General features: G+C 42.1%; 59 protein-coding genes (2 of these 59 cut by a window edge). 26 read left to right on the top strand and 33 right to left on the bottom strand.

Annotation, left to right across the window (positions count from 1 at the left end):
• The 3 genes from rpsI to zapE all read right to left on the bottom strand — a co-directional run.
• On the bottom strand, window positions 1–247 hold the 5' portion of the coding sequence (rpsI, locus tag KDJ85_RS03625; RefSeq protein ID WP_004258235.1) for a 30S ribosomal protein S9. Its footprint begins 146 nt before the window's first position; 247 of the gene's 393 nt are visible here — the first part of the coding sequence; its start codon is at window positions 245–247; its stop codon lies beyond the left edge, outside the window.
• Window positions 248–261: 14 nt separating this feature from the next.
• A complete protein-coding gene (gene rplM / locus KDJ85_RS03630; protein ID WP_070928932.1) occupies window positions 262–690 on the bottom strand; it encodes a 50S ribosomal protein L13 in 429 nt (142 codons plus the stop codon).
• A 306-nt stretch (window positions 691–996) separates the two neighbouring features.
• On the bottom strand, window positions 997–2,121 hold the full coding sequence (gene zapE, locus KDJ85_RS03635) for a cell division protein ZapE (protein ID WP_225818515.1): 1,125 nt from the start codon (window positions 2,119–2,121) through the stop codon (window positions 997–999).
• A gap of 332 nt (window positions 2,122–2,453) precedes the next feature.
• Here zapE and zapG point away from each other — a divergent pair, with 332 nt between their 5' ends.
• The 3 genes from zapG to degS all read left to right on the top strand — a co-directional run bounded on the left by zapG (window position 2,454) and on the right by degS (window position 5,808).
• Complete coding sequence (zapG, locus tag KDJ85_RS03640; protein ID WP_206083563.1) at window positions 2,454–2,858, top strand: Z-ring associated protein ZapG; 405 nt, start codon at window positions 2,454–2,456, stop codon at window positions 2,856–2,858.
• 375 nt (window positions 2,859–3,233) lie between these two features.
• Window positions 3,234–4,628 carry a Do family serine endopeptidase gene (locus KDJ85_RS03645; protein WP_225818516.1) on the top strand — a complete coding sequence of 465 codons (1,395 nt, stop codon included), beginning with the start codon at window positions 3,234–3,236 and terminating at the stop codon, window positions 4,626–4,628.
• Between the two features lie 115 nt (window positions 4,629–4,743).
• On the top strand, window positions 4,744–5,808 hold the full coding sequence (degS, locus tag KDJ85_RS03650; protein WP_225818517.1) for an outer membrane-stress sensor serine endopeptidase DegS: 1,065 nt from the start codon (window positions 4,744–4,746) through the stop codon (window positions 5,806–5,808).
• A 43-nt stretch (window positions 5,809–5,851) separates the two neighbouring features.
• Here the strand turns inward: degS and KDJ85_RS03655 are convergent, their stop codons facing one another.
• The 11 genes from KDJ85_RS03655 to mlaF form a co-directional block, all read right to left on the bottom strand.
• Entirely contained in the window at window positions 5,852–6,604 is a 753-nt protein-coding gene (locus tag KDJ85_RS03655; protein ID WP_225818518.1) for an energy transducer TonB, read from the bottom strand.
• A gap of 45 nt (window positions 6,605–6,649) precedes the next feature.
• Complete coding sequence (locus tag KDJ85_RS03660) at window positions 6,650–9,649, bottom strand: TonB-dependent receptor domain-containing protein (protein WP_225818519.1); 3,000 nt, start codon at window positions 9,647–9,649, stop codon at window positions 6,650–6,652.
• An 18-nt stretch (window positions 9,650–9,667) separates the two neighbouring features.
• A complete protein-coding gene (locus KDJ85_RS03665) occupies window positions 9,668–11,194 on the bottom strand; it encodes a surface lipoprotein assembly modifier (protein WP_225818520.1) in 1,527 nt (508 codons plus the stop codon).
• A gap of 6 nt (window positions 11,195–11,200) precedes the next feature.
• Window positions 11,201–11,944, bottom strand: coding sequence for a Slam-dependent surface lipoprotein (locus KDJ85_RS03670; protein WP_225818521.1), 744 nt, complete (start codon window positions 11,942–11,944; stop codon window positions 11,201–11,203).
• A 638-nt stretch (window positions 11,945–12,582) separates the two neighbouring features.
• Window positions 12,583–13,845 carry a UDP-N-acetylglucosamine 1-carboxyvinyltransferase gene (gene murA / locus KDJ85_RS03675; RefSeq protein WP_206083560.1) on the bottom strand — a complete coding sequence of 421 codons (1,263 nt, stop codon included), beginning with the start codon at window positions 13,843–13,845 and terminating at the stop codon, window positions 12,583–12,585.
• A 52-nt stretch (window positions 13,846–13,897) separates the two neighbouring features.
• Window positions 13,898–14,152 (bottom strand): BolA family protein, encoded by a 255-nt coding sequence (ibaG, locus tag KDJ85_RS03680; protein WP_206083559.1) that lies wholly within the window; start codon window positions 14,150–14,152, stop codon window positions 13,898–13,900.
• 215 nt (window positions 14,153–14,367) lie between these two features.
• Window positions 14,368–14,658 (bottom strand): lipid asymmetry maintenance protein MlaB, encoded by a 291-nt coding sequence (mlaB, locus tag KDJ85_RS03685; RefSeq protein ID WP_225818522.1) that lies wholly within the window; start codon window positions 14,656–14,658, stop codon window positions 14,368–14,370.
• 1 nt (window position 14,659) lies between these two features.
• On the bottom strand, window positions 14,660–15,289 hold the full coding sequence (gene mlaC, locus KDJ85_RS03690; protein WP_206083557.1) for a phospholipid-binding protein MlaC: 630 nt from the start codon (window positions 15,287–15,289) through the stop codon (window positions 14,660–14,662).
• 36 nt (window positions 15,290–15,325) lie between these two features.
• Window positions 15,326–15,823 (bottom strand): outer membrane lipid asymmetry maintenance protein MlaD, encoded by a 498-nt coding sequence (gene mlaD / locus KDJ85_RS03695; protein ID WP_047756207.1) that lies wholly within the window; start codon window positions 15,821–15,823, stop codon window positions 15,326–15,328.
• A gap of 3 nt (window positions 15,824–15,826) precedes the next feature.
• Window positions 15,827–16,609: a lipid asymmetry maintenance ABC transporter permease subunit MlaE gene (gene mlaE, locus KDJ85_RS03700; RefSeq protein WP_047756206.1), complete on the bottom strand. Its 783-nt coding sequence runs from the start codon at window positions 16,607–16,609 to the stop codon at window positions 15,827–15,829.
• A 6-nt stretch (window positions 16,610–16,615) separates the two neighbouring features.
• Window positions 16,616–17,419 carry a phospholipid ABC transporter ATP-binding protein MlaF gene (gene mlaF, locus KDJ85_RS03705; protein ID WP_206083555.1) on the bottom strand — a complete coding sequence of 268 codons (804 nt, stop codon included), beginning with the start codon at window positions 17,417–17,419 and terminating at the stop codon, window positions 16,616–16,618.
• A gap of 472 nt (window positions 17,420–17,891) precedes the next feature.
• Here mlaF and kdsD point away from each other — a divergent pair, with 472 nt between their 5' ends.
• The 11 genes from kdsD to rnk all read left to right on the top strand — a co-directional run bounded on the left by kdsD (window position 17,892) and on the right by rnk (window position 25,530).
• Window positions 17,892–18,860: an arabinose-5-phosphate isomerase KdsD gene (gene kdsD, locus KDJ85_RS03710; RefSeq protein ID WP_047756204.1), complete on the top strand. Its 969-nt coding sequence runs from the start codon at window positions 17,892–17,894 to the stop codon at window positions 18,858–18,860.
• 14 nt (window positions 18,861–18,874) lie between these two features.
• Window positions 18,875–19,435, top strand: coding sequence for a 3-deoxy-manno-octulosonate-8-phosphatase KdsC (gene kdsC, locus KDJ85_RS03715; RefSeq protein WP_225818523.1), 561 nt, complete (start codon window positions 18,875–18,877; stop codon window positions 19,433–19,435).
• 16 nt (window positions 19,436–19,451) lie between these two features.
• On the top strand, window positions 19,452–20,045 hold the full coding sequence (gene lptC / locus KDJ85_RS03720; protein WP_206083552.1) for an LPS export ABC transporter periplasmic protein LptC: 594 nt from the start codon (window positions 19,452–19,454) through the stop codon (window positions 20,043–20,045).
• Window positions 20,029–20,592, top strand: a complete 564-nt coding sequence (gene lptA, locus KDJ85_RS03725) for a lipopolysaccharide ABC transporter substrate-binding protein LptA (protein WP_225818524.1) — start codon at window positions 20,029–20,031, stop codon at window positions 20,590–20,592. The genes lptC and lptA overlap by 17 nt, the downstream gene beginning before the upstream one ends.
• 5 nt (window positions 20,593–20,597) lie before the next feature.
• The gene (lptB, locus tag KDJ85_RS03730) at window positions 20,598–21,323 is read left to right on the top strand and encodes an LPS export ABC transporter ATP-binding protein (protein WP_206083550.1); all 726 of its coding nucleotides are present in this window, start codon (window positions 20,598–20,600) and stop codon (window positions 21,321–21,323) included.
• 43 nt (window positions 21,324–21,366) lie between these two features.
• A complete protein-coding gene (gene rpoN / locus KDJ85_RS03735; RefSeq protein WP_225818525.1) occupies window positions 21,367–22,809 on the top strand; it encodes an RNA polymerase factor sigma-54 in 1,443 nt (480 codons plus the stop codon).
• Window positions 22,810–22,831: 22 nt separating this feature from the next.
• Window positions 22,832–23,119: a ribosome hibernation promoting factor gene (hpf, locus tag KDJ85_RS03740; RefSeq protein ID WP_206083548.1), complete on the top strand. Its 288-nt coding sequence runs from the start codon at window positions 22,832–22,834 to the stop codon at window positions 23,117–23,119.
• 93 nt (window positions 23,120–23,212) lie between these two features.
• Complete coding sequence (gene ptsN / locus KDJ85_RS03745) at window positions 23,213–23,680, top strand: PTS IIA-like nitrogen regulatory protein PtsN (RefSeq protein ID WP_225818526.1); 468 nt, start codon at window positions 23,213–23,215, stop codon at window positions 23,678–23,680.
• Between the two features lie 119 nt (window positions 23,681–23,799).
• Window positions 23,800–24,651: an RNase adapter RapZ gene (rapZ, locus tag KDJ85_RS03750; RefSeq protein WP_206083546.1), complete on the top strand. Its 852-nt coding sequence runs from the start codon at window positions 23,800–23,802 to the stop codon at window positions 24,649–24,651.
• A gap of 5 nt (window positions 24,652–24,656) precedes the next feature.
• Window positions 24,657–24,929, top strand: a complete 273-nt coding sequence (gene npr, locus KDJ85_RS03755; protein ID WP_206083545.1) for a PTS phosphocarrier protein NPr — start codon at window positions 24,657–24,659, stop codon at window positions 24,927–24,929.
• Between the two features lie 190 nt (window positions 24,930–25,119).
• On the top strand, window positions 25,120–25,530 hold the full coding sequence (rnk, locus tag KDJ85_RS03760) for a nucleoside diphosphate kinase regulator (RefSeq protein ID WP_225818527.1): 411 nt from the start codon (window positions 25,120–25,122) through the stop codon (window positions 25,528–25,530).
• Window positions 25,531–25,657: 127 nt separating this feature from the next.
• On the opposite strand, the gene KDJ85_RS03765 is transcribed toward rnk, so the two are convergent.
• Together KDJ85_RS03765 and pmbA are read right to left on the bottom strand one after the other, a co-directional pair.
• Complete coding sequence (locus tag KDJ85_RS03765) at window positions 25,658–26,125, bottom strand: helix-turn-helix domain-containing protein (protein WP_225818528.1); 468 nt, start codon at window positions 26,123–26,125, stop codon at window positions 25,658–25,660.
• A gap of 526 nt (window positions 26,126–26,651) precedes the next feature.
• Complete coding sequence (pmbA, locus tag KDJ85_RS03770; protein ID WP_206083542.1) at window positions 26,652–27,992, bottom strand: metalloprotease PmbA; 1,341 nt, start codon at window positions 27,990–27,992, stop codon at window positions 26,652–26,654.
• Between the two features lie 179 nt (window positions 27,993–28,171).
• On the opposite strand from pmbA, the gene yjgA reads away from it, so the two are divergent.
• From yjgA to KDJ85_RS03785, 3 genes are all read left to right on the top strand, one after another.
• Window positions 28,172–28,717 (top strand): ribosome biogenesis factor YjgA, encoded by a 546-nt coding sequence (yjgA, locus tag KDJ85_RS03775; protein WP_206083541.1) that lies wholly within the window; start codon window positions 28,172–28,174, stop codon window positions 28,715–28,717.
• A 328-nt stretch (window positions 28,718–29,045) separates the two neighbouring features.
• Window positions 29,046–29,276, top strand: a complete 231-nt coding sequence (locus tag KDJ85_RS03780; protein ID WP_206083540.1) for a hypothetical protein — start codon at window positions 29,046–29,048, stop codon at window positions 29,274–29,276.
• Window positions 29,276–29,608: a low molecular weight protein tyrosine phosphatase family protein gene (locus KDJ85_RS03785; RefSeq protein WP_225818529.1), complete on the top strand. Its 333-nt coding sequence runs from the start codon at window positions 29,276–29,278 to the stop codon at window positions 29,606–29,608. The genes KDJ85_RS03780 and KDJ85_RS03785 overlap by 1 nt, the downstream gene beginning before the upstream one ends.
• Here KDJ85_RS03785 and KDJ85_RS03790 read toward each other — a convergent pair.
• The 11 genes from KDJ85_RS03790 to KDJ85_RS03840 form a co-directional block, all read right to left on the bottom strand.
• Window positions 29,589–30,176: an RBBP9/YdeN family alpha/beta hydrolase gene (locus KDJ85_RS03790; protein ID WP_225818530.1), complete on the bottom strand. Its 588-nt coding sequence runs from the start codon at window positions 30,174–30,176 to the stop codon at window positions 29,589–29,591. The two genes, KDJ85_RS03785 and KDJ85_RS03790, sit on opposite strands and share 20 nt — an antisense overlap.
• Before the next feature lie 59 nt (window positions 30,177–30,235).
• Complete coding sequence (locus KDJ85_RS03795; RefSeq protein ID WP_225818531.1) at window positions 30,236–30,523, bottom strand: barstar family protein; 288 nt, start codon at window positions 30,521–30,523, stop codon at window positions 30,236–30,238.
• Window positions 30,524–30,536: 13 nt separating this feature from the next.
• Window positions 30,537–31,022 (bottom strand): ribonuclease domain-containing protein, encoded by a 486-nt coding sequence (locus tag KDJ85_RS03800; RefSeq protein WP_225818532.1) that lies wholly within the window; start codon window positions 31,020–31,022, stop codon window positions 30,537–30,539.
• 86 nt (window positions 31,023–31,108) lie between these two features.
• A complete protein-coding gene (gene tldD, locus KDJ85_RS03805; protein ID WP_225818533.1) occupies window positions 31,109–32,554 on the bottom strand; it encodes a metalloprotease TldD in 1,446 nt (481 codons plus the stop codon).
• 5 nt (window positions 32,555–32,559) lie between these two features.
• Complete coding sequence (gene nit1, locus KDJ85_RS03810; RefSeq protein WP_225818534.1) at window positions 32,560–33,414, bottom strand: deaminated glutathione amidase; 855 nt, start codon at window positions 33,412–33,414, stop codon at window positions 32,560–32,562.
• Window positions 33,414–37,196, bottom strand: coding sequence for an AsmA2 domain-containing protein YhdP (yhdP, locus tag KDJ85_RS03815; RefSeq protein ID WP_225818535.1), 3,783 nt, complete (start codon window positions 37,194–37,196; stop codon window positions 33,414–33,416). Before yhdP ends, nit1 begins: the two co-directional genes overlap by 1 nt.
• A gap of 24 nt (window positions 37,197–37,220) precedes the next feature.
• Window positions 37,221–38,690, bottom strand: a complete 1,470-nt coding sequence (rng, locus tag KDJ85_RS03820; RefSeq protein ID WP_219244589.1) for a ribonuclease G — start codon at window positions 38,688–38,690, stop codon at window positions 37,221–37,223.
• Window positions 38,687–39,274, bottom strand: a complete 588-nt coding sequence (locus KDJ85_RS03825) for a Maf family protein (protein ID WP_225818536.1) — start codon at window positions 39,272–39,274, stop codon at window positions 38,687–38,689. The genes rng and KDJ85_RS03825 overlap by 4 nt, the downstream gene beginning before the upstream one ends.
• Before the next feature lie 37 nt (window positions 39,275–39,311).
• Window positions 39,312–39,800: a rod shape-determining protein MreD gene (mreD, locus tag KDJ85_RS03830; protein ID WP_225818537.1), complete on the bottom strand. Its 489-nt coding sequence runs from the start codon at window positions 39,798–39,800 to the stop codon at window positions 39,312–39,314.
• Between the two features lie 45 nt (window positions 39,801–39,845).
• Window positions 39,846–40,808, bottom strand: coding sequence for a rod shape-determining protein MreC (gene mreC, locus KDJ85_RS03835; RefSeq protein WP_206083530.1), 963 nt, complete (start codon window positions 40,806–40,808; stop codon window positions 39,846–39,848).
• Window positions 40,809–40,891: 83 nt separating this feature from the next.
• Complete coding sequence (locus KDJ85_RS03840; protein WP_047756254.1) at window positions 40,892–41,935, bottom strand: rod shape-determining protein; 1,044 nt, start codon at window positions 41,933–41,935, stop codon at window positions 40,892–40,894.
• A gap of 607 nt (window positions 41,936–42,542) precedes the next feature.
• Between KDJ85_RS03840 and acuI the strand changes: the two genes are divergently transcribed.
• The 9 genes from acuI to fis all read left to right on the top strand — a co-directional run bounded on the left by acuI (window position 42,543) and on the right by fis (window position 50,521).
• Window positions 42,543–43,526 carry an acrylyl-CoA reductase (NADPH) gene (acuI, locus tag KDJ85_RS03845; RefSeq protein WP_225818538.1) on the top strand — a complete coding sequence of 328 codons (984 nt, stop codon included), beginning with the start codon at window positions 42,543–42,545 and terminating at the stop codon, window positions 43,524–43,526.
• 231 nt (window positions 43,527–43,757) lie between these two features.
• The gene (gene aroQ / locus KDJ85_RS03850) at window positions 43,758–44,222 is read left to right on the top strand and encodes a type II 3-dehydroquinate dehydratase (RefSeq protein WP_225818539.1); all 465 of its coding nucleotides are present in this window, start codon (window positions 43,758–43,760) and stop codon (window positions 44,220–44,222) included.
• Window positions 44,223–44,240: 18 nt separating this feature from the next.
• Window positions 44,241–44,711: an acetyl-CoA carboxylase biotin carboxyl carrier protein gene (gene accB / locus KDJ85_RS03855; RefSeq protein ID WP_206083527.1), complete on the top strand. Its 471-nt coding sequence runs from the start codon at window positions 44,241–44,243 to the stop codon at window positions 44,709–44,711.
• Between the two features lie 12 nt (window positions 44,712–44,723).
• A complete protein-coding gene (accC, locus tag KDJ85_RS03860; protein ID WP_206083526.1) occupies window positions 44,724–46,070 on the top strand; it encodes an acetyl-CoA carboxylase biotin carboxylase subunit in 1,347 nt (448 codons plus the stop codon).
• Between the two features lie 174 nt (window positions 46,071–46,244).
• Complete coding sequence (locus tag KDJ85_RS03865; RefSeq protein ID WP_225818540.1) at window positions 46,245–46,487, top strand: YhdT family protein; 243 nt, start codon at window positions 46,245–46,247, stop codon at window positions 46,485–46,487.
• Window positions 46,477–47,916 carry a sodium/pantothenate symporter gene (panF, locus tag KDJ85_RS03870; protein ID WP_225818541.1) on the top strand — a complete coding sequence of 480 codons (1,440 nt, stop codon included), beginning with the start codon at window positions 46,477–46,479 and terminating at the stop codon, window positions 47,914–47,916. The genes KDJ85_RS03865 and panF overlap by 11 nt, the downstream gene beginning before the upstream one ends.
• A 116-nt stretch (window positions 47,917–48,032) precedes the next feature.
• On the top strand, window positions 48,033–48,917 hold the full coding sequence (gene prmA, locus KDJ85_RS03875; protein ID WP_225818542.1) for a 50S ribosomal protein L11 methyltransferase: 885 nt from the start codon (window positions 48,033–48,035) through the stop codon (window positions 48,915–48,917).
• Between the two features lie 316 nt (window positions 48,918–49,233).
• Complete coding sequence (dusB, locus tag KDJ85_RS03880) at window positions 49,234–50,217, top strand: tRNA dihydrouridine synthase DusB (protein ID WP_206083522.1); 984 nt, start codon at window positions 49,234–49,236, stop codon at window positions 50,215–50,217.
• Window positions 50,218–50,224: 7 nt separating this feature from the next.
• A complete protein-coding gene (gene fis, locus KDJ85_RS03885) occupies window positions 50,225–50,521 on the top strand; it encodes a DNA-binding transcriptional regulator Fis (protein ID WP_004258438.1) in 297 nt (98 codons plus the stop codon).
• Window positions 50,522–50,879: 358 nt separating this feature from the next.
• Here fis and KDJ85_RS03890 read toward each other — a convergent pair whose 3' ends face one another.
• From KDJ85_RS03890 to KDJ85_RS03915, 6 genes are all read right to left on the bottom strand, one after another.
• Window positions 50,880–52,430 carry a methyl-accepting chemotaxis protein gene (locus tag KDJ85_RS03890; RefSeq protein WP_225818543.1) on the bottom strand — a complete coding sequence of 517 codons (1,551 nt, stop codon included), beginning with the start codon at window positions 52,428–52,430 and terminating at the stop codon, window positions 50,880–50,882.
• A gap of 379 nt (window positions 52,431–52,809) precedes the next feature.
• Complete coding sequence (locus tag KDJ85_RS03895; protein WP_225818544.1) at window positions 52,810–54,057, bottom strand: aromatic amino acid transporter; 1,248 nt, start codon at window positions 54,055–54,057, stop codon at window positions 52,810–52,812.
• A gap of 67 nt (window positions 54,058–54,124) precedes the next feature.
• On the bottom strand, window positions 54,125–55,528 hold the full coding sequence (locus KDJ85_RS03900) for a tryptophanase (protein WP_225818545.1): 1,404 nt from the start codon (window positions 55,526–55,528) through the stop codon (window positions 54,125–54,127).
• Window positions 55,529–56,039: 511 nt separating this feature from the next.
• The gene (locus KDJ85_RS03905) at window positions 56,040–56,696 is read right to left on the bottom strand and encodes a DUF799 domain-containing protein (RefSeq protein ID WP_225818546.1); all 657 of its coding nucleotides are present in this window, start codon (window positions 56,694–56,696) and stop codon (window positions 56,040–56,042) included.
• Entirely contained in the window at window positions 56,693–57,049 is a 357-nt protein-coding gene (locus KDJ85_RS03910; protein WP_225818547.1) for a DUF4810 domain-containing protein, read from the bottom strand. Before KDJ85_RS03910 ends, KDJ85_RS03905 begins: the two co-directional genes overlap by 4 nt.
• A 6-nt stretch (window positions 57,050–57,055) precedes the next feature.
• On the bottom strand, window positions 57,056–57,671 hold the 3' portion of the coding sequence (locus KDJ85_RS03915; RefSeq protein WP_225818548.1) for a CsgG/HfaB family protein. Its footprint extends 59 nt past the window's final position; the window shows 616 of its 675 coding nt (coding positions 60–675); its start codon lies off the right edge, out of view — the gene reads right to left on this strand; its stop codon occupies window positions 57,056–57,058.

Below are 57,671 nucleotides of genomic sequence, written 5' to 3' on the forward strand. Positions count from 1 at the left end.
TACCGTGACGGATTGCGCCTGCTTGACCTGAAATACCACCACCTTTAACAGTGATGTACAGATCCAGTTTTTCCAACATTTCAACCAATTCTAACGGCTGACGAACGACCATGCGCGCAGTTTCGCGACCAAAGTACTGTTCCAGCGTACGCTGATTGATTGTGATGTTACCGCTACCCGGCTTAATAAAGACACGAGCAGATGAGCTTTTGCGGCGACCAGTGCCGTAGTATTGATTTTCAGCCATTGCTATAATCCCGATTAAATGTCAAGAACTTGCGGTTGTTGAGCCGCGTGGTTGTGCTCATTACCTGCGTAAACTTTCAGTTTACGGTACATTGCACGACCCAGAGGTCCTTTTGGCAACATGCCTTTAACCGCGATTTCAAGCACACGCTCAGGATTGCGAGCAATCATTTCTTCGAAAGTTGCTTGCTTGATTCCACCTACATGGCCAGTGTGGCGATAGTAGATTTTGTCTTCGCGTTTTTTGCCGGTAACAGCAATTTTTTCTGCATTCAGAACGATGATGTAATCACCAGTATCCACGTGCGGAGTGTATTCCGCTTTATGCTTACCGCGCAGACGGCTAGCAATTTCTGTTGCAAGACGGCCTAAAGTTTTGCCATCTGCATCAACAACGTACCAGTCGCGTTTTACGGTCTCTGGTTTAGCTGTAAAAGTTTTCATTAAAACTTACCCAATATTGAAGTTACACGTTGGTGAACACTCATGTTCATAAGCTTTCTGAGGTTCACACGACTCTTTGTCCAGTAAACCTACCCCTTCGAGCAGCCTAACTGGCATTATGCGTTATTTTTTGGGAAATAAAAAATAGCGCTGTAACGTGGGGTCGCAAGATTATAGAGAAGTCAGAAACAAAAATCGACCCCAAATGCATTTTTTTTACGTTTGTGTGAATATCAAACGCCATTTGTACTTAATTTAAACGTTTTAGTTTATTTTTGCACTGAAACTCGCATGCAAGCAAAAAACTTAAGCCAAATGTGGAATTTTTAAGTATTCTTCACTTTGCATTTCTTGTAAGCGAGATAAACAGCGTTGGTATTCAAAGGCCAAAAGTTGCCCTTGATATAATGATTCCATCGGGACTTCTGCATTAATCACCAATTTCACTTTACGCTCATAAAACTCATCCACCAGCGCAAGAAAACGCCGTGCAGGGTTTTCATCTCTCGACCCCATCGAAGGGACATCGTACAGTAAAACCGTGTGGTAACAGTTTGATAAGTAAATATAGTCATTTTGACTACGCGGCTCTTCACACAGTACTTTAAACTCTACAGCTAAAACACCTTCCGCTGAGCGAAGCACTTGCATTTTCCGGTGATTGACCTCTAAGACTGGGTTTAACTCACCTTCCTTACCCGCCAATTTGACAAAAACCTCATCCAAGTGCTGACGATTTTGCGCATTTATCGGAGACAAAAAGAGGTGGGCTTGCGTCAAAGTCCGTAAGCGGTAGTCAATCCCTGCATCAACATTCATTACATCACAATATTTTTTGATTTGTTCGATAGCAGGTAAAAACCGCGCCCTCTGTAAGCCATTGCGATATAAATTGTCAGGAATGATATTTGACGTGGCAACTAGCGTGATCCCGCGGGCAAACAAACCTTCTAGCAGCGTTCCCAGTATCATCGCGTCAGTAATATCAGAGACAAAAAACTCATCAAAACACAGCACATCGGTTTGCTTTTTAAATTCATCCGCAATGATATCTAGCGGGTTCTCTTGCCCTTGTAAAGCCATCAAATCTTCTTGCACTTTCTTCATAAAACGATGGAAATGCAACCGAAGTTTACGATCACCAGGTAAGCTTTCATAAAACATGTCCATAAGCCATGTTTTACCGCGACCTACCCCACCCCACATATATAAGCCTTGAACAGGTTCTATTGATTTATTGGCCGTGTTTTTCCCTAATAATCGGCTAAAAAAACCGTTATTCTTTCCATTTGGCACAGCTAAAACAGCTTGAGTCAGTTGCTGATAAATTTTATCTAAACGTTCTACGGCAAGCTTTTGCACGTCATCTGGCTGATAATTGCCATCCGCTAGCGCTTGTTGATAACGCATTGTAGGGGTCATCGGTGACATTAACTGAATAATCCTTAAAAAATTTTCGGTTTTTTTACCGTTATTTGATATACACTGCCTTTATTATAACCAGATTCAGTTATCATTTAACTTTCGGTTAACGAATCACCATAGAGTAAGGAAATTCACCTTAAGATTCCACTCTTAAAAAGCGGTTAATTGTTTTACATTTACTCGATTCAAGCGCTGCCGGTTTTCTCATCACTTAACGGCCAAATTACAATATGTTGAGGTGCTTTACTTGACGTCTACATGCAACTTGAATTATTTAAGGTATAGTAACGGTAACGACGCTTAATTTCTGCGAACATTGAAGTAATGAAGGAGTCAGCATGACCTGGGAGTATGCATTAATCGGATTGATTGTTGGTTTTATCATCGGTGCATTAGTTGTCCGCTATGGTAATCCAAAACTTCGCCAACAAAAAACAGCGCAAGCTGAGCTAGACAAAAAAAGTACTGAACTGGAAGAGTACCGTAAAGAATTAGTCAGCCACTTTGCTCGTAGCGCAGAATTATTGGATAAAATGGCGCGTGATTACCGTCAGCTTTACCAACATATGGCACAAAGTTCATCTGAATTAATGCCAGATATGCCAGCACAAGATAACCCGTTTAACTATCGTTTAACGGAATCTGAAGCCGATAACGATCAAGCGCCAGTAAAAATGCCACCAAGAGATTATTCAGATAGCGCATCAGGCTTATTTCGACCTATCGAAGAGAAAGAAAAATAGTTTCTAATTGTATATCACCAGTAAGTCTCACTTGCTGGTGATTTCTTGTTGCATTAACTCAAATTCCCCATTCAATTCGCATCATCTGCTGTAAAACATTCATTTAATAATCCTGAACAATATTTCCATCTAAATTCAATTAGACGATTTATTTAACTACCGTATAGAAGTTAAAGTATTACTTAAGTTACATGTAAATAGATGTAAAAGAGTGGTTAATTGCTATTCGTAAGTGGAACTTTTGCGCATAATCTGTGGTCATAGTCATCAGTAAAATTGAATCTTATACCAACCAAATAGAAACGCATTGTGCTTGCCTATATAAAAGGCTCCACAATGAATTGAACCTTTATTCTTGAGAGAATTAACTGAATTATGAAAAGAAAAAACTTTTTTCTTACCGCTGTAGCAATGAGTTTAGGCTTATCACTGGCCACTATCCCAACGATAAGTAGCGCTGCGCTACCTGCAACATTACCAGCAACAGCGCAAAGCCAAAACATGCCAAGCCTTGCACCTATGCTTGAAAAAGTTCTGCCTGCGGTTGTGAATATTCACGTGTCAGGAACCCGTGTACAAAATCAACAAATTCCAGAAGAATTAAAATTCTTCTTTGGCCCAAATACCCCTTCACAACAACAAAGCGTGCGTCCTTTTGAAGGGCTCGGTTCGGGCGTGATTATCGATGCACAACAAGGCTATATTTTAACTAACAACCATGTCATTGATGGTGCAGATAAAATTCAAATTCAACTCAATGACGGCCGTGAAATCGCTGTAAAGCTGATTGGTAAAGATCCACAAACAGATATCGCATTGCTTAAAATCTCTAACGATAAAGATATCAAAAACTTAACTGCGGTTAATATCGCAGACTCTGATAAGTTACGTGTTGGTGATTTTGCTGTCGCGGTTGGTAACCCATTTGGGTTGGGGCAAACGGCAACGTCAGGTATTATCTCAGCATTAGGCCGTAGTGGCTTGAATCTTGAAGGCTTAGAGAACTTTATTCAAACCGATGCCTCTATCAACCGGGGTAACTCTGGTGGTGCTTTAGTCAACTTAAATGGTGAGCTGATTGGTATCAATACCGCTATTTTAGCACCAGGTGGTGGTAATATCGGCATCGGTTTTGCTATTCCAAGTAATATGGCAAAAAATCTCAGTGAGCAGCTGATTAAACACGGTGAGGTTAAGCGCGGTATCCTCGGTATTAAAGGGACTGAGATGAACTCTGATATCGCAAAAGCCTTTAATACTGATGCTCAACGTGGTGCATTCGTCAATGAAGTTCTACCGAAGTCCTCTGCTGCGAAAGCGGGGATTAAGTCTGGGGACGTATTAGTTTCTGTCGATGGCAAACGCATCAATAGCTTTGCAGAATTAAGAGCCAAAATCGGCACCAGTCAAATCGGTAAAGAAATTACTATCGGCCTGATCCGCTCGGGTAAACCGATGGACGTGAAAGTTGTCCTTGAAAATGATGAAGGTTCAGCAACAAGAGCTGAAAAATTAACTGAATCATTATTGGGTGCAACTATTTCTAATGCAACCATTAGCAATACACGTGGTGTTCAAGTCGATAGCGTCGCACCTAAGTCTCCAGCCGCTGCAATTGGTTTAGTCAAAGGAGACTTAATCTTTGGTGTCAATGACCAACGAGTTGAAACTATTGATCAATTCCGTAAAATTATCGATGGCAAACCACCCGTGTTAGCAATGAAAGTATTACGTGACGGCGAAACCTTATATTTATTAATGCGTAATTAATTGATAAAAATCGGTCTTAAAGTCAATAAAACAGGCACAGTATCACTCTACTGCGCCTGTTTTTTTATGTTATGCTCAGTATATGTTTAAGAAATAACTGAATCTCCAATATTTTATGGTTAAGAAGCTTACTATTTCTGTCATGCTAGGCCTATTAGCTGCATTGATTATCATCATTGCGGTGCCTTCATTGCGTCCGCAAGGTTTAGCTGATTTACTGTATGGCAAAACGGATAGTGAGCCTGTTAGTTATAACAAAGCTGTACGCCGTGCAGCCCCTGCCGTGGTTTATGTCTACAGTAGCTCCAAAGGTAGTTTCTCCCAGTCTGGTCGTGAACTTAAATCGTTAGGCTCTGGTGTCATTATGAGCCCGAATGGCTATATCATTACTAACAAGCATGTTGTTGATAACCCAGACCAAATTTTAGTTGCACTGCAAGATGGCGCAATTTTTGATGCATTACTGGTAGGCTCTGATACGCTCACCGATCTTGCGGTATTAAAAATTGATGCCGATAACCTCCCTGTCATTCCAATTAATACTCAACGTATTACTCATGTAGGTGATGTCGTTCTTGCTATCGGAAATCCATACAACATTGGGCAAACTGTGACTCAAGGTATTATCAGTGCGACTGGTCGTGTTGGCTTAAGCTCTACTCGTCGGCAAAATTTCTTACAAACAGATGCTTCGATTAACTCAGGTAACTCAGGTGGAGCACTGATTAATACCGAAGGCGAGTTAGTGGGAATTAACACTCTGTCCTTTACCGCGGGGCAAGGCATTACCTCTGAAGGCCTCAGTTTTGCTATCCCAACCGCGCTTGCCACAAAAATTATGGATAAGCTGATCCGTGATGGCCGCGTGATCCGTGGTTATATTGGTATTACTGCACGTGAACTACCGCAAATTAGGTCAAACAACAATAATATCAATCAAATACAAGGGCTACGTGTTTTCCAAGTTGCCCCAAATGGCCCAGCTGCTAAATCGGGTATTGTACAAGGGGATATTATTTTATCTGTTGATGGAAAACCTGCTGTTTCCGCCGCTGAAACAATGGATTTAGTCGCTGAAATTCGCCCTGGCAGTAAAATTACAGTAAAAGTTTTACGCGATGGCGAAGTGAAAGATCTCGATGTGATTATTGAAGAAAATCCTGATGGGCAAACGTTGTAAGCTCTGTTCAACAATGCCCATCAAAAGAATCAGCTTCACCTCATTAATTAAATTCTATATTTAAAGTAATTGACCGAGCAAAACCTATTGGTGGAGCCCCCACCGAACGACTTTTTTCTACCGCTATCAACGCTGCATTATCTAATAATTCATTACCAGAACTTGCAACAAGGCGAGCTGAAGAGATATCCCCCGAACCGGATAATTGAAACTGAACTTTCGCCATCCCGCGGTTCTTCATTTTTTTTGCACGTCTTGGATAAGTTTTATTACTTTCCACTTCTCGGCGTAATTTCTCGCGATATTCATTCATCAGCTGATTATTCGCTTCCCCTGAAGCGACTTTGCTTGTTGCACTGACCACCCCCCCTGATTGAGAATTGACTTTATCACCTACTTTAGCCAGTACTGACTCCGTATTTTCGTTTTTAGTGGGCTTATCTGTTTCTTTTGGTGATAATTTCTCTTTTTTCGCAACCACTATCTCTTTACTTTCAGTTGGTTTAGCTCTTTTTTTATCAACTTTCTTCTGATTTTTAGGGATCACAATGGCAGCTTTTTCTACAACTACTGGCGATTCAATTTGTGTTTGTGCTGGTTCAGGTAATAGCTTCTGCTCTTCTGGTACTACTTCTTGAGCAGCTTCAGTCAGTGCTATCGATACAACTGGTGATGCTATATTCGCTTGATTTCGTGCGGATATTGGCTCCTCTGTGACATGAAAAAGAAACCATGCCACACCGAGGTGTAGCACGATTGAAACACATCCAGTAACGAAGTTTCGACTTTTTATCATATTGCTATAAGCCTTTCTTTTAGGTGAAAAGAAAGGCTCCTCCATTTAGAAATGGCTACTAAAGCTAAGTCTGAAAGTTCGTCCAGGAGCTGGCATCATAGTTCTTGTCAATGGGTCGACATAGTATTCATCTAAAAGATTGGTTACCAATAATTCCACTCCCATATCTTTATTAATGTCATAACTAACATACGCATCAGCAACAAAAACAGGGTTCCAACGCATTGGGCTATTGTTAAGCGGTGCAAAATTAGCTGGGTATTTGCCCATCATCTCCTTTTCATCATTATTTTCCGCTTTACTGTGATAACGCATGCGGCTACCAACTTCGAGCTGCTCATCTAAGAAACGCATCCCTATATTACTGTTAATACTGTATTTCGGTTGTAACTGTGTACGTAAGAAGCCCCCAGGAAATCCTGCGTCTATACATCTTGAGATATTGTATTTATTGGTAGGATCTAATAATGCAACAGAAGCGCTGTCACAGACTTCATTTTTTAGGCGATAGTCAACACCGATATCACCAAATACATTACCATTGTCATAGCGTGCTTGTACCTCAATACCGGCGGTATTGTGTTCATCAACTTGAGTAAATCGTAAGCTGTTGTCTCGCTCAAATGCATTTTCAATCACTGTGTGATAATAATTGATACGCACATCCGCAAAGCGTTGTGCGCCTAATAAGCTTTGCATGTTACGCACATAGCCTATCTCTATCGTTTTACCACGTTCAGGAACAAAATCTTCGGTCAGTGCTGCATAACCACGAGATCCCGAAAATCCGACAGTATCTTCAAACACGCTTGGCATACGCACTGTTTCAGTGTAACTCGCAAAAACACGATCATCGTCCGTAATGTAAGCGGAAGCCGAAAATGCAGGCGCCCATGCGTGTGCTTTTTTCTTTTTCTGTTTTTGGAAGCGCTCTTCATCTGTCAAATAACGAATGTCAGATTGGTTATTCGCACTACCAGAAAGGGTTGGAACATAGCGATTGACTAACTCTCCCGTGAAAGGGTCCACCACTTGTTCATTCGTATCGTATGTGCCGTTATAAAATGGATTGGTTTCTCGCGTAAATTTATTTTTACCATTTGGGGTCCATTTGGCAGCTGAACGTTCTTCAATTCTAAATTCACGAGTTTCATTATTACGCTCAAACTTCACGGATTCTAACGACCCTTTTTGGTAACCCAGCACCTCTTCTGTAAAAGCTTTTAAGCGATAAGGGGAGTTTCTTACATCGCTAAAACTTCGTCCCTTAGCATCAACATAGCTATTTAATTTGTTATATTCATCTTCAGTGACTGTTCGAGAAATATTGTAATTTTTCGCTAATAACTCGTTTTGTTTCGCATAGTTTGGATCTTTTGCTTCACGGCGCTTATTGAGCAAGTGATCTTGAGACCAATAGCTTGTACGTTGTGCTCCCGCGGTTAAATTTAACCAATCTGTCGGTCGCCACTCAAAATTGAACGCCAATGTGGTTTCTTCTCGTTCACCTTCGCGAGGCACAGCGCGGAACATACTGGATGTCGCTTTACTTGAATAACTAAAGATATCGTCATCTGTATCAATGGTTTCTTTCGTAAAGCTGCCCATTAAAGTCAGATCTAAGCGATTGTGTAATTCTAATTTATTCGATAGATTTACCCCTTCTCGCTTATTAATTGAATTTAACGCAGCTCCTGCAATTAGCGTCCCATCAATGTTTGGATTACGCGGCCCCCAACCACTTTCAAACATGTGGTCACGTTCTTTTGGTTCTCTAGGAAACCCTCCCGATGTATTGGTATCACTGGTCGTTTTAGTCATCCAGTAACCTAATTTCATGTTTACATACGGGTTATCTTCAGGATTTAAAAAATAATCAGCGTTGAACGCTTGAATATTAAATTTTGCGAGAGGCCACTGTGGTACTTTGCCGCCCAAATCCATAAAACTAATTCGTGACGGCATAATTTCGCCGTAATGATTGGTTGTATGTGTATAGCCTAAAGAGAGTTTTTGTGAGTCACTTAAGAACAAATTGGTTTTAAATAAATACGTTTCCATTTCGCTAGAGGTATTTGTCACCTCTTTACCCGGTGCAAACACATTAGCAGCAAATGGTAGGTATGGATCAACTGGCGTTGATGGGTTTTTCGGATCGTGAGTAACAACTTTGTCTTTATAGCGATTAGCGCCGCGCGTTCCTGCAAAATAGTTGCCTTGATTGCGATAGCTATAGGCTGCCATAACATCGAAACGCTCTTGCCGTGTCCCCACTGCAATACGTACCGCGTTATCTTTAAAATTGAAGAAATTTGCATTGCCTCGAGATTTCGCGTTCAGTAACACTGCCGGATCATTAAATAAACTCGTTGACTGAACACCACCACGCAAATTATTTATAATATCGGGGTCATCACGATAATCAGATCCAAGACGCAAATGAGGCTCTCGTGGTTTAGTGGAGTTGCTACTCGTTTCGAGTTTTAAGTCAAAACCAAACTCATCATCTGGTGCAACAACATCATCAATATTCAGAGTTCTAATCGCAATACCACCGCCAACTGAGGTTTTCACCTCTGGGTTAAGAGATGGACTTTTATCTATCGTGATGCTGCTTATCATATTCGGGTCAACGTAGTTACGATTATTCGCACCGTTATATCCACGCCATACGGTTAACGCCTGTTCTGTACCATCAACAGTAACAGGTACTCGACCTTGCCCTTGAATGCCACGAATATTTGGGTCTAACGCCCCACTGTTTCTCGCGTCTCCACTATAAACACCAATTGCGCTATTAAGGACATCCGCTGGGTTTGCCCCCTTATATCGTTCGACGGTTTCCTTTCCTAAATAGACATTTGATTCATTTCTATCATATTGATCATCAGCACCTTTTTGGTCTCTTTCCTTAATCGATTCCGATTTATCATTGACGATAATCGTGCCTAAATGTTCTTTATTTTCCGCAGTCGCAAGTGTAGGAAGTAGTGTCATCGTTAGCCCAGCGGAAATATTGAGCGCGATAATATTCTTTTTATTCATTTTGAGTACCAGATATAATTAAAAACGTTTTTCCAATTTAAATTCCACTTCATTTTGTTTATAAGAGTACAGCGCATCCGCCGAACTCGTATTTGTTCGGTATTTATAATTAATTGATGGGGTGAAAGTCAGAATTTGATATTTAGGTGAGCTTAATTTAATCAAATACAGCTGCTCATTATCATTGCGTGTCTTACCATTAAGCATATAAGCGATATCATTAAATTTTGTTTTCTTGAATGACATCATTCCCATTAACTGATATTCACGTTGATAATCTTTGAAGAGACCTAACCTCACGCCATATTGTTTATAGCTGTCACTTTCAAATTTTTTGTTTACCAATGAGCTATCAATCCCACCAAAAATAATGAAATCTGAATCTATTGCATATATTCCTGTGATATACGCATTGGTTTTATTTCCATCATTGTTTTGATATGGGCTACGATAGGTTAATTTTTGATAATCAAGGTTTGTGTTAAGTGAAAATTTCGATGTAAACAAATACTCAGTGTCGAGACTTATCCCAATCCCGTGGTAATAATTTTTATCACCAACAAATTTAAACTCACTTACTGGACCTAATGAAAATGATTTCTTTGCATCACTATATTGATATAACACCTTAAGATTGGTTATGTTCTCATTGTAATCACTTTCTTTTTGATATTTATAACCATAGGTATAGCTTTTGAATGCAATGTTATGATTTTGCATCAATGGCCACGTACGATTTAAATTTCCATCATAGGCTAACTTACTATCACTGATACGTTTTTTTGCACCATAGCAATATTTTGTCTGTTGGTTAGAAAAACAGGTTTGCCGCCCATCACCTGGAACCTGATTTAGGTTAGAATTGAATCCATATCCGAATGATAAGCTGCCCTTCCAATCATTCTGACTCTCTAATGCACTGGTAAATTGCGAAATGGTCGCCATCACATTTGGTGGTAGTTGCTGTGCATACTTATCTAATACTTTATTGAATTGAGCAAGGGACTCATTATTTTGCTTATCGTCAAAATAGGTTCTAGCAAGCTCTAGCTCTACCCGTAAAAAATTAGGATTGATACTAAGGATCTCTTTATAGTTTTGAATAGCGGATGAGTAGCTACGCTTTGAACGAGCAATTTCTGCCAGTGCAAATTTAACCAATAAAATATCATGCTGTTTGAGATTTTGATAAAGAGGTAGTAGTCGAGTAACATCAGCGTATTGCTGTTTATTTAATGCAATATATATCGCCATTCCCATTTCATTGACATTATTATTAATTTTATATTTTTTTCCATCAAAGTTAATTTCCAAATTCTCAGAAATAATTGATTTATTATCATCAATGAATGGTGTGTTTTCTCTAAAGCCTGATTTGTCTTTTATCCAAAAGCGATAGTTTTCTGTATCATCAGAAAGACCTAAAGCGTGGAAGCTAAGAAATAATATAAATAATAAATAGAGTCTTAAGGTCAACATAAATTTTTTATTATATTGAGTCCATACAATAACGAATGGCAGAAATCCCTTCCCGCCAATATTCATCAGCTCTTATTTAGAGCCACCAAATGCAGTGTCTTTAGTATGATCATCTTGGAAGGTCGTGATACCCGCTACATGCTCAGCATTCGCACCAAAGAACTGCCCGGAGCTAGTCCCTTGCAGTGTCCCATTCGCGACCGCTTCCCCTGCGAATTGACCTTTGTTTAAAATATCACCATTCATAGTGATATTAAGTGACTGGCCGCTTAATGAGCCTACATATTCACTTTTGCCGAAGTCAGCAGTGAATTTACCGCTAAGTTTTCCAGGGCCATCAAATTGATTGATCCCTGCGATGGTATATTCCGCCGTACCCGCTGTTGGCACTGACTCTGTAGCATCTTTACCTGAGTAGAAGGCAGTGTGTGTTTGATCGCCTGCCGCTCCAGTTTTAGACCAATCACCAAAGTAAATTTCTGCATTAGCAACTTGTGTAAAGTGGAATTCTCCCATCCCACCCCCATGACCGCCGCTTGATGCAGCAAGAACATGTACACCATCCGCATTTGCAGGAGCCAGTGATTTAAAACCAGAGAAACCAATTCGGGTTCCATTTGCTATCGATTTTAAGCCTACGCCTGGGTCGCCAATCACCCCTGAGTGTGTACCCGCTGCAAACTCTGTCGGGCCAACATTGACTTCTACGCCATTTGAATCATACGCTTGGCTTTGTGCCGAAAAAGTTTCGGCTTTGGCAATAAAGGTGGTGCTTGCTAATGAAACCATTACAGCGAGTAGAGATAAGTTTTTCATCGGTAGTCCTTATTAAATAAATGTTAAATTTACACATAACTGACCAATCACACCTTTCAATCATTAACAAAAATGATCGATTTCCAGTATATAATAACAACTCTCAATTGCAAATAATAATTATTATCATTATTATTTATACGTGAATTATTTGAACCTCAATAATTTTCCACGATAAAACAATTTAAAATCATTAAAAACTCATTGTTTTCATGATGATATTGTTTTTTAGGTCTTGTTGGTCGAGGTTGTTTTTGAGTGATTAACGGATGGATTTAGATAATCATAATGCGTATAGCGACTAAACTAATCGTTATTTCATAATTAATTATTTTTCATATATAAATTTTCGTGATCTATATGATTGATGAGATTAACATTAAATTAAAATATCGACGTAGGATAAAATGGTAGAATTTCTCAGTGTCGTTTGGCGGGTATACGCTTTTTTAAGCTTAAATAGACAGTTCAGATAGTAGGTTTATTTGAATCTAAATTGATATTTAATAAACTCAATCATTTGATTAACAGCTAAAAAAGTATGAAATACGCGTAGATTTGGGGGGAGAATAAGAAGGCCGCTTTATCTCTAAAGCAGCCTTCTATTCAATATATGATCGATATATGAAAGCTTTCGATTAGTCGTCTGAATGGACGCGTTGAATGTCAGCGCCTAAACCACGCAGTTTATCTTCGATATGTTCATAACCGCGGTCAATGTGGTAAATACGGTCAACCGTTGTGGTGCCTTCCGCAATACAGCCAGCAATCACAAGACTTGCAGATGCACGTAAATCTGTTGCCATCACTTGTGCGCTAGTTAATTTCTCAACGCCATGGCATAGCACTGTATTACTTTCAATTTCTGCATGAGCCCCCATACGGATAAGCTCAGGGATGTGCATAAATCGGTTTTCGAAAATCGTTTCAGTGATAAGCCCAGCACCTTCAGCCACTAGGTTAAGTAAGCTAAATTGTGCTTGCATGTCAGTTGGGAACCCTGGGTGTGGTGCAGTACGAATAGTAACCGCTTTAGGGCGCTTACCTTCCATATCTAGGCTAATCCAGTCATCACCTATTTCAATCGTTGCACCTGCTTCACGCAGTTTTGCTAATACTGCATCTAGAGTGTCTGGACGTGCATTACGGCAAATGACTTTACCACGAGAAACAGCCGCTGCGATTAAGAATGTGCCAGTTTCAATACGGTCTGGCAGAACTTGGTATGTCCCACCGCCTAAACGTTCCACCCCTTCAATCACGATACGGTCCGTTCCTGCACCAGTAATTTTTGCACCAAGCGTGTTTAAGAAATTGGCTGTATCTTCAATTTCAGGCTCACGCGCAGCATTTTCAATGACGGTAGTGCCTTCAGCTAATGTGGCTGCGGTCATAATTGAAACGGTTGCTCCAACACTGACTTTATCCATCACGATGCATGCCCCTTTTAGGCGGCCATCGACGGTAGCTTTCACATAACCATCTTCCAAAACAATATTTGCACCTAACTGTTCTAAACCAGAAATATGTAGATCAACAGGACGAGCACCAATCGCACAGCCACCTGGCAGAGAAACTTCACCATGACCAAAACGTGCAACTAAAGGTGCCAGCGCCCAGATAGAAGCACGCATAGTTTTCACGAGGTCATAAGGCGCGCAGTAAGTGCTTACTGTGCTTGCATCAACAAATACAGAACCATTGCGTTTCACTTTCGTACCAAGCTGATTCAATAATTTGATGGTGGTGTCGATATCCCTCAAATGAGGAACATTCTGTATTTCTACTGGCTCTTCAGCCAATAGAGCAGCGAACAGGATTGGCAGCGCAGCGTTTTTCGCGCCAGAAATAGTAACCTCACCCGATAAACGGGTTGGTCCTTTAACTAAAAACTTATCCATTCAAGTATTCTCGTATGTCGAATTGTACAGGCTGTTCGCTTAGGCTTTGAAATCAAAGACCACTAAGTTTACGATCGCGCTCCCATTGCGCAGGGGTGTACGCTTTAATTGATAGAGCATGGATGCGGTTATCCGCAATATATTCCATCAATGGCGCATAAATTGCTTGCTGTTGCTTAACACGGCTCATACCGTCAAACATGTCACCGACAGCGATAACCTGAAAGTGGCTACCATCACCCGTAACAATAGCCTCATCCAGAGACAACTTTTCCATCAATACTTGTTTTATTTCGTTGGTTTCCATAGTGACTCTATTATGATTATTTGTGGTTTTTAATTTTACTCTGACTAATTCTAGTTGAATGTGCCCAATTAGTCACAACTCGAATTAAAAGAGCATAAACGCCTATCCTAAAGGATTACGCCTAACACTTAAACCAAAGAAAACGCCTCTTACGCACAAATGCACGTAGAGGCGCTTATTTTTACATAACTTGACTAAATTTAAGACTCATCGCCTTAATCCAGAATGATGCTTTTCACTCCATATAACTCAATAAGTGTATTCAAGTTATCACTGGCCCCAATAATATTCAGAGGCTGTTTTTTAGCTTGAAACTCCCCTTTTAAGCGAACTAACATAGCAAGCCCCGTTGAATCTACATGGGTTAAGCCAGAAACATCTATTTTCTCAATATGTTCCAGCTGTGGGGACTTTTTGTCCCAAAACGACATCAATGAGTCACGGTCTAATGACCCCGTCAGATACAACGTTGCTTGCGTTTTTTCCCATGCCAATACTTGGCTCATACTAGTTTTTCTCTTCTAACGTAATTGGGGCTTTTGCACTGATTTCTAACTGTTTTGTTAAGCCATCAATACCTTGCTTACGTAAAATATCCCCCCACTCGTTTTGCTTGGTGGTGATCATACTTACGCCTTCAGCAATCATGTCATATGCCTGCCAGTAACCTGTTTTACTGTTTTTACGCCATTGGAAGTCTAAGCGCACTGGAGGACGGCCATTGGTATCAGTTATCGTTACGCGAATGGCAACAATATTTTTATCACCAATGGGTTGTTCTGGCGCAATTTGGTAGGTTTGACCATGGTACATCGCCAATGCTTGGCCATAAACCTGCTCAAGGTAATCTTCAAATGCCGCAAAGTAAGCATCACGTTGTGCGGGCGTTGCGCCTTTATAGTAAGTACCTAAAACGAGTGCACCGGCATATTTAATTTGCACATAAGGCAGTAATTCTTCACGGACAATCGTTCTTAGATATTCAGGATCTTGTTTGATTTTAGGCTGTTCAGATTTCAACCGAGTAAAAGTTTTTGCTGCCGCCTCATCCATTAATTTATACGGATTAGTTTGGTCTACTGCCATCGCAAATGGCGCAATAGCCAACATGGCAACCATCATTAAACGTTTAAACATAATTCATTCCTTTAACTATTTTGAGGGAGCTTCACATTACTTAGATGCAGGTTCTGCACCTTGGCTATCGCCACTCTTATACAAGAACTGTCCGATTAAATCTTCTAACACCATAGCGGGTTTAGTATCTTCAAGGCGTCCGCCATTTTTCAAAATCGCAATCCCTAACTCTTCATCATCAGGGCCAATATTCATGGCAATATACTGTTCACCCAGTAAACCTGATGTACGAATGGATAAAGAACTTGAATCTGGAATATTGTCATATTCACTTAATAAGTCGATTTTCACTTCGGGTACATAGTTCTTTTTATCGAGAGTGATACTGGCAACACGGCCGACAACTACCCCACCGACTTTGATCGGAGAACCTTCTTTCAAGCCACCAATATTTTCAAAAGACGCTGAAATTTGATAGGTAGATTGGCTACCAATTGATTTCAAATCGGCGACTTTTAAACACAAAAAGATAATTGCGGCAATCGCCAACAACATAAAACAGCCAACCCATATTTCACTTTTTTTACTTTGCATGACTTAGTTCCCAAACATCAGTGCGGTAAGTACGAAATCCAGTCCTAAAACAGACAATGACGCGTGAACAACGGTTCTCGTTGTTGCTTGGCTGATCCCTTCCGAGGTTGGAATTGCATCATAGCCATTAAACAGTGCGATCCATGTTACGGTGAAAGCAAACACTAAGCTTTTGATAACACAGTTAACCAGATCTAATCGCCAGTCGATTGAAGATTGCATTGATGCCCAGAAAAAACCTTCATCAATTCCCTTCCAATCCACACCAACCAATGCACCGCCTAAAATACCGACAGCTACAAAAATCAGTGATAACAATGGCATACTAATAAAACCCGCCCAAAAACGCGGCGCAATAACCCGTCTTAATGGGTCAACTGCCATCATTTCTAAGCTCGAAATCTGTTCCGTGGCTTTCATTAAGCCAATTTCGGCGGTCAACGCCGAACCTGCCCGCCCTGCAAATAACAAGGCCGTCACAACAGGGCCAAGCTCTCTTAATAAAGAAAGCGCCACCATCATACCAAGGCTAGCTTCTGCACTGAATGTGGTGAGGACAAGATACCCTTGTAGCCCCAGTACCATGCCAATAAATAAGCCCGATACGGCCACAATCAATAAAGACTGTACGCCCACAGCATACAGTTGCTTCATCAGAAGTGGCCACTGCTTGCCAAATTCAGGTTTCCCCAATAAGGCACGAAACAGCATATACCCTGCTCGACCAAAGGCAGAAAAAATATCAATCCATCGACGTCCGAAGGCTGCTATCGCCTTTATTATCATCTTATTTTACCCTAATAAATCAGCCAGATAATCATTGGCAGGAAAACGGAACGGCACGGGACCATCAGCGATACCATCAAGAAATTGACGCACTCGAGGGTCTTGATTATCACGCAGCTCTTCACCCGTTCCCTGAGCAATAACATGCTGCTGGGCAACAATATATGCATTATCTGCAATGCTCAAGACCTCAGGCACATCGTGAGAAACCACCACACATGTTACGCCAAGCGCTTGATTCAGCTCATCAATTAATTTAACCAAGACCCCCATAGTAATCGGGTCTTGCCCCACAAAGGGTTCATCAAACATGATCAAATCAGGGTCAAGGGCAATGGCACGTGCGAGTGCGGCACGGCGAGCCATCCCACCAGAAAGCTCTGATGGCATCAGTTTTGCGGCGCCGCGTAACCCAACCGCCTCTAATTTCATCATCACTGTCGTGTGAATTAAAGACTCTGGCAGATTTGTGTGTTCTCGCAGCGGAAATGCCACGTTATTGAACACATCCATATCGGTGAACAGCGCCCCTGATTGGAACAGCATGCTCATTTTTTTACGTGATTGATATAACTTGGAACGTGATAGCGACGGAATATTGTCACCATCAAACCAAATTTCCCCCTCACTGGGGCGTAATTGCCCACCAATCAAGCGCAGCAATGTGGTTTTACCAATCCCAGATGGCCCCATTATTGCCGTAATTTTACCACGAGGAACAGTCAGGTTAATATTTTCAAATATTTTCCGATTACCTCGAGTAAAGGACATGTTCCGTACTTCAATTAAGTTGTCTGTCTGTGATTGCATTATTAAATAACTCGTTATACATCATGCCTGAATATCATGTTTACCAGCTCAGATATTACCGAAAGATAAACTGAAAATCGTCTAATATCACAACGAAATAGAATTTATAGTATTATAGCGCCGAAAATGTGACTTTTAGTGTTACAACTGTGTTTTTGTATAAATAACACCGATTAAAACTAATTTATAGTCAGTAATAATTGCCTGCAATAACAGCAGACAGCTCTTAGAATATAACGCTTCATTAACGGTGAGGATACGCGAATTTATCCGCCTATTTTTGGTTCAAGATGCTAAAGAAAGCAGATTTTACCTCTCCAATTGTACTTTGGATCACTGTAAAATAACAATTAGGTACAAAACTATCATTAAAGATAGCTTAACAGACAAAATACTTACTGATACTAAGTATTCGTTATACAATTCATTTTTGCTTATCCGATTCACTTAAAAGCTACGCATGGAACGAGAAATGTCAAACTTCGATTTTCAGAAAGTAGGTAAAGAAGTTCTCCATATCGAACACGAAGGCTTAAAAAACCTAGAACAATATATAAATGCTGACTTTAACCGCGCTTGCCAATTAATTTTTAGCTGCGAAGGGAAAGTTGTCGTGATGGGAATGGGGAAATCTGGGCACATCGGCCGTAAAATTGCAGCAACGCTAGCCAGTACAGGTACACCCTCCTTTTTTGTTCACCCAGGGGAAGCTAGCCATGGTGATTTAGGGATGATCACGAATAAAGATGTGGTGCTAGCGATTTCAAACTCTGGGGAATCTGGTGAAATTTTAGCGTTACTACCTGTTTTAAAACGTATTAAGGTTCCCTTAATCTGCATGACTAACAACCCTGATAGTAATATGGGGAAATATGCAGATGTGCATCTGTGCATTAAAGTACCACAGGAGGCCTGCCCATTAGGGCTCGCGCCAACGACCAGTACGACTGCAACCTTAGTCATGGGTGATGCCTTAGCTATCGCATTATTGACTGCTCGTGGATTTACAGCGGATGATTTCGCACTTTCTCACCCAGGCGGCGCACTCGGGCGCAAACTTTTACTCTTAGTTCGTGATTTAATGAATACGGGTGAAGATATCCCCCATATTCCTAAAAGCGCGTCTTTGCGGGAAGCTTTAGTCGAGATAACCCGTAAAAAACTGGGTATGACGGTTATCTGTGATGACGATATGAATATTGAGGGCATTTTTACAGATGGTGATTTGCGCCGTATCTTTGATATGGGAATTGACCTAAATAACGCGAAAATTGCAGATCTCATGACGCCTGGTGGCATTCGGGTTTCACCCAGTATGCTAGCGGTTGAAGCGCTTAATTTAATGCAATCAAAACACGTGACCTCATTATTAGTCGCACAAAACAACAAATTAGTCGGTGTTTTACACATGCACGATCTGCTCCAAGCAGGTGTTGTATAATATAAGGAAATACCATGAGTTCTCAAAAAGTGGATACTTGCTACGGTCCTGTGGCAACATCCGTTATCGAAAAAGCCGCTAAAATTAAGCTGCTAATTTGTGATGTTGACGGTGTGATGTCCGATGGCTTGGTATATATGGGCAATAGTGGTGAAGAGCTCAAAGCTTTTAATGTGCGTGATGGCTATGGTATTCGTTGTCTATTAACGTCCAATATTGACGTCGCCATTATTACAGGCAGAAAAGCGAAACTCCTTGAAGATAGAGCAAAAACTTTAGGCATTACACATCTTTACCAAGGCCAAAGCGATAAGCTTTTGGCGTATCGCGAACTGTTAGATACACTACAGCTAGCAGAAGACGAAGTCGCTTATATTGGCGACGACCTTATCGATTGGCCAGTAATGGCTCGAGTTGGGTTATCTGTTGCTGTTGCGGATGCACATCCACTGCTATTACCAAAAGCGAACTACATAACACGCATCGGTGGTGGTAAGGGTGCAGTACGTGAACTTTGTGACCTGATCCTTCTTTCCCAAGGTAAATTGGAAGAAGCAAAAGGCTTATCGATATAACGAATAGATTGAATTCATGAGCAATGCGAAGAAGTGGTTAATCATTATTTTATCCTTAGTTGTGCTGGGGCTTATCGGCTGGAATTTAGCGGGTAATGACACATCAGACTCACAGGAAAAAGTAATCAATGATGGGCAACCTAATTATCAAACTGATGATTCCGTAACTTACGTCTATAACCCAACAGGAAATCTAGCGTATAAACTCGTTTCGGATAAAATTGATAATTATACCGAAGGAAAAATCACGTGGTTTTCGAAACCCGTTTTAACCACTTATAATGAAGCGGGCGTGCCAACATGGACAGTCACTGCTTTTAAAGCAAGGTTAACAAACGATAGAGTGCTTTATCTGTACAGTGATGTTCAAGTCGATAGCTTAACGAAAGAGTCGCAGATCCAACGAATTACAACTGAAAGTGCAGTTGTCAATTTGACAACACAAGACGTTTCATCTGACGATAAAGTGACCATTATTGGACATGGCCTTAATTCTACTGGTCTAAAAATGAAGGGAAATCTTCGTACTAGAACCGCAGAATTAATCGAAGATGTGAAAACTCATTATGTGTTACAACCAGAAGAGCATCAAAATGAATCAAGTAACTAAGAAGCGTTTTATTCAAGGAGCGGTTGCCAGTGCAATTTTGGCTCTTAGCCTCCCAGCGATGGCATTAAAAAGTGACACCCAGCAACCGATGACAATTAACTCGGTTAAGCAGTCCCTTGATCTAGAAAAGAACGTCACCACATTTACCGATGACGTCATCATTAAACAAGGCTCAATTGATATTCGAGCCAACAAAGTGGTTGTAACACGTCCAAGCAGCGACTCCGATAAAATCGTGATCGAAGCATTTGGTAACCCTGTGACCTTTTATCAGCTACAAGATGATGGCAAACCAATTAAAGGCCATGCAAACAAAGCGCGCTATGAAGTTGATAAACAGCTCGTCACGTTAACGGGTGGTGCATATTTAGAGCAGCTAGACAGCAACATTAAAGGCGACAAAATCACCTATGTTGTGCCAACACAGCAAATGGAAGCCTTTAGTGATAAAGGCAAGCGCGTGACTACCGTGATTTTGCCAGCGCAATTGCAAGAAAAAGGCCCAGCAGCAACCAATTCATCAGCAACTACGGGTAAGAGTAAATAATCGTTATGGCGACACTAACCGCAGAGAATCTGGCTAAATCCTATAAAAAACGCAAGGTTGTTGAAGATGTCAGCCTTGAAGTTAAATCAGGCGAAATTGTTGGCCTGTTAGGGCCAAATGGTGCCGGTAAAACCACCACCTTTTATATGGTTGTGGGTATTGTTCAGCGGGATGCGGGCAAAATTTTAATTGATGGTGAAGATATCAGCTTACTGCCACTGCATGAACGTGCGCGCCGCGGTATTGGCTATCTTCCTCAAGAAGCCTCTATTTTCCGTCGCCTTAGCGTTTATGATAACCTGATGGCCGTATTGGAAATCCGCGAAGATTTAACATCTTCTCAACGTAAAGAACGTGCTGAAGAGTTAATGGAAGAATTTAGCATCACACATCTTCGCGACAGCATGGGGCAATCGCTTTCTGGTGGTGAACGCCGCCGAGTTGAGATTGCAAGGGCTCTCGCCGCTAATCCAAAATTCATTTTATTGGATGAACCCTTTGCTGGTGTCGACCCAATTTCTGTCTTGGATATTAAAAAAATTATCCAACATTTACGTGACTACGGCCTCGGTGTTTTGATTACCGACCATAACGTCCGTGAAACGTTAGATGTGTGTGAAAGAGCCTATATTGTGAGCCAAGGCCACCTGATTGCCCATGGTACACCAACCATGATATTGGAAAATGAACAAGTGAAACGTGTATACTTAGGTGAAGGTTTCCGGTTATAAACCGTATGTCGTATTCCATTGTTAGGGAGAAGAAAACAGTTTCATGAAGCAAAGTTTGCAGCTCAGAGTCAGTCAACAACTTGCGATGACCCCTCAATTGCAACAGGCAATCCGTCTGCTGCAACTTTCTACACTTGAGCTTCAACAAGAAATCCAACTTGCGTTGGAAACTAACCCGCTTCTTGAGCAAGAAGAGTTAGGTTCTGAAACCGACTCGATTGATTCTCTCGATACCACAGACAGCAGTGAGCTCGATACTAAAGACGCTTTAGAAAACAATGATATGCCTGAAGAGCTTCCTCTTGATGCGGATTGGGACGAAATCTACACAGCAGGAACACCTTCAGGTACCAGCAACGATTACAGCTTCGATGAGCTCCCTGTTTACCAAGGTGAAACCACTCAAACACTGCAAGATTACCTGATATGGCAATCGGATCTCACGCCGTTTACGGATACTGACCGTGCGATTGCCACTGCAATTATTGATTCCATAGACGACTCTGGCTATCTCACAACAACAATCTCTGATATACATCAAGGAATTGATAATCCAGAAATTAGTTTAGAAGAAGTGATTGCGGTACTTAAACGCATCCAGCACTTTGACCCACTTGGTGTCGCTGCACAAGATTTAAAAGAGTGTTTATTAATTCAGCTTTCGCTCTACCCAAAAGAAACGGAAGGCCTACAAGAAGCAAAGTTAATCATTACCAACCATATTGATTTACTTGCTAACCGTGATTTTAGGCAGCTTGGCAAATTAACGCGTTTAAAGGAAGATGCTTTAAAAACGGCTATCGACTTGATTCTCGCATTAAATCCAAAGCCAGGGCAGTCTATCAATACAGGTGAATCGGAATATGTTATTCCTGATGTTTTAGTGAAAAAGATAGCTGGGCACTGGCAAGTTGAGTTAAATACAGATAGCATTCCTAAACTCAGTATTAACAATCATTATGCTTCAATGGCAAATAGTTCAGCTAGTGATGATGATACGCAATATATTCGCAGCCACCTGCAAGATGCAAAATGGTTGATTAAAAGCTTAGAAAGCCGCCATGAAACGTTATTGAAGGTGGCAACTTGCATTGTCGAACAGCAACAAGAATTCTTTGAGCTGGGAGAGGAACACATGAAACCTATGATACTGGCGGATATCGCCTATCAAGTGGACATGCATGAATCCACCATCTCGCGAGTGACAACTCAAAAGTTTCTCCACAGCCCACGAGGCATTTTTGAGTTGAAGTATTTTTTCTCCAGCCATGTAAGCACGGATACAGGCGGCGAAGCCTCCTCTACCGCGATTCGGGCCTTGGTGAAAAAACTGGTTGCTGCGGAAAACCCAGCTAAACCATTGAGTGACAGTAAATTGACGAGTATGCTGGCAGAGCAAGGTATTCAAGTTGCTCGTCGTACTGTTGCTAAGTATCGTGAATCGTTATCTATTCCGCCCTCAAACCAGCGTAAACAACTGGTTTAATTGATAAAATAAGGAAGGTTGTATGGAATTTCAGATTACTGGACACAATATTGAAGTTACTCCAGCACTGCGTGAAACTGTTGAGAAAAAACTCAGTAAATTAGAGCAACTGTTTGACCGTATTAACAGTATCCAAGTCGTCCTGAAAGTTGAAAAAGTTCAGCAAATTGCTGAAGCAACCGTGCAAGTCAATGGAGCGGAGCTCCATGCATCAGCGGAAGAAAATGACATGTATGCTGCTATCGATTTACTGGTAGACAAACTGTCGCGCCAATTAACCAAACATAAAGAAAAACTGAGACAACATTAATACATTGATGTGGCTGATTCGTTAGCCAATGAATGTTTCAAACCAGATGGTGGCATACATCATCTGGTTTTGTAGTCCTAAGTGAACAATAAAATGAATAGTGATATAGAAATCCAGTTAAACGATGTTTTATCATCAGCCTGTACACGTAATAATATTGTGTGCACCAGTAAAAAAAGAGCCCTAGAAATTATTAGTGAGCTGGCTGCCGTTGAATTGGAATTACCTGAAAATACGGTATTTGAAGCATTATTAACCAGAGAAAAAGTTGGTACAACGGGTATTGGCGGCGGGATTGCAATCCCTCATGGCAAGCTGGATGAAGGCGAAAGTTCCCGAGCTGTTGGTGTATTTTTGCATTTAGAAGAACCCATTGCCTTTGATGCGATTGATAATCAGCCTGTTGACCTGCTTTTTGCACTACTTGTGCCATCTGATCAATGTAAAACGCACTTACACACGCTCTCGCTTATCGCTAAGAAGCTGGCCGATAAAACATTCTGTAAGCGTCTGCGCAGCGCACAAAGTGATGATGAACTATATAGTATTATTACAGAGTAAGTGATAATTTATGTGTCTTGCTATAGCTTAATGATATTGTTATGGTTTCTATCATTAAAAATGTGCAAAGCACAGTTTATTAAGAAAAACATCATTAGGAAACGAAAGGGAGTAAGCTCATGGTGCTGATGATTGTCAGCGGCCGTTCCGGTTCGGGGAAATCCGTTGCCTTACGTGCGCTGGAAGATATGGGTTTCTATTGCGTGGATAACCTGCCAGTCGTATTACTGCCAGAGTTAGCTAATTCACTGGCTGATCGTAACATCTCAGCGGCAGTGAGTATCGATGTGCGTAATATGCCCGACAATCCAGAAGTGTTTGAAGAAGCGATTGATAAATTACCCGCTAGTTTCTCTCCACAACTCTTGTTTCTGGATGCCGATCGCAACACCCTGATCCGCCGCTACAGCGATACTCGCAGGTTACACCCACTTTCAAGTAAAAACCTGTCTCTTGAAAGCGCAATTGACGAAGAAAATGAGCTTCTAGAGCCACTTCGTTCACGGGCAGATTTAGTTATCGATACCTCTGAGATGTCTGTCCATGAACTAGCAGAAATGCTGAGAACGCGTTTAATGGGCAAACGTGAGCGTGAGCTAACGATGGTGTTTGAATCTTTCGGTTTCAAACACGGTATCCCTATTGATGCAGACTATGTTTTTGATGTGCGCTTTTTACCAAACCCACACTGGGATCCGAAACTGCGCCCAATGACCGGCCTTGATCGCCCTGTTGCTGCATTCTTGGATAGGCACACTGAAGTTCACAACTTTATCTACCAAACCCGTAGCTATTTAGAGTTATGGCTACCGATGTTAGAAACAAACAACCGTAGCTACTTAACCGTTGCGATTGGCTGTACGGGGGGGAAACACCGTTCTGTCTATGTTGCAGAACAGCTTGCTGACTATTTCCGCTCCCGTGGTAAAAACGTGCAATCGCGCCACAGGACTCTCGAAAAACGCAAGTAGCTGAAATGACTGTAAAAGCAACCATAACGCTAAAAAACCGCCTTGGAATGCATGCAAGACCGGCTATGTTACTTTATGATTTAGTTCAACAATTTAACTCTAAGGTTATTTTGCGGAATAATAGTCAAATTGAGGCAGAGGCGGATAGCGTTATCGCAATGTTGATGTTAGACTCGGAACAAGGCAGTAAAATTGATATTGAAGTGAGTGGTGCAGATGAAAATCAGGCATTATCCGCAATTGTTAACCTATTCGAGAGTGGGTTTGATGAAGAATAAGCCTATTTCTACCTAACAATAAAAATATCAATATGCGTATTTTTACAAAGGCAGGCTTGGAGATCGTGATCCTGATCTCTTCCCTTTAAAGCGCATAGCGCCTAATATTTTAAACAAATTTATTTATAGCAACACCCCCTACCTTCTGGGTGGGGGGTGTTTGCTTTGTACGTCTCTATTGGAGTGTGGTATGACAAAGCCAACAATTATTATCAATGATTTAGATGCTGAACGCTTAGATGCACTAATGGAACAGCCGGCTTACGCAGGCACCCCTGTTGCTGAAGCGCTCAATGATGAACTTGACCGTGCGGATATTCTTAGCCCACAAGAAATTCCTGCTGACGTGGTCACAATGAACAGTACGGTTCGCTTTTTAGACCTCATTAGTAATGAAGAGCGCACACGTACATTAGTTTACCCTGCCTCGCTAAAAGACAGTGCAGAACAGTTATCTGTTATGGCGCCTATCGGTGCTGCACTATTAGGTATGCACGTTGGCGACGAAATTAGCTGGGAGCTGCCAAACGGTGTGCAAACACGCGTTCGTGTTCTTGAAATTGTGTATCAGCCAGAAGCTGCTGGTGAATTTCACCGTTAATTTCGACTTGCTGAATTAAGGATGGCTTAGCGAAAAAAGTTTTCTTGAGAAACTCAGGCAAGTCCTCTGGCATATTCAGGCACTCAATGAGTGCCTTTTTTGTATCTAGTTGTCTTGATGGATAATACTAAGGTTTTTTCGTTATACGCAGTAACCTTTTGTGTTGCCACTGGCGAAAAAATTTGTCCAATAAAAAGAGTCTAATCGCCTTTATCGCTAATAACCCACCCCAAATAGACATCACCCAAATTGGCCAATCGCGCTGCGGAGTATAAAAAGAGTTAACGGCATACAATACGGCACACACAATAATCGCAATGATGATGTTCTTCAGTAATTTTGCTTCATCACTGACCCGCTTTTTCGCCTCTTCTATACGACTGTCCAACTCATAACTTTCGAGTAAGGGCTCAGAGGTTAGCTCTGATACACTCACATTAAAAACGGATGCGAGTGCACTCAGTGTTTCTAAACTTGGCACTTCATTATTTTCAATGCGTTGAATCGTTCTTGTACTTAGGGATGACAATTGAGCAAGCTGTTCTTGCGACCAAGCCCTTGCCAATCTGAGCTGTTTGACTTTGTTTTCCATCATAACCTACCTTAAAAATTAAATAGTCTTAGGGTATGACCATACTGTCAGTACAATACAATGACGACCACGACAGCATGCCGACAGAATGACGGCACCGCAATGACAGCGATAAAATTGATAAAAGTTTTGTTTATTTTATAGAATAAAAAACGCCCAATAACATATTTCGTATTGAGCGCATTCTTGGATTATAAAGCAAAATAATAATTCAAGCTCCTGTGGGGAGAGATAACCTAACCAACAACGTCACCATTCGAAATATGATTCACATTAAATACTCTAAATAGTTCGAAGGGTGACTAGGCGGCAAGAGAGGATATCCCGGGGAGCATACACAAGTATGTGACTCGGGTAGCTGAACGCAGCCAACAACGTCACCATTCGAAATATGATTCACCTTAAATACTCTAAATAGTTCGAAAGGTGACTAGGCGGCAAGAGAGGATATCCCGGGGAGCATACACAAGTATGTGACTCGGGTAGCTGAACGCAGCCAACAACGTCACCATTCGAAATATGACGAGTATTATTCCCCTGCAATACTCATTTCGGGGATCAACACAGAGCCACACTGAATATTACTGCGAGTTTCGATATCATCAGCAATAGTGACCATATTGGCCCACATATCTTTTAGATTACCTGCAATAGTGATTTCACTCACTGGGTATTGGATTTCGCCGTTTTCGACCCAAAAGCCTGATGCACCACGTGAGTAATCCCCTGTAATGCCGCTCACACCTTGCCCCATTAACTCAGTAACGACTAAACCTGTTCCCATTTGTTTGAGCAATGCATCAAAAGAAAGCCCTTGCCCAGCGATACGCCAGTTATGAATTCCCCCCGCATGGCCTGTACTCTGTAAACCCAGTTTGCGAGCAGAATAACTGGTCATTAGCCACGTTTGTAGAACGCCATCTTCCACGATATTACGCTCAGTTGTGCGTACACCTTCGCTATCGAAGGGTGAAGAGGCTAAACCACCAATTAAATGTGGCTGCTCATTAATGGTTAACCAGCTTGGTAAAATTTGTTTGCCAAGGCTGTCTAATAAAAAAGACGATTTACGGTAAATGCTGCTGCCGCTGATTGCCCCAACAAGGTGACCAAACAACCCTGTCGCCACTTCTGACGCAAAAATGACGGGGGCTTTCATCGTTGGCAGTTTTCTTGGGGATAGACGCGCTAACGTGCGGCGAGCGCATTCTTGACCCACCCACTCAGGGGATTTCAATGCATCCACACTGCGACCAATGGTGTAAGCGTAGTCACGCTCCATATCACCATTATGCTCTGCAATAACGCAGCTCGACATAGAATAACGGCTTGAACAATAGCTTTGCAGCATGCCATGGGAGTTCCCAAATACGCGCACACCGTAGTGACCGTTAAAACTACCACCCTCGGTATTCACAATACGCGAGTCCGCATTGAGCGCCGACATTTCAGCGATAGATGCTAAACGAATGGCTTCTTCAGGGGAGAGCGCTGTCGCTTGGAATAATTTAAGGTCAGGCGCTTCAAACGCCAGCAATGATTTTTCTGCTGGGCCCGCACAGGGGTCTTCAGAGGTATAATTTGCAATATCGATAGCGGCTTGAACGGTACGCTCGATGGCCTCAGGGCTTAAGTCTGTTGACGATGCGCTTCCTTTACGCTGTTGGTGATAAACAGTGATTCCAAGGGCGCCATCACTGTTAAATTCAACATTTTCAACTTCGCCTTGACGGGTACTAACGCTTATCCCTGTGCTTTTATTCACAGCCACTTCCGCGGCATCACAACGTGACTTTGCAAATTCTAATGCGTGCGCAACTGCATCTTCGAGTTTTTTACGTTGTTCTGTGACTTGTTCGGTTACACTCATGCATTCAATCCAATAATGTGGGGAAAATGTTTTTCTGCCCTAACATGCAAATGCTAGGTAGTCATAAAGGGGTTTTCCCAGTTACAATAGATAATAGTCAAATGTTAACACTCACAACGCAGTAAATCATATTAATTACATGTAATTTCACGACTGTGTTTGAAAAAAGGAAAATCGATATGGCCAAACAGCCTGATGACTGGCTGGATGACATCCCAGCGCCGCAAGACGAAGAAGACGAGGAGATCATTTGGGTCAGCAAAAGCGAAATTAAACGCGATGCTGAGATCCTCAAAAAACTGGGGGCTGAACTCGTTGATTTAAGTAAAAGCGAGCTTGAACGTATTCCATTGGACACTCAACTACTTGAGGCCATTGAGCTCGCTCAAAAAATTAAACGTGAAGGTCGCCGTCGACAATTACAGCTTATCGGTAAGTTATTACGTTCACGTGAAGTGGAACCGATTACCGAAGCCCTTGATAAACTGAAAAACCGCCATAACCAGCAAGTCGTTATTCTGCATAAATTGGAAGATTTACGCACCCGTTTGCTGGAAGGGGGTGATGATGTGATTGAAGAAGTGGTGACGCTGTTCCCAACAACGGACAGGCAACAACTGCGCGCCCTTGTGCGTAATGCGAAAAAAGAACGTGAAGGCAACAAACCGCCAAAAGCGTATCGTCAAATATTCCAATATTTGAAAGACCAATCTGAAATCGCCTAATCGTTTTCCCCTATGCCTATTTTGGGCTAGGGGCTGTTTATCTTTGCTGCTGATTTTTACCGCTAAAAAGGCCAAAAAACAATTAAGACAATGATAAATGTGTCAATCAAGATGACTGACTATTATCTACGTTAGCTATTGTGCTTAAACGCTGCCCTGCGGGTTCGATTAAAAATTGACCATCAAAGATAAACAGCCCCTAGGGGAAAATCCTAAAAAACACGCCTTCCATTGATAGCCCGCGTAAAGCCGCGTACTATTCGCCTGTTAGTCATACTCTGACCCGTATTATCGCGGCTGCTGAACCCCGATAAATCATGAGGAAGATATGGATAATACTCGAAATAGAGCATGGCGCAGAGCCCAAGCTCGTACCAATAAATCACGTGATCAACTGAACGCTCGCCTCGTCGACTGTTATGCGCCAGAAAAAAACTGGAAACAGATGTATGGGCGCAGTGAAAAAATGATCCGCGCAGCCCAACTTGGCATGGCCTACCCGCAAGTAAGCAGTGCCAAACTTGTGCGTAATAGCCTTGATGAGATCCAAGAAGATTAATGAATATTTTATTCATTTGCAGTAAAAATCAATGGCGTAGCCCAACCGCTGAACAGATCTGGCGCAATCATGCAAGCTGGGTCACCCGTTCAGCGGGAACCAGTCGCCACGCCAAACGCCCCGTTAATGCCGATTTAATCCGTTGGGCTGATGTCATTTTTGTGATGGAACAAAAACACAAAAACCGCCTTAAGGCTGATTTTTCGCGCCTACTTGAGCACAAGCCCCTCCATGTTCTGGATATTCCTGATGATTATCAGTATATGGATCCTGAACTGATAACCCTACTGGAAGATGCTGTGCCTCACATCCTTAACCAAACTGCTGTTTAATTGCCTCAAGCAAGGTAGGAAACGTCGTATAACCTTCCCTATCCAGAAAATGCCCTGCATTCTCTTCTATGATAACCTGTGTTTTTAATGCCTCCGCCAGCGCTTTTGATGACGATGGTGAGACAATTTCATCATTGGTCGATATGATTGAAATTCGCTTATCAGCCAGATCAGTTAATGTTGCATAGTCGAGTGGGCTCAAGGTATGACTACGCAGCTCAGGTAGCGTCTGTTGCTCTTCATCGAAGCCAGACACTAAGACATACCCCTTAACCGCTTGATTTTTATTTTGTAAAAAACGCAATGCGGTAACGCAGCCAAGGCTATGGCCAATCAATACAGACTCTTCGTCAATGTCAAAAGGAAGCTGTTGCAAACGCTGCTGCCATTTTACTGGATCGGGGGATAAAGAATCTGGCATGTCTGGCACATCAACTTTCGCACCAAGCGCTTCAAGCTGACTTTTTAGCCATGGGAACCAATTTTTTTCGGGGGATGCGGTATAGCCATGAATAATAACGAACTTTTGATTTATTAATGGCCGTAACGTCGAAGTGAAGCTGCTCATCTTAGAATTCCTATCAACTCAGTTATCTTGCTTAGACTTTACCATGAGTGATTGGAGAATCAGTTAGCACTTTTTGTTATATCTAACGCAAAAACAAATTCGTCTTCCCACATATCTTGTGCATCATTCATCACATCAATGACATCGGCAAATTCGATGCGTTGTTCTGCACTCATATGGCTAAAAATAATGGTTACGGGAAGCTCAATGCCTGCAGAAACCATGTCCCACAAAGCATCGAGGTTATGACCAAACCAATCTGGAAGCGAAAATTGCTGAGCAAATTGCTGATAAAAATCATTCAGTGTGTTTATCTGACGAAAATCAAAGCTCACCTGTTTGCTCATCGCGATGCTTCCTTTAATTGACTTGTTTAAAGCTCTTATAATGGTCGTGGGTAACAAAAATCATCCCATCTGAAGAGTATAGCAAACGATCGGCCCCGCGGTGCCCACAACGATAGTTGATATCCGCTTCAAACCATTGGCGATTATCTGCGATAGGCAATGATTTTTCACGATTCGAAAAACGATCCCCCCCAATTGCTCGCCCTGGTAAGACATCGCAAAGATTGCCTTTTTTGGCATCCCAACCCGCTTGTCTTGCCTCTTTTTTTGTTAGATAAAATGCAGGAAGTTTTTGGTATTTCTGCATATAACTAACGACATTCTGTTGCTCAGTCAGTTGGTCAATAGTTTTAGGAAGGGCATTTTCTCGGGCGATTGTTTGTTCTGAAGTCGCTGGCTTGTCTGATTGTGGTTTATCTTGAACATCACCGCTACGAAAGTATAGGCTCAGTACAATCAAAACAGCCATCAACACCAGTGATATGACTCTTTTATTCATTTATTACCTTTATGATGACAATAACGGCAACCCATACTGACGCAAAGGCTGCCGTTTAACACACTATAACGTGGAGTATCGCGAAATTATGCAGTACCACCCACCGTCATTTTGTCTAATTTCAAGGTTGGTTGACCGACACCCACTGGCACACTTTGGCCTTCTTTACCACAAACGCCGACACCTTTGTCTAGTGCGAGGTCATTACCCACCATGGAAATTTGCTGCATCGCCTCAACACCTGAGCCAATCAGTGTAGCCCCTTTCACTGGCGATGTGATTTTCCCATTTTCAATTAAGTAGGCTTCAGAGGTTGAAAACACAAATTTACCCGAGGTGATGTCAACCTGACCGCCGCCAAAATTCGGTGCGTAAATACCTTTGTCGACGCTAGCAATGATTTCTTCTGGTGTTGAAGAGCCTGCTAGCATGTAAGTATTCGTCATGCGCGGCATTGGCAGGTGCGCATAAGATTCACGACGTGCATTACCTGTTGGCGAAACGCCCATCAGGCGTGCATTCAGTTTATCTTGAATATAGTTACGTAAAATACCATTTTCTATTAGGACGTTATATTGCCCTGGTACCCCTTCATCATCGATAGCAAGAGAACCACGACGACCTGCAATCGTGCCATCATCCACCACAGTACACAGCGGAGAAGCCACTTGCTCCCCCATTTGCCCAGAAAATACAGATGTCCCGCGACGGTTAAAGTCACCTTCAAGGCCATGGCCAACCGCTTCGTGTAACAGCACGCCTGGCCAACCCGCTCCCAGTACCACAGGCATCATACCCGCAGGTGCTGCAATGGCAGATAAATTCACCAATGCCATACGTACCGCTTCACGGGCATATTGTTCTGCCACAATTTGGCCTTGATGTAATTCTAAGAAATATTCATAACCATAACGGCCACCGCCGCCACTGGCACCACGTTCACGCTTGCCATCATGTTCAACTAATACACTGACCGAAAGGCGCACTAATGGGCGAATATCTGCCGCCAGTGTGCCATCAGTTGCGGCAACCAGTACTTGCTCGTAAACACCTGTTAAACTCGCATTCACCTCGATAACACGCGGGTCTTCAGCACGGGCGACTTGGTCGACACGGTGCAATAAATCAATTTTTTGTTCGCGCGACAGGCTCTGTAACGGATCGACTACGGAGTACAGTTTTTTGTATTCAACATTGCTTAAAACGCGTGATTTACCCGAGCCTTGTTCGTTCACAATGCTTCGTGCTGCGGTAGCGCTTTGCATCAGCGCTTGCAGTGAGATTTGGTCAGCATAAGCAAACCCTGTTTTTTCCCCGCTTACCGCTCTTACACCAACACCTTGGTCAATATTGTAAGAGCCATCTTTGATGATCCTATCTTCAAGTACCCAAGACTCATGAAAACTTGACTGAAAAAACAGATCCGCATAATCCAGATGGCGCTCAGATAATACCCCTAAAATGTCATACAGATTTTCTTGCCCAAGGCGGTTGGCGGCCAGCAAATGTTCGCTGACAGAAGCTAAACTCATATTCGTTACTCTTTAGTTGCGTCTTTTTTAATCAGAGAGGTCAGTTGCGGTCTGAAGCGGTTATGTTTAACGACTCGAATTTGCTCACGCATGACACTCAAACTGTCTGTTTTAATATTCAATACCGTCGATGCCACTGCATCCACGTTCTTTTTCATCACTTTACCCCAACCATCAACGGCAAGGCTATGGCCCCACGTGCGGCGGGTTCCATGAACACCCACTTGAGCAGGTGCCAAAATATAACATTGGTTTTCAATCGCACGAGCACGCAATAATGGCTCCCAGTGCGCTTGACCGGTATAACGGGTAAATGCGGCTGGAACAGAAATAATTTCCGCACCTTGTTCTCGCAGCGCTTGGAACAAGCCAGGAAAACGTAGATCATAACAAATCGTCATCCCTAACCGACCCACCGGGGTATCCACCACAGTGATATGTTCTCCGCGTTGATAAATCACAGACTCATTATAGTTCCCTTGCTCATCTTCAATATTCACATCAAACATGTGAATTTTATCGTAGCGAGCTTTAATATTGCCTTCAGAATCAAATAATAAGCTGCTGCTTGTAATACGTTCGGGATCTTCACGGCTGATCATCGGCATAGACCCAACGAGGATCCACACATTATACCGTTTTGCCATGGCGCTGATGGCGTCTTGTAGCGGGCCTTTTCCTTGAACCTCAGCTTGTTTACGGTAAGTCGCCGCGTCCGCAAAGAGCAATGCATTTTCAGGTGTCAAAACTAACTGAACAGTCTCTGGCAACTGTTTGATTTGCTGCTCGATCTGCGCCAAATTGTGCTTAGTATTATTTCCGCTACATAACTGCAAAAGTGCAACGTTACCATTTTTCATTACTCTTGAGTCTCCTTTAGTTGACGTAATACTTCATCAATTTTTGGCTCGTCCAAGCTACCTGTTACACGATAACGGATAACAGAAACTTTGCTCCATAATGGACCGAGCACTTTCGTCGCCGCGAATACCGCAGCGCCTGCAAATGGGTTGACCACAAATGCGGTTGCTACCCCTACTGTAGCAGAAATTTCAGGTGTAATGACCGCTTCTAAGTTAATTTGGCGTTTAACAAGGTCAACCTCACCATTTAAAGCAATATCCGCGACCAAACCATCCACAACTGTGTTTTTTGATGTCATTACGCCATTGTGAAGGGTTGCATCCCCTTTAATCGAGTCAAAGTCGAAATCGTTGTTAAACGTATCGCGAAAATCGAACTGTAACTTCCGTAATAAGGCGTCGAAGCTGACTAAGCGCAGGATCTGCCCTGCACGCCCACCGCCCATCTTCGCTATTGCCCCTTTACCCAGTTTTGCCGAGAGCTTGCCGTTTAATGAGGCAACGTCTGGTGACCACGGCAAATTGCCCCAGTCTAAATTAAATTCAATCGTATAAGGGGACTCAATAATTGGCACTAACATACCGAAATAAGCCGCCGTTTCATCGAAAGCTTCCCCAGTTAAGGAGCCCGCCACTTCGGTTTTATTGCCATCACCGCTGCGCCAAATAGCATCCAATTTTAGCTGCATTGCACTATTGTTTAGCACACCATCAGTGAGTTGCAACGCATTACCTTGTGGAATGATATTCGCGCTAAACTCACCCAGTTTTTGCCCCACTAGCCAGCACTCTTTACAAACCACATTCAGTTGGGGCCAGTGGCTAAAATCAAAGCGCTCGGAACCCGTTGTACTTTCTGCGGTTGAACTTGGGTTGTAATACAGGTAATCAATCTCGACTTTCCAAGGTTGTTTGGCATAAATTTCCAGCGAACCTTTTAGATTTTCACTATCTACGCTAACAACTTGGTCATCCCGTTGTAAATCATACGAAAAGTTTAAATCTTTCCAATACTGCCCACCAAGGTAAATAGAAGCCAGTTTGACCTCCAGTACTTCAGGAAGGCGAATATTCACGCCACCTTGACGGCTATTTGATGAAACTAACAACCCAGCGAGTTTGTCCCAGTCCATGGCCTTAATAGGGGGAAGAGAGACAACAATCGCCGTATTTTTCGGTAATTCAGGTGTTTGGTTTTGCCATGGGGCAATGTGGGCTTTGAGTAGCCTTAACGGCTTATCACTCAAGTTCCATACTGTATTAAAACCAAGACGTTTGCCAATATCACCACCAATGGTCAGTTGCTCAGTATCGCCTTTTGCTTGAACATTAATTTGCCCTAATTCTGCCAGTAACTGACTATTTAGCGCAGGTAATTGGCTTTGTAGCTGCTTCAAGCCTGCAGTGACATCAATTTGCAAACTCACTTTTTCTTTTGCCGAGTCAGGTAAATTTATCGTGACATGACCTTTCCAATCACTGGTACCAGACACTTTCTGTTTAATTTCTTCAGGGATCATCGCCAATTTATTCAGCGCCCAATTCCCCGCGATGTTCACATCAACCTGATAATCTTTCGAGCCCGTCAACGTTGTAAAATCAACAGAGATAGGTTGCCCAAACCACTGCCCCTGTAGCTTATCACCAACCAAGTCGCCATTATTAAAGCTGAAACTGCCTGTTAATGACGAAATAGTGCTATCAATAGGCTGAATGAATAAATCATTTTTATTAAGGTTAACTTTCCCTTTTGCGACAACATCTTTCCCCGCACTTAATGGGATAGACAAACTGAGCTGTCCATTCACGATGCCACCAATTTGTAACTCTTCCAAGGTATCACCTATGGAATGTTTCATCGGTGTGTGCACAAAATATTGCTGAATTTGCGTTCCTGTGCCGCTAATATCCGCATCGATATACAGCATCTCGTCGGTGTAATCACGGATAACCGCATCAAGGTTGGTTGCGGTTGCCTCTGCCAGTTTGACCGTTGGCGCATGCATATACAGACCTGCACGGCGAAAATCTAAATCCATGTCCAAGTTGAGTAACGCTGGCCATTCGCTGTCATACTCGAAAGTGGCATCTCTTAGCGGCACATACACTTGGAATTGACCATCATTGTGGTCATATGGGAAATTGGCAGGGTCGCCTTTATACACCAATGTGGCGTTGTCGACCTTTCCTGCAATAATCGCTTTTGTCAGGTAGTCAGCAACATCTTGCCCCATTAATTTTTGAGGGAAATAGCGCCATGCATCTCCTGCATCATCCAGTCGAATACCCGATAGAATCGCTAAATCGGCATAATTGCCTTTTTTAGCTTTGGCATAACGAAATTCGCCGTTTGCCCACAGCGATGTGGCTTGTACATCTAAGGCAGGGCTCCAAAGCTTAAATTCACTGTCGTTATCGACCCAATACAGCTGTCCTTTTGCAGTGGAAATAGTAAAAGGCGCTTTAAATTCATCACGGTAATCGACTTCGCTGTCTTGCAGGTTGAAAGAGAGCCCACCACTTTGCATTCCCCCTATCAATACACCAGAGAAATGATCCACAGAAGGAAGCGCCTTCCACTTTTTCCAGCTAACATCCTGCCAATCTAAGCTAACTTGCAAAGATTCGGGCCTATTTTGCGTCGCATCCAGCGCAAATTCGCTCACGATCCCAGTTGGTTGCCGATGTTGCCAATCTTGTACCATGTCTGGTGTGAGAAATGAAAACGTTGGTAAGACTTCACTTAGACGCTCAAGCTCAATATTCTTTGCTCGAACACGCCAATGGTCGTTATCTTGATATTTTTTCGATGCAGGTAAATACAGCACCGACACACTACCTTGTGGCCAAATGAACTCATTGGTTTTTAATGTATCAAGCTCAGGAATATTAAATAACCAACCATCTCCCTGCCTTTTCATTCGTAGCAGTAAATCATTCACTTGCAAATTCTGAGCTAACTCTCCCGTCCCCCAGTTAGCCTCCCCTTGACGTAGTTGAATCAAGCCACTTTCAATACGGTTATCTTTTAAACTGATCCAAGAAGATAGGCTAAAGTTCGCATCACGTAATGATGTGTTATCTCGTAACCAGCGACTTAACCAAGGCTGCATATCAATATTGTCGGCTTGAAGATAAAAAATGCCATCACTCAATGCACCATTTTTATCTGATACATCCAGTTTAACTTGCAGATACCCATGCTGTTTATTAATGGTTTCAAGGCTGACAAAACCTTGAGCGCGGTGACGTTCATTTTCATTCAGCCAAGAAAGTTCTGGCAGAATTAACGTGGTTTTTTGCTCTGAAGGCGTTAAAAAGGTCAGTTGACTGTCTTTTAACGTAAAATGGTCAAATTGACGTAAAAATAGCTCTTCAACGCCATCTAATGACTCACCTTCAGGGGAGCCTTCAAATGAAAAGGGAATTTTGTAATCGACATTGAGTTGGTAGAAAGTCAGGTCGCGAAAGCGCCAACGCAGGGAAAAAAGTGAGTTCCAAATATCCAGTTCAATGTGAATTTGCTTGGCGCTTACATCCGTTGTTTCATTTTGCAACGTGATATCAGATAACGTAAGAATAGGGCCAAAATAACGCCATGCCCCTTCAATTTTACCTATTTGCACCGAAACATCGGCCTTTTTTTCGATATAAGCAATAAGGTCGGGGCGATAACTATCAATATTTGGTAAAAGGAAACGCAGCCCTGTCAGCACCAGCGCGCACAGCAATAAAATAACCGCAGTGGTCACCAGTACTACACGTGGCAGTCGTTTCACTTACTTCTCCTTTAAGCAAACAGGCTACATCATCACAACATCAAAGCGTTCTTGGCTGTATAACGGCTCAGTCTGAACTTTCACTTGCTTCCCAACGAAGATTTCCACTTCAGCTAGTGCGTGTGATTCATCCCCTTTAAGAACATCCACCACCGCTTGTGATGCATAGACTAAGAAGCGATCAGCATCGATCGTGCGGTGAACTCTCACAATTTCACGTAAGATTTCATAACATACCGTTTCCACTGATTTCACCGTACCACGGCCTTGGCAAGTTGGACAATCATCACACAATACGTGTTCAAGGCTTTCTCTTGTCCGCTTACGGGTCATTTCCACTAAGCCAAGTTGCGAGAAACCGTTGATCGTCGTTTTAACTTTATCTTTGCTTAACGCTTGTTCCAGTGATGCTAAGACACGACGGCGGTGCTCAGCATCGGTCATATCAATAAAGTCGATGATGATAATCCCGCCTAAATTGCGTAAGCGTAACTGACGTGCAATCGCTTGAGTCGCTTCAATATTGGTATTGAAAATGGTTTCTTCGAGATTACGATGGCCAACAAATGCCCCCGTATTGATGTCGATGGTGGTCATGGCTTCAGTTTGATCGATGATCAGGTAACCACCTGATTTCAATTCAACTTTTCTGTCCATCGCCCGTTGAATTTCATTTTCAACATCAAATAAATCGAAAATCGGCTGATTACCTTGGTATAACTCCAGCTTTGCCGTCATTTCTGGCACATACTCTTCGATAAATTCTTGTAATTGAGTATAGGTCAAACGGGAGTCAACGCGAATTCTATCGAGATGAGCGCCTGCAAAATCACGGATAATCCGAAAAGCGAGCGCTAATTCACCGTAAATCTTAGTGCGAGTCACATTACGTTTTTTCCGTTCAATAACTTTTGCCCAAAGACGTTTTAAGAAAGCAGCATCTTGCTTGACTTCATCTTCCCCCACACCTTCCGCTGCGGTACGAATAATAAAGCCACCATTTTCATCACAATATTGGGCAACACATTGCTTTAAGCGTTCTCTTTCTTCTTCACTTTCAATGCGTTGAGAAACCCCCACGTGGGAAGCTCCTGGCATGAAAACTAAATAGCGTGAAGGCAGAGTAATGTCTGTCGTCAACCTCGCGCCTTTGGTTCCTAACGGGTCTTTTACCACTTGTACAATCAAGTCTTGACCCTGTTTAACCAGCTCGGCAATATCCCTGACATGAAAGTTTTTTTGCTCATCACCCGCAATGCATTCGGTGTGCGGCATGATATCGGATGCATGCAAAAAGGCGGCTTTATCCAGACCAATATCAACAAAGGCCGCCTGCATTCCAGGTAGAACGCGGCTCACGCGGCCTTTGTAAATATTCCCTACAAGTCCTCTTTTTGCTTCTCGTTCAACATGTATTTCTTGTAAAATCCCACCGTCAATATAAGCTACGCGCGTTTCAGATGGTGTAATGTTCACTAGTAGTTCCGCTGTCATGACTTCCCCTTACCATCACCTAACGCTAAAAATCGTTGAATTAATTCATTTGTTTCGACCAAAGGTAAACCCACTACGCCGTGGTAACTGCCATTAATTTTACGAATAAAACGACCACCAAGGCCTTGGATAGCATAGGCACCCGCTTTGTCCATAGGCTCACCTGACTGTATATAATCCTGTATTTCAAGTAAAGATAACCCGCTGAATGTCACATCTGTCACAATCAACTCATGTAATGTTTGTTGGCGATCGGAAAGTGCTATCGCTGTCATCACTTGGTGAGTTTTACCGGATAGCGCGCTGAGCATCTCTTGAGCGTGCTGGTTATCTCTTGGTTTTTCAAGGATTTTTCCATCGAGAACTACAATCGTATCAGCCCCTAAGACAGGCTTATCTTCTGGTGCCATGGCAACACCCGCTAAGGATTTATCACGCGCTAGTCGCTGCACATAACCTTCTGGCGTCTCACCCTGTTGCCACTGTTCTTCTACCTCAGGACGTAAAATTTCAAAAGAATAGTCAAGATATTGCACCAATTCGCGTCGACGAGGTGAACCCGATGCCAAATAGATTAAATTCATAAAAAATATTTCCCGTCAGATACGACAGTTAAAATCCTTAACACACTGAAAACTGTCGACGAATTTTTCGTAAAAGCAAAAATAACCATGGCCACAGGATACCATTGACGAGACTATTCCAGAATACTTGCGGATGGAATAATACCTGAGATGATAAAAATTCAGCCCAAAATACCGCCAGATCTTGAATAATAGTCAACAACATAATTACGAGCGCTTGTTGCCATAGCGCCATATTGCGTAATAATTGATGTTTATAAGCGACGAGATAACAAATAATACTGAAGGAAAGCGCATGAACGCCCAGAGCAGAGCCTTGAATGGAGTCAACAACAATACCCAAAATAAAGCTAGTGCCAACACTAACCCGGTGTGGTAATGCCATCACCCAATACGCTAAAATCAATAGCAACCATGATGGCCGATAAAAACTAAGCTGTTCTGGCCAAGGCATGACTTGCAAAATCAGTGCAATAATAAAGGATAGCCAGATAATGGCACGCCCATTACCACGGTATTCATCCATTTAATTCATTCCTCCTACCCATAACCATAATAATATTTCCTTTACCTATGGTTGCGGTGCCATTGATGGTGGCAATGGTGGCCCTTGAATTTCACTTGGATTCGGTAAAACTTGCGGGAGCACTTTCATTAAGCGTTCATTTGCTGCACGGTACACTTCTGATGGCTGTAACGGCGTTTTCGGGTCACTATCATTACCCCATAAAAGCAAAAGATAACGTAAACGTTGTAGCTCAGCGCTTGGTCTGGCGCTAATGATGGTATATGCACGTTGTGTATCATGTTTCACCGCAGAGACTACACCAACGGGGTAACCTTCAGGAAAACGCCCACCTAGGCCAGAAGTCACGAGCACGTCTCCCACACGAATATCCGTATTTTCAGGTAATGGCTCAAGCTGTAAATCATCCGCACACCCTGAACCCGCGGCAATGACACGCACATCATTGCGCAGAACCTGTACTGGAAGAGCATGTGTGGTATCGCAGATTAATAATACGCGGCTATTAAAGTTGCTCACTCCCACCACTTGGCCGACAACGCCTTTATCACTAATAACGGGCTGCCCTTCATAAACACCTTCATTACTGCCTTTATCAATCACCACTTGATCACGATAAGGCGTGTTCGCACCTGAAATAACTTGCGTCACCATCATGTGTTCATCTTGGCGTAATGGCGAACCGAGAAGCTCCCTTAAGCGCGCATTTTCCTGCTTAAGTTGTTCCAGTAATAGGTTATCGGCTTTTTTCAGTAGCAGCTCTTGGCGCAATGCTTTGTTTTCAAATTGCAGCTGTTCTCGTGAAGAGAAACTTTCTGAGATATTGTCTAGGAACTGACGTGGGCCATTAGCTAAAAAATAGAATGGGCTGACCGCCGTGTCTAAGTAGTTACGGACTTTATTGAAGGGCTCGAATCGATGGTCAATCACCACCAGCACAAGTGCAATAATTACCGCAAAAAAAATGCGTAACTGTAGGGATGGACCTCGCCTAAAAATGGGCTTCATGTGTGGCTAAGTTTCGCTAATGTCAGAGGATCAAAAATAGTCAAAGCAGCTAGGCACCAACCTAACTGCTTATAGTTGGCCATTTAGTCTTCGCTAAACAGGTCACCACCGTGCATATCAATCATTTCTAACGCTTTACCACCACCACGGGCGACACAGGTTAGAGGATCTTCTGCAACGATAACTGGAATACCAGTCTCTTCCATTAATAAGCGATCTAAATTACGAAGAAGTGCACCACCACCCGTTAAGACCATGCCGCGCTCTGAAATATCAGACGCTAATTCAGGTGGACACTGTTCCAGTGCAAGCATAACCGCGCTAACAATCCCCGTTAACGGCTCTTGTAATGCTTCTAAGATTTCATTGGAATTCATTTTGAAACCACGTGGAACCCCTTCAGCAAGGTTACGACCACGCACTTCAATTTCAAACACTTCATCAGTTGGGAATGCAGAGCCAATACCGTGTTTAATACGCTCAGCCGTTGCTTCACCAATCAGTGAACCATAATTACGACGAACATAGTTAATAATGGATTCATCAAAACGGTCACCACCGATACGAACAGAGGATGAATACACCACACCATTTAGTGAGATAACAGCGACTTCCGTAGTACCACCACCGATATCAACCACCATTGAACCTGTTGCTTCAGATACAGGAAGACCCGCACCGATAGCCGCAGCCATAGGCTCTTCAATTAAGAAGACTTCACGCGCACCAGCACTTAAGGCAGATTCGCGAATGGCTTTACGTTCAACTTGAGTTGCACCGACAGGTACACAGACCAACACACGAGGGCTTGGACGCAAAAAGCTGTTGCTATGAACTTGTTTAATGAAGTGTTGTAACATTTTTTCAGTCAAGAAAAAGTCAGCAATAACGCCGTCTTTCATTGGTCTGATTGCAGAAATATTACCTGGTGTACGTCCCAGCATCTGTTTGGCTTCACCACCGACTGCGGCCACACTTTTCGGCGAACCTGCACGGTCTTGACGGATAGCGACTACAGAGGGTTCATTTAATTTTACGCCCTGTCCTTTGACATAAATGAGGGTATTGGCCGTACCCAAGTCAATAGACAAGTCATTAGAAAACATGCCACGAAATTTTTTAAACATAACGAAAGAGTTATCCTGCAAGCTGGGGACGAATATAAACCCGTCTACTCTACCAACCACTTGAAGCGGCCTCAAGACGTTAATGAGCTGCTTCTATAAATATGGTCAATTCATCTATTTTTCACGTACCGTACTGTACATGCTTCTTATCGAAACGAAGCAGATAAAAACCTCAAAAATAGATATTAATTTCACTTTTCCCATCGCTAGATAGAATTACGTAAAAATAACCTCTACTCTTTGGCTGTTATATACTCCATTGTTTGTATTCCCAGTGTGACAAGTAATTGTGACTACAAGTTCAAATAATATTTATATCTTTTTATTATTGCTACGCACCGGTTATTTTCACTACAAATCAGATGAATTTCACGAGTGTTCGCTCTATTATCTACCAAAAATGAGGCAAATTTGTATTAGTACGCAAAATGAATTAGTCGCGATGCGTTATTTTGCATGATAAAAGCCTATTTATGCCAGAAAAAAATAAATTTTTACAAAATAATTACATTATTAATAGCTTAAGAACCGTTATTACGTCAATGAAATACCCTTAAATTTTCGGCATTTTAAATGACATATTTAATCATTTCACTAGGAGTGAACGATGAAAGCTCTCGTCCTAAACAAATCCGATGAAAAAATCACCGCTAATATCCAATCTCTGACAACAGAAATGCTACCTGCCGGGGACATTATAGTCGATATTCACTGGTCCACACTAAATTATAAAGATGCGCTCGCTATTAATGGTAAAGCGGGTGTAGTAAGACAATACCCGATGGTGCCTGGCATCGATTTTTCTGGCGTCATTCACCACAGTGAAGACCCTCGTTTTCAAGTTGGGCAGCATGTTTTATTGACAGGTTGGGGTGTTGGTGAAACCCATTGGGGGGGCTTGGCCTCACAAGCCCGTGTCCCTGCGAATTATTTAACCCCTCTTCCCCAGCAGCTCTCTTTAAAACAGGCGATGATTATTGGCACAGCCGGTTTTACCGCTATGCTGTGTGTTCAGGCTCTAGAAGATGCAGGCATTACACCAGATAAAGGCGAAATCGTTGTCAGCGGGGCAAGCGGTGGTGTCGGCAGCACCGCGGTTCAATTGTTATCTTTATTAGGCTATGACGTGGTCGCCATTTCTGGACGTGAAGAAAATAACGCTTATTTGCAGACGTTAGGCGCAAAACGCGTTTTACCGCGCAGTGATTTTACACATCCTGCAAAACCACTCGATAAACAGCTTTGGGCAGGGGCTATCGATACCGTTGGTGGTGAATTGCTGGCTAATTTGCTGGCACAAACCCATTATAATGGTGCCATTGCCGCTTGCGGCTTGGCTGGTGGTTTTAACTTACCGACCAGTGTGATGCCATTCATTTTACGTAATGTACGCCTACAAGGGGTCGATTCTGTCTATTTCCCTGCGGCAAAACGCGCGAAAGTCTGGGAACGCCTTGCACAGTTGCTGCCAGCTGCTTTCTATGAGCAAGTATGCTCTGAAATCAAATTGGAAGATGCGGCAGAATATGCAAAAAAACTCTTAAAAAATGAAGTGACTGGACGTACTCTAGTCAATCTTTGCGAAAAATAACCGAATACGTGCGGCTCTCTTGCAAAAATACGGATTACCGCACATTTCACAAAATAAATTCGGGTAATTTCTCTGATAAGACCAGTATTTTGCTGCTATATGCCACGAAATAATTATAATAGCGTCCTTTGTCGGTAGAAATTCCATTTATTTTTATGATAAAAGATGACAAACGCTCAACATCGCGTTATGTTGTCGGACTATTGATATATCGTCGGAGTTAGCAGCATAATGGCAGAAGATATTCACATTTTACTCTTGAACGGGCCAAACCTAAACCTGCTAGGTACACGGGAGCCAGACAAATATGGCAACCAGACTCTTGCTGATATCGTCGCAAAATTGGACGTTGAAGCAGGCCAATTAGGTGTAAAATTGAGTCATTTTCAATCAAATGCAGAGCATGAACTGATCGATAGAATTCATGCAGCACGCCATGATGTTGATTTTATACTCATCAATCCGGCTGCATTCACACATACTAGCGTAGCTCTACGTGATGCGTTACTGGCGGTGTGTCTCCCGTTTATCGAGATCCACCTGTCTAATGTGCATGCGAGAGAACCATTTCGCCAACATTCTTATTTCTCCGACCAAGCTGTCGGTGTAATTTGTGGTCTAGGTGCTGATGGCTACCGTTTTGCTTTACAGGCAGCGGTTAACCGCCTGCGCCTAATTAATTCAATCCAAATATAAGAGTACGGAATCATATCCATGGATATTCGTAAAATTAAAAAGTTGATCGAGCTGGTCGAAGAGTCTGGCATTTCTGAACTGGAAATTTCTGAAGGTGAAGAGTCAGTACGTATCAGCCGTGTCGCTCCTGCTTCTCAAGTTATGGCTGCACCTCAACAATTTTACTCAGCACCTGTTGCACAACAACCTGCGCTGGCAAATGCTGTTGCACCATCTGAAGCAATGGCAACACCAGCTGCTCCTGCAACCGTTGCAGGGCACCAAGTTCGCTCACCAATGGTAGGAACGTTCTACCGTGCGCCAAGCCCAGAAGCGAAAGCATTCGTTGAAATTGGCCAAACTGTGAGTGTTGGTGACCCACTTTGCATCGTTGAAGCGATGAAAATGATGAACCAAATCGAAGCAGACAAAGCAGGCGTTGTTAAAGCTATTCTGTTGCAAAACGGTGATGCAGTAGAATTTGACGAGCCATTAGTTGTCATCGAATAACGAGGCGTCTCCATGCTGGAAAAAATTGTCATCGCAAACCGCGGGGAAATCGCACTACGTATTTTGCGTGCCTGTAAAGAATTAGGCATCAAAGCTGTAGCGGTTCACTCCACGGCTGATAGCGATCTAAAACACGTGTTGCTGGCTGATGAAACTATCTGTATTGGCCCAGCAGCCTCTGCAAAAAGCTACTTAAATATCCCTGCGATTATCTCTGCAGCAGAAATTTCAGGTGCACAAGCGATTCACCCAGGATATGGTTTCCTGGCTGAAAACGCTGATTTTGCAGAACAAGTTGAAAATTCAGGCTTTATTTTTATCGGCCCAAAAGCTGAAACCATCCGCCTAATGGGTGACAAGGTTTCTGCGATTAACGCGATGAAAAAAGCAGGTGTTCCGTGCGTGCCAGGTTCTGATGGCCCGTTAGGTAATGACACCGAAAAAAATAAAACCATCGCAAAACGCATCGGTTTCCCAGTGATCATCAAAGCATCTGGTGGTGGTGGTGGTCGTGGTATGCGTGTGGTTCGCAACGAAAAAGATTTGGAATCTTCCATCAATCTGACGCGTGCTGAAGCGAAAGCCGCTTTCAATAACGATATGGTTTACATGGAGAAATACCTTGAAAACCCACGTCATATTGAAATTCAAGTTATGGCTGATGGCCAAGGCAACGCGGTTTATTTAGCAGAACGTGACTGTTCAATGCAACGTCGCCACCAAAAAGTGGTTGAAGAAGCACCTGCACCAGGGATCACCCCTGAAATTCGCCGTAGCATCGGTGAACGCTGTGCAAATGCCTGTATTGAAATCGGTTACCGTGGTGCAGGTACCTTTGAATTCCTGTTCGAAAACGGTGAATTCTACTTTATCGAAATGAATACTCGTATTCAGGTTGAGCATCCAGTGACTGAAATGATCACCGGTGTTGACTTAATCAAAGAGCAATTACGTATTGCTTCGGGTTTACCATTATCAGTGAAACAGGAAGATATTGTGGTTCACGGTCATGCGGTTGAGTGTCGTATCAACGCAGAAGATCCAAAAACCTTTATTCCTAGCCCAGGTAAAATCACACGCTTCCACTCTCCAGGTGGCTTCGGTGTACGTTGGGAATCTCATATCTACGCAGGCTATACAGTACCTCCGTACTATGACTCAATGATTGGTAAGCTGATCACCTATGGTGAAACCCGTGAAATTGCTATTTCTCGTATGAAAAATGCATTGAATGAGTTAATCGTTGATGGCATCAAAACCAACATCGAACTGCACCAAATGATCATGAACGATGAAAACTTCCAAAAAGGTGGAACTAACATCCACTATTTAGAGAAAAAACTGGGCATTTCTGAGTAATTTTGAAATTGTCTGTTTGACTCATCGTCAATTAATGCCGCAAAGCCCTGCTTAGCGGCTTTTTTTTGCGTTAAATACCTTTTCTCGCACTTTTATTCTGCCTTTTCTTACACTCTACCTGCGGATTATCGTACAATCCCTGATTATTTTTCTGTGAGTGAGGAGGAATAACGGATGGATAAACGTTTTCTTCAATCCAATAAGGAAGCGCGTTGGTCTCTCTATTTGACTATCGCATACATGATAGGCTGGATAATTAGTGCCTATTTACCCGACAATACGCGTGGCATCACTGGCCTACCGTTATGGTTTGAGTGGTCATGCCTTATTGTCCCCGTCATTTTTATTTTGCTCTGCATTATGATGGTCAAAATCATTTTTAAAGATATTCCTCTGGAGGAGAAGGATGCAGATTGAAGTTCTTCTACCTTTAATTGGTTATCTAGCGCTGGTTTTCCTGTTATCCGTCTACGCCTATAGAAAACGGACGAAAGGGGAATTCCTCAATGAGTACTTTTTAGGTAACCGTTCCATGGGCGGCTTTGTCCTAGCCATGACCATTACAGCAACCTATATTAGCGCGAGCTCATTTATTGGTGGGCCTGGTGCAGCGTATAAATATGGCCTAGGCTGGGTGCTCCTTGCTATGATCCAACTCCCTGCTATTTGGTTATCTCTCGGAGTATTAGGGAAAAAATTCGCTATCTTGGCGCGTCGCTATAATGCCGTGACTCTAAACGATATGCTGTACGCTCGCTACCAAAGTCGATTCTTAGTGTGGTTCGCCAGTGTTAGCCTGTTGATTGCCTTCTTTGGGGCAATGACTGTACAGTTTATTGGCGGGGCAAGGCTACTCGAAACCGCCGCAGGTATTCCTTACACATATGGGTTAATTATCTTCGGTGTCTCCATCGCGCTATATACCGCGATTGGCGGGTTTAGGGCGAGTGTGTTAAACGATGCCTTACAAGGGCTCGTCATGCTGCTTGGCACGGTGATTTTACTCGTTGCCATTATTTATCACGCAGGTGGTTTACCCGCAGCGGTTGAAAAAATGCAAGCCATTGACCCGAAACTGGTCTCCCCTGAAGGCGCTGACGACATCCTAAGTGGGCCATTCTTAGCCTCGTTCTGGATTTTGGTCTGTTTTGGCGTGATTGGTTTACCGCATACGGCAGTACGTTGTATTTCCTACAAAGACAGCAAAGCGGTTCACCGAGGGATTATTTTAGGCACCATCGTGATGGCAGTATTGATGTTTGGAATGCATTTCGCAGGCGCATTAGGCCGAGCAATCTTACCCGACCTAACCATCCCTGACCAAGTTATCCCAACCTTGATGGTACAAGTACTACCGCCTTTTGCCGCTGGCATTTTCTTGGCGGCACCTATGGCAGCAATTATGTCCACCATTAATGCTCAGTTACTGCAATCTTCAGCAACCATCGTCAAAGATATCTACCTGAATGCAGCGCCTGAACAAATAAAAAATGAGAAGAAACTCGCACGGATCTCCAGCTTTTCTACCCTGATTTTGGGCGCATTACTCCTCATTGCTGCGTGGAACCCACCACAAATGATTATTTGGCTAAACCTGTTAGCCTTCGGTGGGTTAGAAGCCGTTTTCTTATGGCCACTAGTACTGGGACTGTATTGGGAGAAAGCCAACGGAACGGGCGCGGTTAGTGGCATGGTTGTCGGAGGAGTAAGCTATGCAATCTTAGCAAGCTTCAAAATCGAAATCATGGATTTCCACGCCATCGTACCATCACTGATTTTTAGCCTAATTGCGTTTCTTGTCGGTAATCTTTTTGGCAAAAATCCAGTACAATTGGCGACAAATTAATTTAGAGACCTGTTTTTAACATTGTCTCGTCATATGACATTCATGCTCTAAATAGTGTGGGCTATCTGCACCAATTACGCGATAGCCCAAAACATAGTGAGCATTTAAGGAATACTATGCCTTGGATCCAAATCAAAATTAACTCCACAGCCCAACACGCTGAAGCACTGGGTGATGAACTTATTGAAACAGGCGCAGTCTCTGTAACATTTCAAGACAGCCACGATACCCCTGTTTTCGAACCGCTACCTGGGGAAACCCGCCTGTGGGGTGATACTGATGTAATTGGCTTATTTGATGCAGAAACGGAGATGAAATTCGTTGTTGCTCAATTAGAAAATAGCCCACTACTGGGTACGGGTTTTGCCCACAAAATCGAACAGTTAGAAGACAAAGACTGGGAAAGAGAGTGGATGGATAACTTTCATCCAATGCGCTTTGGTGAGCGCTTGTGGATCTGCCCAAGCTGGCGAGATGTCCCTGATCCAACTGCGGTAAACGTGATGCTTGATCCTGGCTTAGCATTTGGAACAGGAACTCACCCAACCACATCTCTGTGTTTACAATGGCTTGATGGCCTTGATTTAGAAGGTAAAACGGTGATTGACTTTGGTTGCGGATCTGGGATTTTAGCGATCGCTGCACTCAAACTCGGTGCTGCTCATGCCATCGGGATCGATATTGATCCTCAAGCGATTACAGCAAGCCGCGATAACGCTGAACGTAACGGCGTTTCAGAGCGTTTATCTCTCTACTTACCGAAAGACCAGCCCCAAGAGCTCCAAGCGGATGTCGTCGTCGCTAACATCCTTGCTGGCCCATTACGTGAATTAGCACCAATGATTAGCGTGCTACCGCGTGCAGGTGGGTTACTAGGACTTTCGGGTGTTCTCGCAACACAGGCGGAAAGTGTCGCAGATGCTTACCGTACAACCTTTGAAATCGACCCTATTGCCGAGAAAGAAGAATGGTGCCGCATCACGGGTGTCAAGCATTTTTAATAGAAAAATTATAAAAATCAGAGAATAATTTCTTTGAAAATAAGCGCAGAATAGATTATCTTATAGCTCAAATATTGCTCAGTTGCTGGCGATAATCTGTTCTGCACGAGATTTGAACAGCATAACAGTTATTTTAATAAATGGTTACGTAGTTATCTTAACTATTTGTTAAATATAACTAATTTTAAAATTGCAAAAATGCAAGATAAAAAAATTAGTGATAAATAACCGTTTGCTCAAAGTTTGTCCTTTCATATCTCGTAAAAAATGCGTAATATACGCGCCCTTGCAGTCACAGTATGGCCCCCATTTAGATATGCGAATCGGACAATATCAGTTGAGAAACTGTCTTATTGCTGCCCCCATGGCAGGCATTACAGATAAACCGTTTAGGTCGCTCTGTTATGACATGGGTGCTGGGATGACAGTATCGGAGATGCTTTCTTCTAATCCTCAAGTTTGGAAGACAGACAAATCTAGACTCAGAATGGTTCATCGTGATGAACTTGGGGTTCGTTCTGTTCAAATAGCTGGCAATGATCCCGATGAAATGGCTGCCGCGGCTCAAATTAATGTTGAGAGTGGCGCTCAAATCATCGATATCAACATGGGCTGTCCAGCTAAAAAAGTGAATCGTAAGTTTGCTGGTTCTGCACTGTTACGTTATCCAGACATCGTTAAATCGATTCTCGAAGGCGTTGTTAAAGCAGTGGATGTTCCCGTTACGCTTAAGATCCGCACAGGCTGGTCACCTGAAGAGCGAAACTGCATAGAGATTGCCAAATTGGCCGAAGATTGTGGCATTCAAGCCCTCACTATTCACGGCAGAACTAGAGCCTGTCTGTTTAATGGGGAGGCTGAATATGACAACATTCGGGCAGTTAAGCAGACTGTTACCATTCCGGTTATTGCCAATGGCGACATTACTGACCCGCATAAAGCCAGAGCAGTTCTAGACTACACAGGGGCGGATGCCTTGATGGTAGGCAGAGCAGCTCAGGGAAGACCCTGGATCTTTCGGGAAATCCAGCATTATCTGGACACAGGTGAGCTCTTGCCACCAATGCCTATGGCAGAGGTACAACGCATTATGCTCGCGCACGTACAGGAATTGCACGACTTTTATGGTCAAGGCAAAGGAGCCCGTATCGCGCGCAAACATGTTTCTTGGTACTTAAAAGAACATGCACCTGATGACCAGTTTCGGCGCTCATTCAACGCCATTGAGGATGCCAGCGAACAGCTGGAGGTGTTGGAAGCATTTTTTGAAAATTTTTGCGTAAATAAAGATAAGAGCTGACAGAACTATGTTCGAACAACGCGTAAATTCTGACGTACTAACCGTTGCTACTGTAAATTCACAAGATCAAGTAACTCAAAAACCGTTACGTGACTCAGTTAAGCAAGCACTGAAGAACTATTTTGCTCAATTAAATAATCAAGATGTTAACGATTTATATGAGCTGGTATTGGCTGAGGTAGAACAGCCTTTGTTGGACATGGTTATGCAATATACCCGTGGAAACCAGACCCGTGCAGCCCTGATGATGGGTATCAACCGCGGAACTCTGCGTAAGAAACTGAAAAAATACGGCATGAACTAATCCTAGTCGGTTAATGCAGTGTTTTTAAAGGCACTTCTTGTTCTTCAAGGAGTGCTTTTTTGTTATCCCTCCCCTCAAAAATTCTGCTCACCATCTCTTGGCACCCATTGCGGTAATCAGCAATATCGCCCCATGACAAGCGATTTCAAAAAATAAGCACAAGGCAATGTGTTAAGTCTGATAAACAAGTCAGTGATGGCTTATATTCTTATAGCCCCCTGAGTGGTTTACAATTAGAAACTGACTTTGAAGCGTTCCTCAGTCAAATTGACCAAAACACCTACGCAAAGGAATAAGATAATTTAATAAATACAGTTAGTTATCCTATTCCTCTATTTCAGCTTAATCAACTAACGGGTTACACACTCGTTAGTTGAAACTTTCTAACCCCCTGCTGTAATTCCTGGGTTTGCTCAGCTAATGAACTGGCTGCCGTTGCCACTTGCTCAACTAAAGAAGCATTTTGCTGTGTAACGCTGTCCATCTGTGTAATCGCCACACCAACTTGAGCAATACCTTTACTTTGCTCTTCAGAAGCCACCGTTATCTGCTTCATAATCGCAGTCACTTCATTGATACCTTGCAGAATGTTTTCCATGGTTTTACCCATTTCATTAACTAGTCCTGTCCCTTTTTCAACACAGGCTCCTGAATCCGCAATCAAACGTTCGATTTCCATTGCCGCATCCGCGCTGTGACTCGCTAACTTACGGACTTCAGCCGCAACGACCATAAAACCGCGGCCATGCACCCCCGCCCTTGCCGCTTCAATGGAGGCATTTAGCGCTAATATATTGGTTTGAAAACTAATATCGTTAATCATGTTGATGATATCTGCAATTTTTTGTGAGCTTTGGGATATCTCATTCATTGTCACAACAACTGAATCAACGATAGTATTTCCTTTGTTTGCTACAACAAACGCTTCACTTGCTAATTGGTTCGCTTGAAGAGTGTTTTCCATATTTAACTGCACAGCCGCAGTAATTTGTTCCATACTCGCCGCCGTTTCTTCTAACGCTGCCGCTTGCTCTTCCGTTCTCGATGAAAGATCACTGTTTCCATTGGAAATTTCACTCGCCCCGAGATAAATATTTTCACTGCCCTGCCGTATCATACTTACTGACCCGCGCAAGCTTGTTTGCATCTCTTCAAGCAACGGAAATAGTTTGCCAACACAATTGTTTCCGAAAGGCTTAATTGAATGACTTAAATCCCCTTTCGATATTTGCGAAAAATATTGTCTCAGTAAATCCAATGGCTTTTGCATCATAGCTGCAAGATAGCGATCGGTAAAAATTAAAGTTAATACCCCGAGTACCGTCGCAATAATCATCACAACACTCGTAATATCCATTTGGTTATCAACTTGGCCACGTGTTGCATTGATCATCCCTTCGGCTGATTGATTAAACTTTTGGATTGATGCGCCAAATGTTCTGCTCAATGCAGGGGTCACATTATGTGCGTGGGTTAAATATTCCTGTGAATTATCTCCCATACCTAGAACTAACTGTGGCTTAACCCCCTCATCAAGTAGTGCTTGCCAGCTATTAATCACTTGCTCAGAAATTTCAGTATCCATTGGCCCTGGCGAAATCGCTTTCATCTGCTCAAGATAGCTTGCCATATTCTCCATCGCATCTTTAACAGGTGCATAATCAATAGCTTTTCCCTCATTTTTACTTTCCATCACACGCGTTAACCGTGTGACAAAACGAAAATATTGGTCATTTCCTTGACTGAGTACTGTCATCTGTTTCACTAATTGTCTATCGATATCATTACCATCAGCAATCCTAGACAAAGACCAACCGCTATAGAGACTGGTTCCCCCCAAGATCAAGCATAGGAGCCCTAATAAAACGAGCATAACAGCACGAATTGAGTAGTTTCGAAGTTTCTGCATACAATTTCTCTTTTGGTGGGATAAAATGACGATATTTAACTTTATCGGCGATAAAGAGAAAAAAATTAGCTTCTTAAACAGGTTATTTAATAGACAAAAATCAGTAAATTAAGTAAAAACACTTACAATTCAACAGGGTTATTATTTGGTTTTAAGGAAATTAATTTTGTATACGCTATAAATTAATTTTATAAGTTTGATAAGGATCGCTAAATACAAATACGCCACTTATTAAATACGTTCGTTATTCCCAAAAGAAAGCATTAACATCCCTCTTCAAAATGACATATGCTCTAGCATTCTCTGCGCCATTAAGCAGAAAAAAGGTACAGCAAACCCCGCTGTACCTTTACAGTTAGCTTAAAACAAGATTGAAAAATTAACGGTATATCGGTAACAAATTAAACTGAGCGAGTAATTGGCAGATAATCCCCAAAACACCAAAAGCAATAACGGCATAGATTAACCCTTTACCACCCCATACTTTAAATTTTGAATCCGGGAAACGCTCTCTGACTTTCAATGCCATAATAGCAGGGCAGATTATCGCCCAAATACATGCTGCCATACCAGCATATGCTATTGCGATCAAAAAGCCATTTGGGAATAACATGCAAAGAATTAAAGGGGGTAAAAAACAAAGTAATGCTGATTTCATTCTCCCTGATGGGTTATCTTTAAAGTTCAAAGAAGCAAGTATGTAATCAAATAACCCAATAGCAACACCTAAGAATGAACAGAATACAGCGCTAATAGAAAACCAAAGTAAAAATGTCGCAATGTGTTTACTATTAAGAACGGAATAAAGTGATTCAATAAATGCGTCTAAATTACCGCCTTTATTTATTATTGTTAAAAACTCAGTTCTTGGTAGATTACCCATTGTCCCCATAATCCAAAGAAAATAAAGAACGAGTGCTAATACACAACCAATCACACAGCTCTTAACCACTTTTCTTTCATTTTCATGATATAGCTTGTACAAACTGCACACATTACCATGATAACCAAATGAAGTAATTGCATAGGGGATAATAATAAATACAAAAGGTAATAATGCGGTTTGCCCACCTTCAACAGGCGATGTTAATAATAAGTCCGTTTTGACAATCAAAAACAATCCAGAGAACGCGAGGATAAACAAAATAATTTTTATAAATAAAAATAATGATGTTAAACGACTCGCACCAACACCACTCCACCAAATACTCGCACCGAGTATTAATGTGAAGGAAATAAATATAACTCTTAAGTTAATGTCATAACCATAAATAGCCGCAGCTTCTTTAATAACAGATCCCGCTGCAGATATATAGGCATAAATTAATATATAAAGGACAAATATTAATGCCATATTAGCAATATAACAGGCCCATTTTGGTAAAAGTTCTTTTGATATAAAAAAGTAATTCGTCCCTGCGCCATATTTAGAGATACATTCTAAAATATAAATCCCTGAGTGAAACATAAAAAAACAAACAACTAACAAGATAACTACAGAGTTAATAAACCAAGCTCCAGCCATAATAGTTGGCAAGCTAAACATTCCCGCCCCTATCATGGCACCGCCTAGCACAAAACCCCCTACCATTATGGAGGGTTCTTTCTTGGCTGCCGAATTATTCATGGTGTTCACCTTAAGAATAAGGATAAGGTTCCCGCATTGCACGGGAACCATAAGATATACCTATTTTTTATTTAATAGGTTTTAATCTTGCTGTGAAGTGTCTTAATACTGGTGGCTCATATTCAAAATCTAACCCTTTTAAGGTTGCAAATTTATCTTTTAAGCCAATCAGAGCATCTGCAATGTAATCCATGTGGTCATTAGTATAAACACGTCTTGCGATAGTTAACCGCATGAATTCCATGTCTGCATGTTTTTGTTTCCCAGTTTCAGGGTCACGTCCTAACAAGAACGACCCAATCTCTACAGCACGAACACCTGACTCTAAATATAGTGCGTTAATAACAGCTTGCGCTGGGAATTGATCACCTGGAATATGTGGAACCAGTTTTTTACAGTCAACAAATACGGCATGTCCACCTGTAGGGTATTGAATTGAAATTCCACCTTCACGTAAACGGTCACCTAAATATTTTACTTGGCCAATACGATAATGTAAGTATTCTTCACCAGCACCTTCCTCAAGGCCTTGCACCATCGCTGCCATATCACGGCCCGCTAAACCGCCGTAAGTTACAAAACCTTCCATCGGAACACAGCGCTGCCTTGCTAGTGTAAAAATATTTTCATCATTTTTAATACAAACTAATCCACCGATATTTAATAACGGGTCTTTTTTCGCTGACATCGTTAATGCATCGGCATATTTGTACATATCAAGAATGATTTCTTTAATCGTAGCGTTTTTATATTTCGGATCACGCTCTTTAATAAAATACGCATTTTCACAGAAACGTGCAGAGTCCATAACAACAAAAATGTTATGTTGTTTTGCGATTTCATACACTTCTTTCAAGTTAGCCATAGATACTGGCTGGCCACCTGCACTATTACAGGTGATAGTAGAAACAATCGCAACAACGTTTTCTGCACCATGCTGCGCAATATTATCTTTCAATTTTTGAATATCAAAGTTACCTTTCCAATCATCATAGGTATCTGAGTCATATGCTTTTTCTGTGACGATATTGATTGCTTTACAATGGTTTAACTCAACGTGGGCTGCTGTTGTATCAAAGTGGAAGTTAGAAATAAATACAGGTTTTTTCGCTCCACCTTGTTCCTGTTTGACTTTCAGTAATACAGGGAACAACATATTTTCAGCGCCGCGGCCTTGGTGAGCGGGAATGACATAATCGTAATCAAACATCTCTTTAACTTTATCTTTTAAATCATAATAGTTACGAGACCCTGCATATGCTTCATCACCAGTGATCATCGCCGCCCACTGGTGATCACTCATGGCATTGGTACCAGAGTCAGTTAAGAGATCGATATACACAGCACTGCTTGGTAATAAAAATGGGTTATATCCCGCTTCTTTTAATGCAGCTTCACGCTCTTCTCTTGATGGGATACGGATATTTTCTACCATTTTAATACGGAATGGTTCTACGATTCTTTTAGCCATGATAATACCTTTAACTTTTCATTAAATAATAAATATAAGAATTCGAACTTATAAAAAATAAGCTAACGAAGTTTTAAAATAGGAAAATTTGAAAGGTTAATTATTAGGGAAAAAGAAAGCTAGGGAGATATCAATATTGAACCATTTCTTCATATAGAAGAAATACCTTGATATTAGTGACTCATTTAACAAGAACATACTATGACTCCTATCAATAAGGAATTAGTACAACCATCTGCATTATATATATAACAGTTATATTCTTAAATTAACCCCTATTGTCATGTTATTATACTTATATCACATAATTTAGGGTAAGTAACATAATCCCTTTGAGCTCAGTCACAGTGTTTATACTATGTGATTTAAGTGTTAAAAATTTTTGTATTAATTAACTTATTCCAGAAAAATAATAATAGAAAATGTAATTTAACTTAATATAAAAATACCTTAATTAAAACTACATGGATAAAGCCTAACAATAAGGCTTTATCCATCGCTTAACTAACCGTTACTGAGCATCTTTCCCATACTTTGGTGACCTTGGGCCATATAAGATCCCATTAGGTTTACCTGCAGATAATAACCGAACACTTGTTATACCTGCTATTGAGTAACTTTTATCTGTCATCGTATCTGCTATTTGATTCACCACAGCAGAAACCAGCGCACCTAAAATACCATTTGAAGAGGAGTTATTTTCCATACTTGATGCAGTTGCCGAGCCACTCCACAGTATAGTTCCCGTTCTTGCGTCGAGGAGTTTTGCGCTCGCAGTTACGCGTGTATCACTTGCAATCACTTGGTAGCTCGTCCCATACTCCGTAATATCCAAATAAAGAATAGCGTCAGCACCAAAAATTTCATGTAACTTAACAGGTGGAACAGCTTGGATATCCCCTGCGTTTATCATGCCATTTTGTTTAAAGGTTTCTTCAACAACAGCAACAGGAAAAACATAATATCCGGCTTCAGCTAATGGGAGCGCAGTTTGTGATAATAAGCCATGACTTGCTTGAACTTCTGGTGAGCTATTTTGTGGCAACAGCACTAAAATACTTTTAGGCTTACTTTGATGAAATGCAGTGTAATCAACTTTGACTGGCTGCGCACATCCCGTTAATAACCAAGCAACCACAAAACTGCTGAGTATTAATAAGCGTCTCATTTAATTTTCCCTTTATTCTTCATTAGAAAGTCCATGTAAGCTGCTGATTCTGGATATAATGCTTTTTCAGTACTGAACTCTTTCATCGCTAAGTCAATTGAACCTATTGTTGAATAAAGTAACCCTAAATGCGCATGTAAACCTGGAGGAGTGGCAAGGCTTTTCGCTTTGCTCATTTCAATGTTTTTTTTCAGTTCTTCAATTTGATCTTGAGGACTGCTTTCTGTTTGCTGATAATATTGATAAACCGTAGTTTGATAACCATCCCAGTTATATAATGGCTTAGGTTCATTTGCACAGCCATTTAATAAAGCAACGCCTGTAACAAGCAACAGTAGTTTAAATTTCATCATATTTCCTTATTTCGCTGGCTGCCATGCACCGTTTTCAATCCCTGAAACTAAATTATTTACCGCTTCTCTAATAGCCAGATCCAATACTTTTCCATTTAACGTTGAGTCATAACTTGCAGTCCCACCAAAACCAATAACTTCTCGGTTTGATAATTCGTATTCACCAGCTCCTTGTGAAGAGAAGACCACTTCAGACGTTTGAACATTCACCACATTTAAATTGACTTTTGCATAAGCAACTTGTGTTTTACCACGGCCTAAAATACCGAATAATTGACGATCACCCACTTCTTTTCTGCCGAACTCTGTTACATCACCTGTGATAACATAAGTTGCACCTTTTAGTTGCTGAGTTTGGCCTTTAATTCCTGCCTCTTCTTTTAATTCTTGCATATTTGCACGGTCTAATACATTAAATCGACCAGTTTGCTGAAGGTGAGTCATTAAAATCGTTTTTGATTGATTTCCTAAGCGGTCAACACCATCAGAGAAAATACCATTCATATAACTCGAACGGTTATCAAATTTTCCTATTGATATTGGACTTTTAGGGCCTGAATAATTTGTATTGTATGTTGCAACTTTTTCAACCTCTAATGAGCGAGAAGATTCTTTTGCACAA

The sequence above is a fragment of the Providencia vermicola genome (assembly GCF_020381325.1).
GTDB classification, from domain to species: Bacteria; Pseudomonadota; Gammaproteobacteria; order Enterobacterales; family Enterobacteriaceae; genus Providencia; species Providencia vermicola.

Excerpts from the sequence above, each read along its gene's own strand:
- rplM (WP_070928932.1), bottom strand. The coding sequence starts at position 690 with ATGAAAACTTTTACAGCTAAACCAGAGACCGTAAAACGCGACTGGTAC.
- zapE (WP_225818515.1), bottom strand. The coding sequence starts at position 2,121 with ATGTCACCGATGACCCCTACAATGCGTTATCAACAAGCGCTAGCGGAT.
- zapG (WP_206083563.1), top strand. The coding sequence starts at position 2,454 with ATGACCTGGGAGTATGCATTAATCGGATTGATTGTTGGTTTTATCATC.
- KDJ85_RS03645 (WP_225818516.1), top strand. The coding sequence starts at position 3,234 with ATGAAAAGAAAAAACTTTTTTCTTACCGCTGTAGCAATGAGTTTAGGC.
- degS (WP_225818517.1), top strand. The coding sequence starts at position 4,744 with ATGGTTAAGAAGCTTACTATTTCTGTCATGCTAGGCCTATTAGCTGCA.
- KDJ85_RS03655 (WP_225818518.1), bottom strand. The coding sequence starts at position 6,604 with ATGATAAAAAGTCGAAACTTCGTTACTGGATGTGTTTCAATCGTGCTA.
- KDJ85_RS03660 (WP_225818519.1), bottom strand. The coding sequence starts at position 9,649 with ATGAATAAAAAGAATATTATCGCGCTCAATATTTCCGCTGGGCTAACG.
- KDJ85_RS03665 (WP_225818520.1), bottom strand. The coding sequence starts at position 11,194 with ATGAATATTGGCGGGAAGGGATTTCTGCCATTCGTTATTGTATGGACT.
- KDJ85_RS03670 (WP_225818521.1), bottom strand. The coding sequence starts at position 11,944 with ATGAAAAACTTATCTCTACTCGCTGTAATGGTTTCATTAGCAAGCACC.
- murA (WP_206083560.1), bottom strand. The coding sequence starts at position 13,845 with ATGGATAAGTTTTTAGTTAAAGGACCAACCCGTTTATCGGGTGAGGTT.
- ibaG (WP_206083559.1), bottom strand. The coding sequence starts at position 14,152 with ATGGAAACCAACGAAATAAAACAAGTATTGATGGAAAAGTTGTCTCTG.
- mlaB (WP_225818522.1), bottom strand. The coding sequence starts at position 14,658 with ATGAGCCAAGTATTGGCATGGGAAAAAACGCAAGCAACGTTGTATCTG.
- mlaC (WP_206083557.1), bottom strand. The coding sequence starts at position 15,289 with ATGTTTAAACGTTTAATGATGGTTGCCATGTTGGCTATTGCGCCATTT.
- mlaD (WP_047756207.1), bottom strand. The coding sequence starts at position 15,823 with ATGCAAAGTAAAAAAAGTGAAATATGGGTTGGCTGTTTTATGTTGTTG.
- mlaE (WP_047756206.1), bottom strand. The coding sequence starts at position 16,609 with ATGATAATAAAGGCGATAGCAGCCTTCGGACGTCGATGGATTGATATT.
- mlaF (WP_206083555.1), bottom strand. The coding sequence starts at position 17,419 with ATGCAATCACAGACAGACAACTTAATTGAAGTACGGAACATGTCCTTT.
- kdsD (WP_047756204.1), top strand. The coding sequence starts at position 17,892 with ATGTCAAACTTCGATTTTCAGAAAGTAGGTAAAGAAGTTCTCCATATC.
- kdsC (WP_225818523.1), top strand. The coding sequence starts at position 18,875 with ATGAGTTCTCAAAAAGTGGATACTTGCTACGGTCCTGTGGCAACATCC.
- lptC (WP_206083552.1), top strand. The coding sequence starts at position 19,452 with ATGAGCAATGCGAAGAAGTGGTTAATCATTATTTTATCCTTAGTTGTG.
- lptA (WP_225818524.1), top strand. The coding sequence starts at position 20,029 with ATGAATCAAGTAACTAAGAAGCGTTTTATTCAAGGAGCGGTTGCCAGT.
- lptB (WP_206083550.1), top strand. The coding sequence starts at position 20,598 with ATGGCGACACTAACCGCAGAGAATCTGGCTAAATCCTATAAAAAACGC.
- rpoN (WP_225818525.1), top strand. The coding sequence starts at position 21,367 with ATGAAGCAAAGTTTGCAGCTCAGAGTCAGTCAACAACTTGCGATGACC.
- hpf (WP_206083548.1), top strand. The coding sequence starts at position 22,832 with ATGGAATTTCAGATTACTGGACACAATATTGAAGTTACTCCAGCACTG.
- ptsN (WP_225818526.1), top strand. The coding sequence starts at position 23,213 with ATGAATAGTGATATAGAAATCCAGTTAAACGATGTTTTATCATCAGCC.
- rapZ (WP_206083546.1), top strand. The coding sequence starts at position 23,800 with ATGGTGCTGATGATTGTCAGCGGCCGTTCCGGTTCGGGGAAATCCGTT.
- npr (WP_206083545.1), top strand. The coding sequence starts at position 24,657 with ATGACTGTAAAAGCAACCATAACGCTAAAAAACCGCCTTGGAATGCAT.
- rnk (WP_225818527.1), top strand. The coding sequence starts at position 25,120 with ATGACAAAGCCAACAATTATTATCAATGATTTAGATGCTGAACGCTTA.
- KDJ85_RS03765 (WP_225818528.1), bottom strand. The coding sequence starts at position 26,125 with ATGATGGAAAACAAAGTCAAACAGCTCAGATTGGCAAGGGCTTGGTCG.
- pmbA (WP_206083542.1), bottom strand. The coding sequence starts at position 27,992 with ATGAGTGTAACCGAACAAGTCACAGAACAACGTAAAAAACTCGAAGAT.
- yjgA (WP_206083541.1), top strand. The coding sequence starts at position 28,172 with ATGGCCAAACAGCCTGATGACTGGCTGGATGACATCCCAGCGCCGCAA.
- KDJ85_RS03780 (WP_206083540.1), top strand. The coding sequence starts at position 29,046 with ATGGATAATACTCGAAATAGAGCATGGCGCAGAGCCCAAGCTCGTACC.
- KDJ85_RS03785 (WP_225818529.1), top strand. The coding sequence starts at position 29,276 with ATGAATATTTTATTCATTTGCAGTAAAAATCAATGGCGTAGCCCAACC.
- KDJ85_RS03790 (WP_225818530.1), bottom strand. The coding sequence starts at position 30,176 with ATGAGCAGCTTCACTTCGACGTTACGGCCATTAATAAATCAAAAGTTC.
- KDJ85_RS03795 (WP_225818531.1), bottom strand. The coding sequence starts at position 30,523 with ATGAGCAAACAGGTGAGCTTTGATTTTCGTCAGATAAACACACTGAAT.
- KDJ85_RS03800 (WP_225818532.1), bottom strand. The coding sequence starts at position 31,022 with ATGAATAAAAGAGTCATATCACTGGTGTTGATGGCTGTTTTGATTGTA.
- tldD (WP_225818533.1), bottom strand. The coding sequence starts at position 32,554 with ATGAGTTTAGCTTCTGTCAGCGAACATTTGCTGGCCGCCAACCGCCTT.
- nit1 (WP_225818534.1), bottom strand. The coding sequence starts at position 33,414 with ATGAAAAATGGTAACGTTGCACTTTTGCAGTTATGTAGCGGAAATAAT.
- rng (WP_219244589.1), bottom strand. The coding sequence starts at position 38,690 with ATGACAGCGGAACTACTAGTGAACATTACACCATCTGAAACGCGCGTA.
- KDJ85_RS03825 (WP_225818536.1), bottom strand. The coding sequence starts at position 39,274 with ATGAATTTAATCTATTTGGCATCGGGTTCACCTCGTCGACGCGAATTG.
- mreD (WP_225818537.1), bottom strand. The coding sequence starts at position 39,800 with ATGGATGAATACCGTGGTAATGGGCGTGCCATTATCTGGCTATCCTTT.
- mreC (WP_206083530.1), bottom strand. The coding sequence starts at position 40,808 with ATGAAGCCCATTTTTAGGCGAGGTCCATCCCTACAGTTACGCATTTTT.
- KDJ85_RS03840 (WP_047756254.1), bottom strand. The coding sequence starts at position 41,935 with ATGTTTAAAAAATTTCGTGGCATGTTTTCTAATGACTTGTCTATTGAC.
- acuI (WP_225818538.1), top strand. The coding sequence starts at position 42,543 with ATGAAAGCTCTCGTCCTAAACAAATCCGATGAAAAAATCACCGCTAAT.
- aroQ (WP_225818539.1), top strand. The coding sequence starts at position 43,758 with ATGGCAGAAGATATTCACATTTTACTCTTGAACGGGCCAAACCTAAAC.
- accB (WP_206083527.1), top strand. The coding sequence starts at position 44,241 with ATGGATATTCGTAAAATTAAAAAGTTGATCGAGCTGGTCGAAGAGTCT.
- accC (WP_206083526.1), top strand. The coding sequence starts at position 44,724 with ATGCTGGAAAAAATTGTCATCGCAAACCGCGGGGAAATCGCACTACGT.
- KDJ85_RS03865 (WP_225818540.1), top strand. The coding sequence starts at position 46,245 with ATGGATAAACGTTTTCTTCAATCCAATAAGGAAGCGCGTTGGTCTCTC.
- panF (WP_225818541.1), top strand. The coding sequence starts at position 46,477 with ATGCAGATTGAAGTTCTTCTACCTTTAATTGGTTATCTAGCGCTGGTT.
- prmA (WP_225818542.1), top strand. The coding sequence starts at position 48,033 with ATGCCTTGGATCCAAATCAAAATTAACTCCACAGCCCAACACGCTGAA.
- dusB (WP_206083522.1), top strand. The coding sequence starts at position 49,234 with ATGCGAATCGGACAATATCAGTTGAGAAACTGTCTTATTGCTGCCCCC.
- fis (WP_004258438.1), top strand. The coding sequence starts at position 50,225 with ATGTTCGAACAACGCGTAAATTCTGACGTACTAACCGTTGCTACTGTA.
- KDJ85_RS03890 (WP_225818543.1), bottom strand. The coding sequence starts at position 52,430 with ATGCAGAAACTTCGAAACTACTCAATTCGTGCTGTTATGCTCGTTTTA.
- KDJ85_RS03895 (WP_225818544.1), bottom strand. The coding sequence starts at position 54,057 with ATGAATAATTCGGCAGCCAAGAAAGAACCCTCCATAATGGTAGGGGGT.
- KDJ85_RS03900 (WP_225818545.1), bottom strand. The coding sequence starts at position 55,528 with ATGGCTAAAAGAATCGTAGAACCATTCCGTATTAAAATGGTAGAAAAT.
- KDJ85_RS03905 (WP_225818546.1), bottom strand. The coding sequence starts at position 56,696 with ATGAGACGCTTATTAATACTCAGCAGTTTTGTGGTTGCTTGGTTATTA.
- KDJ85_RS03910 (WP_225818547.1), bottom strand. The coding sequence starts at position 57,049 with ATGATGAAATTTAAACTACTGTTGCTTGTTACAGGCGTTGCTTTATTA.